This window comes from Parabacteroides sp. AF17-3 (assembly GCF_003635445.1).
GTDB lineage: Bacteria > Bacteroidota > Bacteroidia > Bacteroidales > Tannerellaceae > Parabacteroides > Parabacteroides goldsteinii.
In genome coordinates, this window is sequence record NZ_QTMM01000027.1 from 15,020 (window position 1) to 56,998 (window position 41,979).

At 42.6% G+C, this 41,979-nt stretch carries 36 protein-coding genes and 1 tRNA gene; 23 read left to right on the top strand and 14 right to left on the bottom strand.

The genetic code is table 11. The features are described 5' to 3' along the window. The 5 genes from DWW91_RS26230 to DWW91_RS28255 all read left to right on the top strand — a co-directional run. Positions 1-1,852 (top strand): DUF3987 domain-containing protein (locus tag DWW91_RS26230; RefSeq protein ID WP_233584581.1); only part of this gene is annotated, 1,852 nt, incomplete at its 5' end. A 507-nt stretch (positions 1,853-2,359) separates the two neighbouring features. Further along, complete coding sequence (locus DWW91_RS26235) at positions 2,360-5,737, top strand: DUF6383 domain-containing protein (protein ID WP_147426569.1); 3,378 nt, start codon at positions 2,360-2,362, stop codon at positions 5,735-5,737. Between the two features lie 327 nt (positions 5,738-6,064). Then, entirely contained in the window at positions 6,065-6,223 is a 159-nt protein-coding gene (locus tag DWW91_RS27920; RefSeq protein WP_167754488.1) for a hypothetical protein, read from the top strand. A 3-nt stretch (positions 6,224-6,226) separates the two neighbouring features. Beyond that, a complete protein-coding gene (locus tag DWW91_RS28250) occupies positions 6,227-6,415 on the top strand; it encodes a hypothetical protein (RefSeq protein ID WP_233584582.1) in 189 nt (62 codons plus the stop codon). Between the two features lie 51 nt (positions 6,416-6,466). Further along, entirely contained in the window at positions 6,467-6,763 is a 297-nt protein-coding gene (locus DWW91_RS28255) for a GNAT family N-acetyltransferase (RefSeq protein ID WP_367892404.1), read from the top strand. Between the two features lie 7 nt (positions 6,764-6,770). On the opposite strand, the gene DWW91_RS26250 is transcribed toward DWW91_RS28255, so the two are convergent. From DWW91_RS26250 to prmC, 3 genes are read right to left on the bottom strand one after another with little or no spacing between them, the layout of a single operon-like run. Then, positions 6,771-7,457 carry a ComF family protein gene (locus tag DWW91_RS26250; RefSeq protein WP_044214798.1) on the bottom strand — a complete coding sequence of 229 codons (687 nt, stop codon included), beginning with the start codon at positions 7,455-7,457 and terminating at the stop codon, positions 6,771-6,773. After that, positions 7,441-7,929 (bottom strand): regulatory protein RecX, encoded by a 489-nt coding sequence (locus DWW91_RS26255; RefSeq protein WP_122329318.1) that lies wholly within the window; start codon positions 7,927-7,929, stop codon positions 7,441-7,443. Before DWW91_RS26255 ends, DWW91_RS26250 begins: the two co-directional genes overlap by 17 nt. Further along, on the bottom strand, positions 7,917-8,774 hold the full coding sequence (gene prmC / locus DWW91_RS26260; protein WP_007654963.1) for a peptide chain release factor N(5)-glutamine methyltransferase: 858 nt from the start codon (positions 8,772-8,774) through the stop codon (positions 7,917-7,919). Before prmC ends, DWW91_RS26255 begins: the two co-directional genes overlap by 13 nt. 54 nt (positions 8,775-8,828) lie before the next feature. Between prmC and ribD the strand changes: the two genes are divergently transcribed. The 9 genes from ribD (at position 8,829) to DWW91_RS26305 (ending at position 18,431) form a co-directional block, all read left to right on the top strand. Further along, positions 8,829-9,890, top strand: a complete 1,062-nt coding sequence (gene ribD / locus DWW91_RS26265; protein WP_122329319.1) for a bifunctional diaminohydroxyphosphoribosylaminopyrimidine deaminase/5-amino-6-(5-phosphoribosylamino)uracil reductase RibD — start codon at positions 8,829-8,831, stop codon at positions 9,888-9,890. A gap of 64 nt (positions 9,891-9,954) precedes the next feature. Next, positions 9,955-11,385, top strand: a complete 1,431-nt coding sequence (locus tag DWW91_RS26270; RefSeq protein ID WP_199722633.1) for a DUF6242 domain-containing protein — start codon at positions 9,955-9,957, stop codon at positions 11,383-11,385. Positions 11,386-11,464: 79 nt separating this feature from the next. Next, positions 11,465-12,184 (top strand): DUF6089 family protein, encoded by a 720-nt coding sequence (locus tag DWW91_RS26275; RefSeq protein WP_010801969.1) that lies wholly within the window; start codon positions 11,465-11,467, stop codon positions 12,182-12,184. A gap of 8 nt (positions 12,185-12,192) precedes the next feature. Further along, positions 12,193-12,936, top strand: a complete 744-nt coding sequence (locus DWW91_RS26280; protein ID WP_010801970.1) for an isoprenyl transferase — start codon at positions 12,193-12,195, stop codon at positions 12,934-12,936. Positions 12,937-12,950: 14 nt separating this feature from the next. Further along, positions 12,951-15,623 carry an outer membrane protein assembly factor BamA gene (gene bamA / locus DWW91_RS26285; protein WP_010801971.1) on the top strand — a complete coding sequence of 891 codons (2,673 nt, stop codon included), beginning with the start codon at positions 12,951-12,953 and terminating at the stop codon, positions 15,621-15,623. A gap of 124 nt (positions 15,624-15,747) precedes the next feature. Further along, positions 15,748-16,263 (top strand): OmpH family outer membrane protein, encoded by a 516-nt coding sequence (locus DWW91_RS26290; protein ID WP_122329321.1) that lies wholly within the window; start codon positions 15,748-15,750, stop codon positions 16,261-16,263. 69 nt (positions 16,264-16,332) lie between these two features. Beyond that, on the top strand, positions 16,333-16,836 hold the full coding sequence (locus tag DWW91_RS26295) for an OmpH family outer membrane protein (protein ID WP_007654948.1): 504 nt from the start codon (positions 16,333-16,335) through the stop codon (positions 16,834-16,836). Positions 16,837-16,917: 81 nt separating this feature from the next. After that, the gene (gene murI, locus DWW91_RS26300) at positions 16,918-17,751 is read left to right on the top strand and encodes a glutamate racemase (RefSeq protein WP_122329322.1); all 834 of its coding nucleotides are present in this window, start codon (positions 16,918-16,920) and stop codon (positions 17,749-17,751) included. Between the two features lie 11 nt (positions 17,752-17,762). Then, the gene (locus DWW91_RS26305) at positions 17,763-18,431 is read left to right on the top strand and encodes a M15 family metallopeptidase (RefSeq protein ID WP_122329323.1); all 669 of its coding nucleotides are present in this window, start codon (positions 17,763-17,765) and stop codon (positions 18,429-18,431) included. Here DWW91_RS26305 and DWW91_RS26310 read toward each other — a convergent pair. Both DWW91_RS26310 and DWW91_RS26315 read right to left on the bottom strand, forming a co-directional pair. Then, positions 18,428-18,796 carry a YccF domain-containing protein gene (locus DWW91_RS26310; protein ID WP_007654943.1) on the bottom strand — a complete coding sequence of 123 codons (369 nt, stop codon included), beginning with the start codon at positions 18,794-18,796 and terminating at the stop codon, positions 18,428-18,430. The genes DWW91_RS26305 and DWW91_RS26310 overlap by 4 nt on opposite strands. A gap of 131 nt (positions 18,797-18,927) precedes the next feature. Beyond that, the gene (locus tag DWW91_RS26315) at positions 18,928-20,202 is read right to left on the bottom strand and encodes a peptidoglycan DD-metalloendopeptidase family protein (RefSeq protein WP_007654941.1); all 1,275 of its coding nucleotides are present in this window, start codon (positions 20,200-20,202) and stop codon (positions 18,928-18,930) included. A 186-nt stretch (positions 20,203-20,388) separates the two neighbouring features. On the opposite strand from DWW91_RS26315, the gene DWW91_RS26320 reads away from it, so the two are divergent. From DWW91_RS26320 to DWW91_RS26330, 3 genes are all read left to right on the top strand, one after another. Continuing rightward, entirely contained in the window at positions 20,389-20,814 is a 426-nt protein-coding gene (locus tag DWW91_RS26320) for an META domain-containing protein (RefSeq protein WP_007654939.1), read from the top strand. Between the two features lie 5 nt (positions 20,815-20,819). Then, positions 20,820-21,266, top strand: coding sequence for an META domain-containing protein (locus DWW91_RS26325; protein WP_122329324.1), 447 nt, complete (start codon positions 20,820-20,822; stop codon positions 21,264-21,266). A gap of 102 nt (positions 21,267-21,368) precedes the next feature. After that, entirely contained in the window at positions 21,369-21,788 is a 420-nt protein-coding gene (locus DWW91_RS26330) for a hypothetical protein (RefSeq protein WP_122329325.1), read from the top strand. Between the two features lie 136 nt (positions 21,789-21,924). Here DWW91_RS26330 and DWW91_RS26335 read toward each other — a convergent pair whose 3' ends face one another. From DWW91_RS26335 to DWW91_RS26365, 7 genes are all read right to left on the bottom strand, one after another. After that, entirely contained in the window at positions 21,925-22,572 is a 648-nt protein-coding gene (locus DWW91_RS26335; protein WP_233584583.1) for a hypothetical protein, read from the bottom strand. Between the two features lie 84 nt (positions 22,573-22,656). After that, on the bottom strand, positions 22,657-23,382 hold the full coding sequence (locus tag DWW91_RS26340) for a hypothetical protein (RefSeq protein ID WP_122329326.1): 726 nt from the start codon (positions 23,380-23,382) through the stop codon (positions 22,657-22,659). Positions 23,383-23,417: 35 nt separating this feature from the next. Further along, a complete protein-coding gene (locus DWW91_RS26345; RefSeq protein ID WP_233584584.1) occupies positions 23,418-25,442 on the bottom strand; it encodes a RagB/SusD family nutrient uptake outer membrane protein in 2,025 nt (674 codons plus the stop codon). A 27-nt stretch (positions 25,443-25,469) separates the two neighbouring features. After that, positions 25,470-28,766: a SusC/RagA family TonB-linked outer membrane protein gene (locus DWW91_RS26350; RefSeq protein ID WP_122329327.1), complete on the bottom strand. Its 3,297-nt coding sequence runs from the start codon at positions 28,764-28,766 to the stop codon at positions 25,470-25,472. Between the two features lie 182 nt (positions 28,767-28,948). Further along, positions 28,949-29,716: a DUF4469 domain-containing protein gene (locus DWW91_RS26355; protein ID WP_122329328.1), complete on the bottom strand. Its 768-nt coding sequence runs from the start codon at positions 29,714-29,716 to the stop codon at positions 28,949-28,951. 406 nt (positions 29,717-30,122) lie between these two features. Beyond that, on the bottom strand, positions 30,123-32,345 hold the full coding sequence (locus DWW91_RS26360) for an ATP-binding protein (RefSeq protein ID WP_147426570.1): 2,223 nt from the start codon (positions 32,343-32,345) through the stop codon (positions 30,123-30,125). A 192-nt stretch (positions 32,346-32,537) separates the two neighbouring features. Continuing rightward, positions 32,538-33,749 carry an exo-beta-N-acetylmuramidase NamZ domain-containing protein gene (locus tag DWW91_RS26365; RefSeq protein ID WP_122329330.1) on the bottom strand — a complete coding sequence of 404 codons (1,212 nt, stop codon included), beginning with the start codon at positions 33,747-33,749 and terminating at the stop codon, positions 32,538-32,540. Between the two features lie 154 nt (positions 33,750-33,903). Here DWW91_RS26365 and DWW91_RS26370 point away from each other — a divergent pair, with 154 nt between their 5' ends. From DWW91_RS26370 to DWW91_RS26380, 3 genes are all read left to right on the top strand, one after another. Next, on the top strand, positions 33,904-34,086 hold the full coding sequence (locus DWW91_RS26370) for a hypothetical protein (protein ID WP_007654920.1): 183 nt from the start codon (positions 33,904-33,906) through the stop codon (positions 34,084-34,086). Between the two features lie 85 nt (positions 34,087-34,171). After that, entirely contained in the window at positions 34,172-34,714 is a 543-nt protein-coding gene (locus DWW91_RS26375; protein ID WP_007654918.1) for an HDIG domain-containing metalloprotein, read from the top strand. 173 nt (positions 34,715-34,887) lie between these two features. Continuing rightward, the gene (locus tag DWW91_RS26380) at positions 34,888-37,620 is read left to right on the top strand and encodes a putative LPS assembly protein LptD (protein WP_010801979.1); all 2,733 of its coding nucleotides are present in this window, start codon (positions 34,888-34,890) and stop codon (positions 37,618-37,620) included. A gap of 72 nt (positions 37,621-37,692) precedes the next feature. Here the strand turns inward: DWW91_RS26380 and DWW91_RS26385 are convergent, their stop codons facing one another. Both DWW91_RS26385 and asnA read right to left on the bottom strand, forming a co-directional pair. Further along, entirely contained in the window at positions 37,693-38,355 is a 663-nt protein-coding gene (locus DWW91_RS26385; RefSeq protein ID WP_007654913.1) for a uracil-DNA glycosylase, read from the bottom strand. 9 nt (positions 38,356-38,364) lie between these two features. After that, the gene (gene asnA, locus DWW91_RS26390; RefSeq protein ID WP_007654912.1) at positions 38,365-39,402 is read right to left on the bottom strand and encodes an aspartate--ammonia ligase; all 1,038 of its coding nucleotides are present in this window, start codon (positions 39,400-39,402) and stop codon (positions 38,365-38,367) included. A gap of 228 nt (positions 39,403-39,630) precedes the next feature. Between asnA and DWW91_RS26395 the strand changes: the two genes are divergently transcribed. From DWW91_RS26395 to DWW91_RS26410, 3 genes are all read left to right on the top strand, one after another. After that, positions 39,631-39,703, top strand: a tRNA-Arg gene (locus DWW91_RS26395). A gap of 728 nt (positions 39,704-40,431) precedes the next feature. Beyond that, positions 40,432-40,872, top strand: coding sequence for a DoxX family protein (locus DWW91_RS26400; protein WP_007654911.1), 441 nt, complete (start codon positions 40,432-40,434; stop codon positions 40,870-40,872). A 617-nt stretch (positions 40,873-41,489) separates the two neighbouring features. Next, positions 41,490-41,876 (top strand): helix-turn-helix domain-containing protein, encoded by a 387-nt coding sequence (locus DWW91_RS26410; RefSeq protein WP_010801982.1) that lies wholly within the window; start codon positions 41,490-41,492, stop codon positions 41,874-41,876. Positions 41,877-41,979 lie beyond the last annotated feature (103 nt).

A 41,979-nucleotide genomic window follows, 5' to 3' on the forward strand; every position in this document is an offset into this window, starting at 1 on the left:
TTTTGCCAGCTATGATCCGGATGCTTTTTATAAAGAGGTTGCCGAAGTGGTGCATGTCCCGCAGGAAACGGTGCCGGTGGCGAAAAAGGCTCCGGCTGTCCGTCCGTCGTCCTATTCGGGCAATTCGCTGTCCAACTACATTGACAAATTTGAAGCAAACAATCCTTTTGCCGGTGGCGGCCGTCATAGCTTCGTGCTCAAATTGGCTTCGGCCTTGAACAGTGCGGGGTTCGACGAAAATGAAGTGATGGCCGAATGCCTGCGCCGTTATGTGGAACCGGACTTTGCGGAGAAGGAAATCCGGGGCATCGTCGCAGACGTGTACCGCCGTTACCGCTCGTCGCACGGCAGCAATCCCTGGTGCCCTCCGACGGCTTCCACTGGACAAAAGAGTCTCACGAGTGTCACGAGTCTCACCCCCATTTCTGAAAATCCGACTACAAAGGGGGAGTCGCCTCTAGGCTTTGATATTGATCCGGATGAAGTCGGTTTACCTCACTTCGACAGGGTGGTGATCGACCGTTTTCCCGGACTGCTTTCGGACGTCCTGAAGGTGGCTGCCGACGATCGGGAATACGACCTGATGCTCCTCTCTTCGCTGACCGTGCTCAGTACCGTCATGCCGGGTGTCAGCGGCATGTTGAAGAAGCAACTTTACAAGCCTCCTTTCTATACATTAATTATAGGACCTTCCGGAAGCGGTAAGGGATGTATCAATGTTGTCCGTAAGCTGGCCGATCCCTGGCAAGACTACATCTTCGATATTTCGAAAGCGATGGTGAAGGAATACGAGGAGCAAAAAGAATTGTCGGACAATTATAAGGCGCAGGTACGTGCCGCGAAAGGAAAGAAGCCGGTAGGACTTCCTCCGGAAGAGCCGGTGCCGGTCTGTCAGAAACGTTTGCATATGAGTGGTTACACGACAACGGCGCGTATGATCGAGCAGTTGGATGTGAACAGTCCTTATGCTTCGTTTTTGTACGAGACAGAACTCGAATCGGTAAACAATACGATTATGCAGGACTTCGGAGGGTATAGCTATGTGTTGAACCAGGCTTTCCAACATGAACGGATCGGCTGTTCATCGAAAACCAACGGGACTTCTTTTATTGAGTTCCCCGAATTGGGTTTTCTGGCAACGGGCACCCCTGGCATGTTGTTGAAGCTGATCCCTTCGACCGAGAGCGGCCTTTATAGCCGTCTGCTGATTTACCGTATAACCGGCCGTGCCGATTATCAACCGCTTACATCGGTCGACGATACGATGTGCAGCGTGCGTTATTTTGAAAGGCTGGGGCAACGGGTGCTTGATATGGCGGTGCATCTGGAGAAGTCTCCGACCTTCGTTGTCTTTTCTGATAAGCAGCGTAAAAGGCTTGACCGTTACTTTGAACGTGAATATAATAATGTACGCGTATTCGGGAACGATGATGTTGCTTCGGTTGTGTTGCGCCATCGCTTGATTATCTTCCGTATAGCGATGACACTGACGGGAATCCGCAAGGGTGAAACGAAGAGTACGGCGGAAGAAATCGAGATTTTGGATGACGATTTCGATATCGCTTTCCATATTGGGACCCGCTGCCTGAGTCATTCGTTGCTGGTGAGCACGTCGTTGAAGCATAGCGATACGGATCAGCGTCATAAGTTGCCGGATGCGCAGGTCGACCTGTTCGATGTGATGCCGGATGAGTTTAAGACGTCGGATATAATCGATGAGGCCGGTGTCCGGGGAATTAGCCGTTCGAGTGTGTTCCGTATGTTGAAAAAAGCACAGGAATACAGCCTTGTCGTTTTAGTATCAACCGGTTACTATCGCAAGACAGAAAAAGGCAAAAATGTCAAAAAATGAAAAATGGGGGTGAGACTCGTGACACTCGTGAGACTCATTAACATTTCACCGACCTAAAACGACCTTTTTTGAAACGGATAGTTATCGCCCCGAAAACGAGTAGGCATCGGACTTCTGACGGATAAGCACCCGTTGGAAGGGTATTGAAGAAAACAGTTTATTCTACTGGGTTCGAAAAGTGCTTGTAAATTATGATTATTAATAGTTAGAGAAGTAGAAAAGACTGACTAAAAAAAAGGTTCCTTTTTTCTAGTCACGTTTTTTCTCTTCTTTTGCTTTCGTATAAAAAAGGATGAATTTTGTACTAACTTCGTTATTGTATTGATAAGAAAGGATATAGAAAAGAAAAAAATATTTGGAAAAAGATTGGAGGTTCAAAAGAATGTCGTAATTTTGCTGGCGAGAAAAAAGGAACGTTTAAACTCGTCATTTAACAATTTGTGACATTTCGACGTGTCCTCTGTACAGACTTTTATAACACTATTATTAATATTAAATTTATTGATTATGAACAAAAAGTTTTTTACTTTGATGGCTGCCGCCTTGGTGACCGGATCAGTAGCTGCACAGACTTATGATGCAGGTACAGATTTTGAGTATCGCCTGGGTACTACCGGCTATACAAACATCGTTGGTTCCGGTGCTAATAATCCGGTTCTGAATCCTGGCGCTAATCCTCTTGCAACTATTACTGGTGCTGAGTGGAACAAAAATGTCAACAAAATTAACTCTGATTACTGGTATCAGTTAGAAGTTAATGATCCTTCTACTGATGCTGCGGACGTTTTGATTCAGGAACGCGACGAACTGACTGGTAAAATCTATTTACGTGTTGTTGAAAAAACTGTAGCTGCTAAAGCTCCTCTGACTGCTTCTTTGTGGAAGATCGAATACAGCAAAGAAGATGGTGTAAGTGGCGGTTATTTTTCTTTCGTAAATAAAGAAACCGGCTATAAGCTGTCTTTCGATCAGCTTTTGGCAACCAGTGGTAATGTAGAAGCTCTGAGCAAAGGTATTTCTGATTGGAGTTGGTATATCAATAATGATAACGGAACAACTGCATTGGGTTGGACTCCGCTGTATTCTGTTTATACAAATGCTGCTGGCAAAAAGCAGGTAATGTATTTGGATAAAGCTACAGCTACTACAGAAAACAATGCAATCAATACTGCATTAGCTACTAACGGTTATAACTGTCAGACTTCTGCTAGTGCTCCTGTTGCTGCAACATCGTTGGTCGCTGTTAAGATTGGTGATGTTCCGGCTAATATTTCTACTTTGAATGCTCTGGAAATCAAGCCAGTTATGGCTGCTCCTTTCTTCATGACTAAAGAAGATTTCAACAATCGTTTGGATTCAGACGGTGACGGAAGTTTCAAATTTACAGTTGAAGAAACAAATGTAGTTGGTGAAGACGTTTTGGAACAAGAATTTGTTGCAGTAGACGGTTTAGTAGATGATCCTGCAACAGCTTTTAGCGATGCTAAGTATGCTAACTTCAATTTGTCATTCCAGGCTGGCGCAAATTATTTGCAGATCAGCACAGAACGCTACGAAGAAAATAAACTTCCGAGTGTATCTCCTAGCGTGAAAGTGATCGCTGCTGCTGCTCCGACAGGTAGTGATTATCTGAAAGCTCGTGCCATGTTCCGTGCTACTTACTTCCCGACACAAGACAGTTTGTTCATTGAACCGCTGAATGCTGGTATCATGACTGATAAGGAATATAATGATGGAACAGCATTTGCATCATGTGCTGCTGCAACTAGCTTTACTAAAAAAGGTAATAACGGCGAGCTTACATCTGCTAACTCTGTTATTAATGAAAGTGTAGGGGATTACAAAGAGAACTCAGTATCTTTCACAACTGTGAAATTGGAAGATGGTAGCAAGGTTATTACTGTAGCTCCGGCTTCAAAAGACGGTTTTGCTGTTGCAACTTCTATCGAACAGGCATTCTCTTATCTGCAACGTGCAGAATTTGCTTCTAATCTTTATACTATTAAAGATGGTAGCGAATATATCGTATGCAACTTCGCCGGTGACATGCAACTGGATGTTCCGACAGAAAATCAGAACTACAACAATATGCCTGCAACTATGTGGACTATTGAGAAAAAAGGTAACGAACAGGTAATCGTTAAGAACCGTGAATTCGGTGTTCCGACTGTATTCGAAGGTCAGCTTTATGTAAAAGATGGCAAATATTTCGCTATCGATAAAAACTATACAGGTTTTACTGCTGTTAAATTGAATAATCGTGAAGCATATGATATTGCTCCTGTAACTGCTGAAAATGCATTGACAAGTGCAGATCATGGTTACTATAACGCAGGTGACAAATTGTTAGTTAACAAATTCACTTTCGAATTCAACGATAATCTGGTTGACGATCACTTCCTGAACCTGACTGAAGGTAACTTCTTCGTTCCTACTAAGGGTGTAAATAGCTATTACGAATTCTATGAAGCAGGTACTGTAACATTTGGAAGTAAAGTTGCTGATCTTCCTGCTTTGTCAAGAAAAGCATATACTGTAAAGGTATTGGATGAAACATTGATCGACAACGACAAAACTTGGATTTATCAGGTTGTTGAAAACGGCAAGCCGACTTACTACAAAGCAATGACTGAAGCTGAAGGTACAGCTGCGGGTCTGGAAAAAGCACGTTTCTTCTTCAAATCAGACGAAATAATGGGTGAAGCTGAAACTGAAACATATGTATTGATCAAAACAGACGGTACTACTGCTAACGCTGCTATCAGCCAGGCTTCTTTGGAATCTACTTCTAAATTGGCTTACGATGACTTAAATAACATTCCTAGCGAACCGAGTTCAACATTTGCTATCGCTTTGGCTGATGTGAAATTGTATCGTGATCTGACAGCTGACAAGACTGTTAAGTTCTTCTTGAAGAGAGGTGCTGCTAACGAATATCTGTATGAAGGAAATGGAAATGAAACGTTTGGATTCCTTGGATTAACATCTGAAGGTGTTCACCAGGCTGAAGGTTACAATCCTTCAATGGCTTCATTCAAAGTTTCTGATCATGCTGGAATTATGCCTGAGTTCTTGTTCGCTGTAGATACAGCTACTGTAGCTGATGGTTACTGGTGTGATATTCATGGTTACGAAGTAACAGATCCTTGTGGACATGCTGATCCTTATAAAGGTTATATGACAGGTCGCTTCCTGATCAATATGAAAAATTATGGTAAGGATTACAAATTTGAAAGCTATGATCGTTTGGGCTTCGTAGAAGGTATTTATCAGGGTGGTAAACTTTATATCCTGTCTAACGATCCTTTGAAACAAGATGTTACTCTTGCAAGCCTGAAGGTTGCTGAAGAAAAAGGTGGTGTTATCGATCCTGCTAAGTTAGCTAAATTGACTCCTGTAGCATTAGACTCACCTTATACATTCTCTTTGCGTCTGATCAACAGAGGTGACGAAGAAAACTTCTTCATCGAATCTGAACGTGCAGCAGCAGGTTCATTCACAGGTGGATGGATTAAAGTACAGAACGGTTGCCCGGTTATTGCACGTCACATTGCAACAAGCGGTTCTTCTGAAGATCATGAAGGAACTAATGGTTCTATCGACGAAATCATGCGTGATGCTCAGATCTTCACATTGTCTGAAGGTAATGACGTACCTACTTCAAATGATGCAATCGAAGCTGTTTCAGCTGTTAAGGTTGTAACTGTAGAAGGCGGTGTTCAGGTATTGAACGCAGCAGGTAAGACTGTAACAGTTGCTAATGTATTAGGTCAGACTGTAGCTAGTACAGTTGTTTCTTCTGATAACGCTACAATCTCTGCTCCTGCAGGTGTAGTAATCGTTACAGTTGAAGGCGAAGCTGCTGTTAAAGCTATTGTAAAATAAGATTCATATAGGGAGGCGTACTAAGCTGCGTCTCTCTTATAAGAAATATTTATAATCAAAATAATTCTAAATTTACCGCGAGGTGATATCGAACTCCAATTACCCTGTGACAGGCGAACAAGCGGTAAATATTAATACTAAAGTAATGAAATAAAGTTCTTCTGTTCTACCTCTGTGAAGAGTGAAAACAGACACAAACAAAGCCCGACGGAACGATCCGCCGGGCTTTCGTTGGTTAATAAACTTACTTTGTAACTTTAAAAGCGACGTTAATTATTCTATTCCGAAATAAAAGCATTATCTTTGCACCATAATATAGATTATGCTATGGCTAAACCAATTAAAGAAACTCCGGTTTTGACAGGGAAAGATGCTAAACATTTTTCTGAAAAGATTGCCAATATAAAACCAGAGTCTAAAGAGGAAAAGGAAGCTGCAAAAAATGCTTTCGAGAAATTCAAGGCCATTGCTTCATTTACTTTGTAGAAGATGGCTTTTGAAGATTTTAATTTTATACTGCTAAAGGTAGATACAGAGATAAAACCGTTTAAGTGCAAGGATGAGGACTTAAACGGTTTTTTATTGGATGATGCCCGAAAATATTTGGTCGACCTGATGGCGGTAACCTATTTGCTAGAAGATTTATCTACAAATAAAACTGTTGCTTATTTCAGTTGATTGAATGATAAAATATCGTCTGATCCGGAACAAAACTCAGTATGGAATAAGTTGAGCCGACGCATACCTAATCCTAAAAGGCGAAAACATTATCCAGCGGTAAAGATTGGACGATTGGCAGTGTCCCTTGAATATGCGCAACAAGGTTTGGGAAAAGATATTATACGTTTTATCAAATATTTATTCACTCATGGGAATCGGACGGGGTGTCGGTTTATTACAGTGGATGCATATAAGGATGCTATTGTTTTCTATCAAAAGTCAGGTTTTGATTTTATTACTGAGAAGGATAAGAATGACGAAACTCGTTTAATGTTTTATGATTTAAAGCGTTTTGTGAGCGAGTAGCCATTTTTTACGCCATCGCTATCGCCAGCACGCTTACCCGTACTCCCGGGATCGTCAGCAGTGCTTCGGCACATGCTCCGATGGTCGATCCGGTGGTGATGACGTCGTCGATAAGGAGGATGTGTTTTCCTGCCAGGACTTCGCGGTCGACGACAGAGAAAATATTCTGCATATTCAGCCAACGGTCGTAAGTCTGTTTGTGCGTCTGTGTTTCTGTCTCTTTTGTGCGTCGGAGGCTGGTGGTGTCGATCGGGAGTTTCAAAAGGGTGTTGAGGCCGCGGGCGATCCATTCGGACTGGTTGTAGCCGCGCTGTTTCCGCTTTTTGGGATGGAGCGGGACGGGGAGGAGAAGGTCCGGGCGGTCTGACAGGATCGCTTTTTGATACCTCAGGCCGGCCATACGTCCCAGGCGGAAACCGATCTCACGGTTGTCGTGGTATTTCAGGGAATGGATAAGCTGTTGCACATGGCCGCCTTTTTCGTAATGCAGGAAAGCGGCTGCATGGTAAACCGGGACTTTTCCGCCGAACAGGTAGGTGGCGGGGTTCTCTTCCAGAAAATTGTGTCCTGTACGGGGCAGGTCGCAAAGACATTTCAGGCAGATATGCTCTTCCCCTCCGACGAGAGGCGTCTGGCACAGCATGCAGAGTTTAGGAAAAAAGAGGTGCAGCAGGTCATTAAAAATCTTCCTCATAATCGTTCCCGTTGAATAATTGTTTCAGACAACGGGATGCTTCCCGGCTTTCAAAGCCACGGCTGGCAGCAAAACGGAGGAGTTTGATGTAGATATCCCGTTCGTCCTTGCCTTTGGTCGATTTCTTTTTCGCCTTCAGCAATGATTGGAGGATATCGGCATATTCTTTTTCGTCTATCCCTTCCAGCGCTTCCGAACGGATGGGGGCAGGGATATTCCTTTTTTGAAGTTCGTATGCGATTTTGATGCGTCCCCATTTGTTGAAACGCAGTTTGTCGTTTACGAAATAACGGGCGAAACGATGTTCGTCAATGAATTTTTCCTGGAGCAGACGTGCAATGATTCGCTCGCCTTCCTCTTGGGAGAGGCCGGCGGCTTTAATCTTTTTTTGTACATCCTGGATGCAGCGTTCGGCAGTCGAGCAGTAAGCGGCTGCGCGGCGTAGCATTTCGGGTTCGGTTATCTGTTCCATGTCTGTGCCTTTACGAAGCGGTCTTTACCCGATAGGTCCTGTATCAGTTCCACATTCTTGAATTCCATCATGCGCAGCATATTTACCACGGCTTCGCCCATCTGTGCGTTGATCTCGAAATAGAGGTAGCCTTTCTTTTTCAGTTTCTGTTCGGCAAAGCGGGCGATGTTATTGTAAAACAACAACGGGTTGTCGTCGGGTACGAACAGTGCTAGCGAAGGTTCGTAATCGAGCACGTTTTTCTCCATTTCCGCTTTTTCCTTCTCCATGACATAGGGAGGGTTGCTGACGATGACATCGAATTCATCTTCTATGGAATCGGCCGTTTTGGATGGCTGGAGGATATCTTTTTCGTAGAAAGTCAACTGTACGCGGTTGATCCCGGCATTTCTTTTGGCTATTTTCAACGCCTCCGGAGAGATGTCGAGTGCTGAAACCTGTGCTTTCTTCAGTAATCTCCTTAAAGTAATGGCAATACAGCCGCTACCGGTACCTACGTCCAGAATGTCAATACTCTTTTTGGCATAATCGTGTACGATCAATTCCACCAATTCTTCCGTTTCCGGACGGGGGATCAGCACTGACGGGTTCACTAGAAACTCAAATCCGTAAAAGTCTGTTTTACCGAAAATATATTGGATCGGCTCATATTTTACCAATCGTTCTACGATATTATAAATCTGTGTCTTCTCCTTCTCAGATAATTCTTTATCTTTGCAGAGTAAGAATTGGTGCGGCTGAATATCGCAAACGCGTTCCATTATCAAACGAATGAATGCTTTAATTTCACTTGGCGGATAATAATCTTTGAGCGTATTTTGTATATAGGCGACAGTCCCAGTCATATCAATTTAATTTTAATGCAAAAGTAATGCAAAAACCATTTATAAGCAAAGAAAATGGTCGAGGTTGAGAATAAATATATGGCTCGTTGTATTTCACTAGCCCGTGGCGGAGCGGGCAATGTGGCACCGAATCCGATGGTTGGAGCCGTGATCGTGCATCAGGGTAAAATTATCGGAGAAGGCTATCACCGGAAATATGGCGAAGCGCATGCCGAGGTGAATGCAATCGCTTCGGTTCGTGATGAGTCTTTGTTGAAAGAGGCTACGATATACGTTAGCCTGGAACCCTGTTCGCACTATGGGAAGACACCTCCCTGTGCGGAGTTGATCATAAAAAAGCGGATACCGCGTGTGGTGATCGGGTGTCTGGATCCGTTTCCGGAAGTGTCGGGAAGAGGGGTGCGGATGCTGCGTGAAGCAGGTGTGGAAGTGGTAACCGGTGTGATGGAAAAGGAAGCCTGGGAGTTGAACCGGGTGTTTATGACTTTTCAGGAAAAGCGGCGGCCTTACATTTATTTGAAATGGGCGCAGAGTGCGGATGGTTTTATGGACCGCGGGCGGACGGATAATACTTCACCGGCTGTCGTATTGTCTTCACCGGAGACGATGCGCAGGGTGCATTCTTTGCGGGCGAATGTGGCGGCTATCATGGTCGGGACGCAGACGGCTTTCCTGGATAACCCTTCGTTAACGGTACGGCATTGGGCTGGAAACTCACCTGTCAGGGTGGTGCTCGACCGGACTTTACGTATTCCCTCGCATTATCATTTGTTGGACAGTACGGTGAAAACACTGGTCTTTACCGCTGGAAAAGCGGAAAACCGGGAGAATGTGGAGTACGTCACCCTCGATTTTTCACAGTCAGTCTTGCCGCAGGTGATGCACGAATTGTATATCCGTAAATTAAATTCGTTGATGGTGGAAGGGGGAGCTGTGCTTCTTGAGCATTTTCTGGAGGAGAATTTATGGGATCAGATATTTGTTGAAACAGCCCCTGTCAATCTGGAATCGGGTGTAAAAGTGCCGGATCTGAACAGGGTGGCATCTTTGTCGTTAACGGACGTGAAAAAAGTTCAGAACCACGTAATCACTGTTTTTTCACGGAAAAATCAGTGAGCGAAGTAGTTTAACGGAACTAAAATATTATAAATATTAGCCGATATTGGGAATAAAGCAAAAAATGTTTCTACTTTTGTGGCTTTATATGCAACAAACTTATTTTTGGATGAAAAATAGAATAGTACTATTTGTAGCGGGATGTATTGCATTGTTTCTGTTTTCTTGTCTGAATTCAGACGATCAGGAGTATGAGATACCTAAGGATTGTCAGATAACGGCATTCTCTGTGGATCATGATTCAATCCTGGGTGGAAAGTTGGATACAGTGAAGTTTGTGATCGATCAGGTAAACGGACGTATTTTTAACCCGGACTCCCTGCCGTTTGGCACAGAGATCGAGAAAGTTGTTTGTACAGTGTCTGTAGCAACGGGCACCTATACTATCGAAGTGACTCAGGATGCTTTGCCTGACTCTACTTTTTACTGGAATAGGGAAGACTCTTTGGATTTCTCCAAACCCGTTAAATTTGTGACTGCCGCATACGACGGTATTACAAAGAAAACGTATATCGCTCAGGTAAATGTTCATCAGATGGTGCCTGATTCCATGAGTTGGGAACTGTATGATTCTAGCGTTTTAGGATTCCCGGTGAAAGAACAAAAAGTGGTTACATGGGGGGAAGAGAATAATGAATATTATTATATGTACGCACAGGGAACTGATGCAAGCAAAGGATATTCATTATACAGTTCTTCTGTTTCCGATTCAAAAAGCTGGACGGAAATGACATTGAACGGTCTGCCGGCTGGTGAGGTTCGTCTTTCTCAGATGACTGAGTATGATGACGCTTTATTTGTGCCTACAACCAAAGGGGCGCTCTATTGCTCTGTTAACGGACAGGACTGGACGCTTGTAGATCAAACACCGTCTGTAAATGCATTGTTGGGAGCAATTAATAACGAAATAGGTTTAGGTCAGACTTCGTTCCTGTCTGCAATCGTAGAAGAGAACGGTACACGGAGCTTTGCTTTTATGGATAAGGATATGAAATGGACAACCGGTGATGTTGTTCCTGATGAATTCCCAGTAAGTGGTTTTGGTTCTTTGGCTTCTTATTCAAGTAGTAGCAAGCAAAACAGTTTGACTGTGGTTGCCGGAAAAGACAAGAACGGTAAATTGCAGAATTCAGCCTGGGGCACCATGAATGGTAAACAGTGGGTTTTGCTGACCGATATAGAATCTGATTATTTCGATAAGAGAGAAGGTGTAATGCTTTCTGCTTATGATGATAAGTTCTGCCTGATAGGTGGTATCGGTGAATCGAATAAAGCGTTTAAAGATATTTATTTCTCCATAGACAGAGGTGTGACATGGACATTGTCGGACACGCTGACTGTGATGCCGGAAGATTATAAAGCGAGAGGTTTTGCTTCCGTTTTAGTGGATAAAGAGAATTTTATGCTAATTTTCGGCGGTAAAGAGAATAATAATGCAAATGATCTGGACCAGATCTGGAAAGGCCGTATAAACCGTTTAGGTTTTAAGGATTGAGAAAGTTCGTGGAGGAAAGTATAATTTTAGGAAGAATTTAGCGTTAGAAAAAGAGGTGTAGAACATAACAGCATTGCATATGACTTCAACTTTTTTTCAACGGATTCTTATACTGATACTGATGGCCGGCTCATTTACCGGTCTCCACGCACAGGAATATAAATATGAAATAGGCGGAATGGCCGGTGGCGCTTTCTATATGGGAGATGCCAACAAGAATGCTTTCTTTAAAGGAATGAATCCGGCAGTGGGAGCAGTATTCCGTTATAATGCCAACTTCAGATGGGCTTTCAAAGGCAATCTGATGTGGGGACAGGTTTCAGGCAGCACGGAAGGACTGGAAAATGTTTTTCCGGACAATGCGCAGGCATCGTTCAGCCGTAGCCTGGTAGAACTGGGCGGACAGATGGAGTTTAACTTCTTTCCGTACAGTGATAAATTTGCTTATGCAGGGGCGAAGCGCTTCACTCCTTATGTATTCTTGGGATTAGGAATTACATACGGAACAGGTAATGAAGCGTTTTTCGGACCGAATATCCCGTTAGGGGTAGGCGTAAAGTATAAGATCAAGAACAGGATTAACCTGGGATGCGAGTTCTCGTTCCGTAAATTGTTCGGAGATAAATTCGATGTTACGAACGGGGATAATGCAATACTGGATAATCCGTATCAGATAAGTGGCAGTTTCTTGAAGAACAAAGATTGGTATTCATTTTTACTGCTATCTGTTACCTGGGACTTTGGTCCGCGTAACAGGCCATGTAATAGTATAAACAGCAACAGTACGTTTAGATACTGAGAAACACTATGTCATTGATAGAGGAAATAGACAAAGATCGCTTGCCGCAACATGTGGCGATTATTATGGATGGAAACGGACGTTGGGCCAAAGCGCAAGGGAAAGACCGGAGCTATGGACACCAGGAGGGCGTTGTTTCCGTGCGTAGAGTGGTAGAGGCGGCAACGACGATTGGACTGAAGTACCTGACAGTGTACACATTTTCGACAGAAAACTGGAACCGGCCTGAAGCGGAGGTGAAGGCGTTGATGAGTCTGCTTGTCTCCGCCATCCATCGCGAAACTCCGGATCTGATGAAAAATAATGTACGTCTGATGGCGATCGGTAATTTGGACCGTCTGCCGGAGGATGCGCATGCAACGTTGCTGGATTGTATAAAACAAACTTCTGCCAATACGGGAACTACCCTGGTATTGGCTCTTAGTTATTCTTCCCGCTGGGAAATAACAGAAGCTGTCAGACAGCTCGCCGTTCAAGTACTGGAAAAGAAAATAAACCCCAACGATATAACCGAGACAGTGGTCTCGGACCACCTGACGACCAAAGGCATTCCCGATCCGGATCTGCTGATTCGAACCGGAGGAGAAAAACGCATCAGTAACTTTCTGCTGTGGCAATGTTCGTATGCGGAGTTCTACTTTACCGATGTTTTTTGGCCGGCATTCAGAGAAGAAGAGTTGTATGAAGCTATATTGTATTACCAGCAACGTGAACGCCGTTTCGGTAAGACAAGTGAGCAATTAATCTTATAAACAATAGCTGTTATATGTACAAAAGAATAGTGCTGTTTTTTATTTTCCTAGGTTTTGCCTGCGGAGCATTTGCCCAGGAAAGTGACACTACCCAGGTTGAAGTATCGGCAGAAGTGCCGGTCATTAATTATTCGTCGACGCCGAAGCGGTATAAGATTGCCGATATTAAGGTGACGGGTATTAAGAATTATGATGATTTCGTGTTAATCGGTTTCTCCGGATTATCGGTAGGTGACGTGGTCACTATCCCCGACGCCGGAGGTGAGATTACAACAGCGGTAAAGCGTTTTTGGAAACACGGATTGTTCTCGGATGTAAAAATCCTGGCAACCAAGATTGAAGGTGACCAAGTCTGGCTGGAAATTCAGTTGAAACAACGTCCCCGTATATCGGAAGTAAATTATCATGGTATCAAGAAAGGAGAGAGGGAAGACCTTGAAGCCAAGTTGGGTTTGAAGAAAGGTTTTCAGGTAACTCCCAACCTGATGGACCGTGCAAAGATCGTTATTCAGAAGTTCTTTGACGGCAAAGGTTTTAAGAATGTAGACGTTGATATTGTACAGCGTGACGACTTGTCGAAAGAAGGCGAGGTGATCGTTGATATTAATATCGATAAGAACGAAAAGACAAAGATCCATCGTATTTACTTCGAAGGTAATGAAGCTCTATCAGCAAGGGACCTGAAGAAGGCGATGAAGAAGACGAATGAAAAGTTCAGTCTTCCGAACGACTGGAAAACCAGTATCCTGGAAGCATTCAGTACAAAGAAGTTTACTACTGAAGAATACGAGAATGATAAAAATAATATTATCGCTAAGTACAACGAACACGGTTATCGTGATGCAGTGCTGCTATCGGACAGTGTTGTCAACTTTAATGAAAAGAAAGTCGACATCTACCTGAAGGTTGAAGAAGGTGATAAATATTATCTGAAAGATATCCGTTTCGTGGGTAATACGCAGTATGCATCTGACTTTTTGGAATCAATCCTGGGAATGAAACCGGGAGAGGTGTATAACCAGAAGAAGTTGAATGAACGTTTGACGACAGACGAAGATGCGGTTTCCAATGTGTATTATAATAATGGTTATATCTTCTTCAGTGCCGATCCGGTAGAAGTGGATGTGGATAACGACTCTATCTCTTTGGAAGTACGTATCCAGGAAGGCCCGCAGGCTACCATCAACCGTGTAATCATTAATGGTAACGACCGTTTGTATGAAGATATCGTACGTCGTGAGCTTCGTACCAAGCCAGGTATGTTGTTCAGCCGTGAAGACTTGATGCGTTCCGTTCGTGAAATTGCCCAGATGGGACATTTCGACCCGGAAAATATGGAGCCGAAGCCGATACCTGATCCGGAGAACGGAACAGTGGATATCCAATATAACCTGACATCGAAGGCGAACGACCAGATTGAGTTCTCTGCCGGTTGGGGACAAACAGGTGTGATCGGTAAGTTGAGTCTGAAGTTTACGAACTTCTCCATGAAGAACTTCCTGAATCCGAAAACTTATAAAGGTATTATCCCACAGGGGGAAGGCCAGACATTGACATTGAGTGGACAAACTAACGGTCGCTACTATCAGGCTTATAGTATTTCATTTATGGACCCGTGGTTCGGCGGAAGACGTCCGAATACTCTTTCTGTAAGTGCTTATTTCTCCAAACAGACTGATATCAGTAGTAACTACTATAATAACAGCATGTCGAATTATTACGGTGGCTATCCTTATTATGGAAATAGCATGTATGGCGGTTACTACGGTAACTATGGCGGTTATTATAATAATAACTATGAATTGGCATACGACCCGGATAAATCGATTATGATGTTCGGTCTTTCTGCCGGTTATGGTAAGCGTCTGAACTGGCCGGATGACTACTTCCAGTTTATGGCTACATTGAATTATCAGATGTATATCATGCATGACTGGGCATACTTCTTGGTGCAGAACGGTACTTGCCACAATGTAAACCTGGAATTGATGTTGCAGCGTAACTCTATCGACAACCCGTTGTATACTCGTAGCGGTTCGCAGTTCTCTATGTCAGTCAGTGCTACTCCTCCTTATTCTTTATGGGACGGAAAGGACTATGCTAATATGTCGGACGATAATCCTGATAAGTTTAAGTTTATCGAGTATCATAAATGGAAGTTCAAAGCAAAGATCTTCTCTCCGTTGGCTCCGAGAGCGATCAAACGTACACCGGTATTGATGACACGTGTTGAATACGGATTCCTGGGATCTTATAATAAGCACAAACGTTCTCCGTTTGAAACATTCTATATGGGTGGTGACGGTATGAGCGGATACTCCAGTACGTATGCAACTGAAACGATTGGTTTGAGAGGTTACGAAAACGGTAGTATTGCCGGTAATGGTGGATATAACTCTTATGGTTATGCCTACTCTCGTCTGGCAATGGAATTACGTTATCCGTTCCTGTTGGAACCGTCTTCTACGATTTACGGTCTTGTATTTGCTGAAGCAGGTAATGCATGGCGAGATTTGAAGAGCTTTAATCCGTTTGACTTGAAACGTTCTGCCGGTGTTGGTGTACGTATCTTCTTGCCGATGATCGGTTTGATGGGTATCGACTGGGCGTATGGTTTCGACAAGGTGGATGGTGCTCGTAGTGCAGGTGGAAGCAACTTCCACTTCATCATCGGACAGGAGTTCTAATAATAAACAATGGATTAATTTAAAATTAACAATTCATCGTCAAGCGTTAACCATAATTCGTTGGAACAAAGTAAACCCTCTGCTATATTTGCAGTCAGAGAGTGAAACTATAAAAAGAAAGCGTATGAAGAAGATTATTGTTTTGAGTTGTATGATGCTCTTTTGCTCTTTTGCCGGTATGGCACAAAAGTTTGCCTTGATAGATATGGAGTATATACTAAAAAATATTCCGGCTTATGAGATGACGAACGAACAGCTGAGCCAGGTATCGAAGAAGTGGCAGAATGAGGTGGAAGCTATCCAGCAGGAAGCACAAAACATGTATAAGACCTATCAGAGTGATTTGGTATTCCTTTCTGCCGAGATGAAAACGAAGCGTGAAGAGGAGATTGTGAAGAAGGAACAGGAAGCACAGGACCTGAAACGTCAGTATTTCGGACCGGAAGGCGAGTTGTACAAGAAGCGTGAAAGCCTGATGAAACCTATCCAGGATGAAATCTATAATGCCGTAAAAGAGATTTCGGAAGACAAGGGGTATCAACTCGTTGTTGACCGTGCTTCGGCGATGAGTATTATTTTTGCTTCTCCGAAGATAGATATCAGCAATGAAGTGCTGTTAAAGTTAGGATATTCAAAATAAATGCTTACATTTGTGCGCTTTATGCACAAAATAACATGATTGATTAATAACAATAATATTTTATAGAAAATGAAGAAACTGATTATTTTTTTGTTGATGATCCTCCCGTTAGGAGTTTTTGCTCAGGAAGCAAAGGTGGCAATTGTTAATTCGCAGGAAATTATGATGGCTATGCCGGAAATAGCAGCTATGCAGGAAACAATGAAGCAGATGAATGACAAATATGCGGGTGAGATGAAGACGATGGAGGATGAATTCCAAAAGAAATATACAGATTATATCGCTCAGCAGGATTCAATGACTGAAAATATCAAACTGAGAAGAACACAGGAATTGGAAGATATTCGTCAGCGTGTTGAAAACTTTACACAGGTTGCGCAACAGGATATGAATAAAAAACAGCAGGAACTGTTGGCTCCGATTCAGGATAAGCTCAGAAATGCTATCAAAGCTGTAGGTGATGAAAAAGGCTATGCTTATATCATCGATAACAATCCTGGTATCGTTCTTTATACCGGCAATGCTGCAATCGATGCTACTCCGTTGGTAAAAGCTAAATTAGGTTTGAAATAATAGATTCTAATTAGAGATATAACAAAGGATGCCTTTCTATGGAGGGCATCCTTTGTTGTATTATATAAAGAAGGAAGAAATATGTTTTCACAAAAAGCAGGACCTATCGGGATTTTTGACTCCGGCTATGGTGGATTGACAGTCTTTGATAAGATCCGCCAGGCAATGCCTGAGTATGACTATATTTATCTGGGCGATAATGCACGTACACCTTATGGACCACGTTCATTTGAGGTGGTTTACCGTTTCACCCGCCAGGCTGTAATGAAATTGTTTTCCGAGGGGTGTCAGTTGGTGATTCTGGCGTGTAATACGGCATCGGCAAAAGCCCTGCGTACCATTCAGCAGCGTGATCTGCCGGACTGGGATCCGGCCCGCCGTGTGTTGGGAGTGATTCGTCCGACGGTGGAAATGATGGATCAGGTCAGCACTACAAAGCATATAGGTATCCTGGGGACAGCCGGAACAATATCTTCACATTCCTATTCACTGGAGATTGAGAAAATGTTTCCCCATATCACTGTGACGGGAGAGTCCTGTCCGATGTGGGTTCCATTAGTTGAGAACAATGAGTTCGATTCTCCCGGAGCGGATTATTTTGTACAAAAACATCTGGATCATATTCTGTCGGTCGATCCCCGGATAGATACACTGGTACTAGGGTGCACGCATTATCCGCTTTTAATCGGCAAAATCAGGCAGTATTTGCCGCAAGGGGTAACTGTCTTTGCGCAGGGAGAATACGTGACAGAGAGCCTGAAAGACTATTTAAACAGGCATCCGGAAATGGACCGCCGGCTTACGCGTGGCGGAGAATGCCGTTTCCTGACTACAGAGTCTGCCGCGAAATTCTCGGAGGCAGCCTCAGTCTTTCTGAATGATCCGATAGAAGTGGAGCAGATATCTATTGATTAAAAAAGAATCCGATGAAGTGGCCGAAGCATATATTCCTGTTAGCGGTACTGTTTGTTTGTGCCTGTGCTGATGCGGAAGAACTGGATACCTATCTGCGCAATAAAGGACTGGTCGATATCTCTGCACTGGATTCTACCATTCGTGTACAACTGGTTTATGCAACTCCCGATAATTTTATAGGGGAAGCCGTTTATTCCGGAATCACGCGTGCCTGGCTTCATCCGGATGCCGCCGGGAAACTTATCGCGGCTCAACGGCTATTGAAAAAAGAAAATCCCGACCTTACGCTGGTTGTTTATGATGCGGCCCGCCCAATGTCTGTACAACGTAAAATGTGGGCACTTGTTCGCGGAACCGATAAGGTGAATTATGTCAGCAATCCGGCTAACGGCGGCGGATTGCATAATTATGGAATGGCAGTAGATGTAACTATCTTTGATAAGACAGGCGCTCCCCTTCCTATGGGAACGCCATTCGATTTCTTTGGCGAAGAGGCTCATACGAATAATGAAGAGGCTTTATTGGATGCCGGGAAAATAGATTGCACAGCCTATGATAACCGACGTTTGCTTCGCCGGATCATGAGAAATGCCGGGTTCCACATCATTCCTTATGAATGGTGGCATTTCAATGCTTGCAGCCGGGCAGAAGCCCGGCTAAGCTATCCTGTTTTGGATTAGTTGATGTTCTTACCGAAAGGAGTCAGGGCAAGGGCTGCCATCTTGAAATGTTGCCTTCCCCAGGGGATACCGATGATGGTGATACACAGCAGTAACCCGAATCCCAGGTGTGTCAGGCAGATCCAGAAACCTCCGAGTATGATCCATAGAATGTTCATGATAATGCAGAGGCAACCTCCGGAATTGCCATTATCCGTAACCGTGCTACCAAAAGGCCACAAAGCCAGCAGAGCCAGTTTCAATGTCTGTAGTCCGAATGGAATGCCGATGATCGTAACCATTAGCAGGAGGCTTGAAACCAGATATTCAATACTGGTGATCAGTCCGCCGAATATTAACCAGATGATATTACCTAAAAATTTCATACTTGCGTGATTTATAGTTCCTACAAATGTAGCATAATTCTACTTAAAAGCAATAGTTATCGGAGTTGAAACCGATAGGCACCGCTTCATCTGCGGGTAGGCATCCGTTTGAAACCTTCCTGTCCGGCGATTTATTCCGTTATCAGAAGTGTATCGGCAACTTCTATATGCCGTGTTTGCATGCTGTCCAATTCGGCAAGTACCTGTTGTTTTACGATAGCAAAACTGTCGCGAAGTTCCGCTTTGACAGGCAATGAAGGAGGTGCCTCCATGTTCAGGGGATTTATCGGCTGGCCGTTTTTGTGTACACGGAAATCGAGATGGGGACCAGTCGAGAGACCGGTAGAACCCACATAAGCGATCACTTCACCTTGCTGCACATGACTGCCCACCTGTATGCCTTTGGCAAACTTACTGAGATGCATATAAGTAGTGGTATATACGGAGTTGTGTTTTACTTTCAGGAAATTTCCGCCGCCATTCTGGTATCCTTTGGCAATAACGGTTCCGGCTCCGATGCTTTTAACCGGGGTACCGACCGGTGCTGCATAATCAACCCCGTGGTGAGCGCGATAACGTTTCAGAATCGGATGGAAACGGGCATTCGTAAAGCGTGACGTGATACGGAAGATATCCAGCGGGGCTTTCAGGAATGCTTTACGCAAACTGTTCCCGTCCTGGTCGAAGTATTCGAATACGCTGTCCTGGGTAAAGGGGATGGCTACGAAGTCTTTTCCCTGATGAGTAAAAATTGCTCCCTGGATACCGCTTATATTCAGTGCAGTTGTGTCGTCGATATAAGCAATATCATAGAGGACACGGAAAGAATCCCCCTCTTTTACATCATAAAAGTCTATTTGCCAGGCAAAGACATCGGCTATATTGATTGCCAACAACGGGTTTACGCCTTTCGATTGTAATACGTTCCATAAGGAGGAATTGATTGTTCCTTCTACGTACTGGCGTTTTAAAGTAATAGGCTTGTTAAACTCGTAGGCACTGATCGTATCGCCGGTAAAGTCGATCACTGCGTAATCGGTTTTCGATTTAGCAAAAGCAATGTAGCGTATCTGTGCAGTGCTGTCTTGCATGGAGAAGGTATAATAATGCATACCCGCCTGTAGCTTTGTAGGGTCCAGAACTTCTTTGGACGATCTGCTGATACTGTCAGCCATTAAGGCAGAGAAACCGAGGTTAGAGAAGATTGCAGCCGGATTATCACCGTTTTTCATCTTATACTCTTTCAGGTCGAGTGTATCGATACAGATACCGTATTGATATACGCGTTGGAGGCTGTCGATCCATTCGCTGTCAACTTCTTCTTCGCATTGTTTGGGGGTGTTTTTGCAGGAGATACCTACTATGAACAGTAAAATCAAAATAGGTGCAATGCCTGATCTCTTCATTATATCCTCATTTATAGTTTGTTCGTCGGGTGCAAACTTACGGAAAATAATGTAAAGCATCAGGCGCATGGAAGTAGCGTAGAAGGGAAGATTTGTTAATATTGACTAAATAGAATATCTTTGGGGAACAATTTGGACGGATTTGGCGTCTTATCCTTGTAAGTGATATAACAAATAGTATAGATTATGAAAAGAGTGATTTTTTATGTATTGATGCTCCCGATGGTACTTGGGATGATGATTTCTTGTTCTGAAGCCAAAACAGACGCAAAGAAACTGGAAGGTAAATGGAATGTGGTGGAAGTAAAAGGCGAAAAGATTCTGAAAGAAGGACTGCCCTATATGGAATTCGATATGGCTCAGAATAAATTGCATGGCAATGCCGGTTGTAATATGTTCAATACAACCATTACATTAGATGCCAACGATGTTTCTTCGATCACTATTGCACCGGGTGCTGCTACAATGATGGCTTGTCCGGACATGGCAACGGAAGATGCGATCATGAAAGCGATGGGTGATGTGAAAGCGGTTAAAGCCGGTAATTCTGAAAGCGAAATGGCCCTGGTAGACCAGGACGGCAACGTATTGCTTGTTTTATCTAAAAATTAAACCGTATGAAGAAGTATTTATATCTCTGCCTGGCAGTTGTGGGGATAGCCGTATTTGCTTCCTGTAAATCACAAAAAGCCGTGGTGGCTTCCTATTCAGACCTGAATGGCGAATGGAGTGTAGTGGAACTGAACGGTAAGAAACTTGATCCGGCAGACAGCAAACAGCTTATTGTCATTGATGTTGCCCGTAACCATTTGTCGGGGAATGCCGGTTGTAACCGGATGAACGGCAATATCGAATATTCGGAAGCACGGAAAAACATCATTAAGTTTCCGCAAGTCGCCACAACGCGCATGGCGTGTCCTGATCTGAAAGGCGAGCAGGAGTTTCTGGAAGCTCTGAATAAAGTCGTTCGTTTTGAGGCGGAAGGAAATGTAAAACCCGTGAATACGATTGCTTTTTACGGGACCGATAATGGAAAGCTGATGGTTATCGAAAAGAAGAAATAGTTTGACAACAGGAATGGCAGTTAATTTGGATTAAACGAGTTGTTGTGTAAAGGGAATATATTATCTTTATGATAGATATTAATCTTTTAATACAATTACGTTATGAAAGCTATTTTGACTTTTTTAGTGGCTTTATTGCCATTGTGTGGATTTGCAAATCCTGTTGAAGCTGAACCTTTAGATGTTATTCTTTCTAATTCTTTGTCTCAGGGAATGCATGATGTAAATTATCCTATGCAATATGATGGGAGAGATATTAATGTTCGTGTTATTTGGGAAGTTGGAAATGATGGTCAAATTTATCAAGCACTAGGAGGAGTTGCCGGTGATTATTTGTTTACAGCAAAAGATGAATGTACTTTTGATGCATCAGGAATAGTGTATTTGACGGTATATTTAAACGATACAAAGAATAAAAAGAAAATAGTGATAACAGGTTCTGTTGACGCAAATGATCTCTATTCTGTACATTTTGAAATCATAGATCATGGTAGTGGTGTTTGGCCATGGCCATTTGAGTAGAGTATAAAAGTAAAAGAGGTGGTTGTTGAAGGACCACCTCTTTTTGGGTTAAAATTGAACATTCCTGTTTGTCGTTTTTTTACTTCGCCAATAGTATAAAACCAGTATGTTCTTAAAACCACCAATGTTTCTTCTTTTATTTTTCAATAGTAAAGGCGTGATTGCAAAGCTGTACTACTTGTTCGATAGAATTGAAATCAACTTTGCTTTCATCGATGTATTTCTTTAGTTCTTCTTTTTGTTTAGGAAATAGTTTCAGGAATTGTTTTTCAGTGGTGAATCTTTTAAGGCGTTTATTTTTTTCGATATAGAACCTATAATTAATGTTTGTTACGGTTATGTTTTCGGTGTCTAAAGAAGAACTACCAGTACCAGAATGAAGGTTGGATATGACTCCCACCGAGGCAGTTTCTGTTTTTCCTCCATAAGGTAAATTTTTTGTTTTTCGAGCGTAACCATTATATTGAACTAATATTTTAGGATCAATTTGCAAGACTTCAGCCATTTCATCTCCTGTTATTGGAAGAAAAGCCCGGTCGCCGACTTTAACGGAAATAACAAGTTCCGGATCGGAAAATTCTTTTTTCTTTTTATCCTTATCTATAAAAATGAAATTACTTTCAAGTAAATTATAATTAATAGGTACTTGGAAAGCTCTTCCGTCTTTATAATGTACGATGGCTTCTGTAAATTCAGGGAAAAGGAAGGTTGATTGATTGTTTTGCGAAAAGCATTCAATGGAGCTAAAACAAACGATTAATATGGTTACAAATTGTTTTATCATATATTCATTATTAAATTATTCACAATAAAAACAGATGGAGATGGCCTACAAATAGCCATCCCCATTTGTTTACTCAACCGGCAACTATTTTAATAATTGTACGCGGACTTCATATAATCGTCTGGCCGGTTCTCCTTCCGGACGTCTGGTGATATTAACAACCATATAACGTTGCGGCTTTGAGAAATCTCCCGGTTTTCCCAGTTCCGGAGCATCACCTACTCTTTCTACTTCACAAGCTTTGCTGTTATTCAATAAAAGAGCTACTGATAACTTCGTTGGGTCTACAGGTATACTTGCTTCTTGATATTGACCTTCATTATCGCCCGGGGTACTAAATTTAATATCTTCTCCTTGAAACTCCGATTCCACGAAAACGTGTCCTTTGTTGGGTGTTTTATATGTTGCTCTAGCTGTTGCAAAAACATTGATTACATATAATTTGCCATCAGGTGCACTTGCTTCGTCTTCGGTAGTCAGTTTGTTTTGCACCATAATTTTTTCTCCGGGCTTGATTACCTCTCCCAAAATAGTTACATCAGATCCGGTATTATTGATGTATTCGGTGTTTGATCTGTAATCAAGCCCGATGTTGCTTACCAATAACATATTATCTACCCACTGTTTGTAATTAACCTGATAAACTTTATGGGTGAAGATTTCGCGAGTTTCAACTTTACATAAGTTGGTGCTTAACGAAACGTCTTCATATACATCTGCCGGAACTTCATCATAAACCAGCCCTTTTTGACAACTGGTGAAAAGTGCAGTTCCTAAGATTGTTATAAATAATTTACTAGCTAATTTCATTCTTGTTTTTATTTTATGTGTTTATAAAAAAATGATTACCATCCCGGGTTTTGTACCAGTGCTTTTTCTGATTCCAAAACGGTTTGTGTAAATGGCAATTTGTAATAATTCCCCTTATCAAATACTTTATTGTAACGGTCGTAGTCGAAACGGCGTGTTTCCACACGTGGTGTAAAGTATTTAGGATCGCTTTTAGGTGCAGGATAACCGTTTTCGCCTACTTTTTCACTTTCTATTCCTTTTCTGAAGATTAACATTCCCTTCGGACCCCGGTTCAATTCTTCGATAGTTGTTTTACCTTCGGCTTCACTCCAGCGAAGCAAATCGTAATAACGATGTCCCGGAACTTCGTATGCAAATTCGATACGGCGTTGCAGTTTGTATTCTTCCCATAAATCATGTCCTACAACAGATGAATCGAAATTGTCCAAACCAGCACGTCTGCGTATTTGATTGATTGCATCTTCTGCTTCGCTTGTTTTGTTCAGTTTGATAGCGGCTTCAGCATAGTTCATAAGTACTTCGGCATAGCGAACCATGAAGTAGTATGCATTGCGTTGCTCTGTCTCCAATGTCCCGTCTTCTTTGAAAATACCTTGAATGTATTTGGCCGGATAATAACTTGTGATGGTGTTGGATGAAGCATATTTAACTGGCTTAGACAGGTTTTCGGAGTCTCTGAAACCAGTATGCAGAGCACTGTATTTTTCAGATTGGGTTGGCTCTGACAGGTCGATCCATGTACCGATTAAATACATTTCTTTTTCAACGCCGGCATAATAAGAACCATCATATAAAACAGTTGCATAGAATCGTTCATCGCGGTTTTCATACATCTTGCCGTAATTTTCCGTTTCTGCTTTGTAGTTACCATCGGCATCGACAGAACCGTTCATGTCTACGGTAGCTTGTTTGGTTTTCCACCATTGTTTCCATTTGCCGTCGGCATCGTCTTTTTGGTAGTAGCAGTCAACTAAATCTTGTGTGGGATACGTTGATCCGCGAACACCCCAATCTTTGTTGAAATCATTTGTACTTCCGTAATACTTGCCGACAGGGGCATGGCAAGATGCCACATTAAAACCGGTGCGGTTGTCTTTGTTGAACATAACAGGCCAGATAGACTCGGAAGAGGTATAGCCATCACTGCTATTGAACAGTTTGGCATAGCTTTCATCCAGTTTATATTTGCCAATGACACTCTTGGCCGCATCGTATGCTATTTGATAATAGTGTGACGAGCCTTTTTCAAAGCGATATATTGCTTTTGATTCTTCTGAACCGCTCAGGTTCTCATATAAATTGCTTTTGGCCGCATCTGCAGCACATGCTGCATATAGGGCTACACGTGATTTGATCGTCTGTACGGCATCGGCGTTCACCAATCCGAGTTGAGGTGTTTCCTCTGTTTTGCTGAAATATTCAAGTGATTTGTCGAAGTCGGCAAGTACTTTGTCGAACAACTCTTCACGGGTGATCCTAGGCAACATTGTTTCATCGAAAACATTCATAACCCTGTCTATATAAGGAACGCCACCCCAATATTGTTCCAATTCAAAGTACAACCAGCCTCTAAAGAAGTGACATTCGGCTAAAAGCTGGTTCATGACGGATTCCTGGATAGATGGAACTGTCGGGATACGCTCGATACCTAAATTAGTCGCACGGATCTTTTTGTATTGGTCACCCCAAGGACCGGAAAAACCATCTATACCGTTCAGCGCATCGTAAGTTCTTTGATAAAAACTGTTTTGGCGATAACTTGTCCAGTCGGTTTCATCATTTCCGATGGCATTGTCAGACCATTGTTCAGAGGTAAAATACTGGTTTGCGGTAGCCGGAGCCCAAGTATAAAACTTATAGACGTATGCGCGTGACAATTGGGCGTTTGTCCAGAAGTCATCTTCAAATACTTTGTCTGTAGGTTCTACTCCTAACGGGTCGCAGGCTGTTAATCCTACAGAAGCCATAGCAACACATAGAACGGATGTCTTTGTGATGAATCTTGCTATTTTATTTTTTGATAACAGGCTGAGGCCTGTTTTGTCAATTAATCTCATAATTAAATATTTATCAGTTGTTTTTGATTATAAAGTAACTGTTACACCGAATGTGTAAGAACGCTGGGTCGGATATGCTCCGAGTTTACCGCTGCTACCCCAGATACTTTCGGTTGGAATATATTCAGGGTCTGCCATGTTCTTTAACGGATAGTTTTTGTTTACCCAAGTGAATGCGTTTGTTACAACGAAACTCAAGTCTAAGCCTTTGATGTAAGATACGTTTTTCAATACGTCACGTTTCAAGTCATAACGAATGCTGATGTTCTTCAGTTTCAGGTAAGAAGCATCATATACCCAACGATCGATAAAGGTTGAACCATACGAGTTGTTTCCGCCATTGTTAGGCAATGGAAGTGTTGCGTCGAGATTCGGATTGCCTGGCGTGTAGCTGGTGTTGAGCAGGTATTTGGCGTATTGCCACAAATACCCCTGCTGGCTTCTTAACGGAGACGGCATTGAACCGGTAACATTGGCAGCTCCCTGGAAGAATAATTCAATATCCAATCCTTTCCAGCCACCACCGAGAGTGACACCGTAAAGAGTAAGCGGGGTTGTGCCGGGGTTGTTTACCCAATATCTGTCACCGTTGTCAATTATACCGTCGCCATTGCGGTCTGCGATTTGCATCGTACCGAGTGTATAGCTCTTGTTGTAGGTGTTGCTATTACCATTGTCTAAAACAGCGTTATACAGTTGTTCATATGAACCGAATAGACCGGTATTAATCATTGTACTGCCATAAACATTCTGCATAGCTCTTAATCCCAAGCTGTTTAATTTAGGATAATACCAGTTTGTGCTTTCTGATTCATGACGGGTAACGCGTTCGTCCCAGTAAGAATAAGTAACACCTAAACGATAGTTGAAGTCACCGATTTTATCTCTCCAATTCAAAGAGAACTCAATACCGCCTTTACGGCTTGTTTCGAATGGAGCGTTTATTTTTGGTGTATTGGGCATACCTAAAATAGGGGTATAAACCAATTTTTCATTCATGTTCATGGCTTTACCATGATTCATGTATAAATAGGTGTCGAACGATCCGCTTAAACGGTTCTTTAACAAGTCGAAATCGATACCACCACTCAATTGGCGAGAACGTGACCATGACAAATCGCTGGCTACATTTGATTCAATCCAAGCAGCATTACTACCCATATTTGCCCCAAGCAGGATCGTACCGTCTTGTTTGTATTGGTTCATAAAGCTGAAAGGACTACCGATTTCTCCACCCACGATACCGTAGCTCAAACGCAACTTAAGCATGTTGAAGATATCCGGATTGAGGATGTCTTTGATAAAGTTTTCTTCTGTCATCACCCAACCGGCTGATGCTGCCTGGAAGAATCCCCAACGTTTATCCGGACTGTAGCTCAAAGACGCATTATAGTTTGCGCTATATTGCAGCAAGTATTTGCCGGCATAATCGTAAGTGACACGGCCTACCCAGGAAGAAGAACCCCATTTCTCTTCGCCACCACCTGAACCATTATAGGTTGTTCCGGCTCCGATTTGGGGAACGAATGTGGTCGGGTATCCTTTCATGGTGATGTTGGTGTAATTGGTATTTCTCACCTGGCTTTGGTAAGTAATCATACCGCTTACGGAGTGTTTGCCGAAAGAACGGCTATAGTCTGCCTGGTAAATACCGGTAGTCAATAAATAGTTGTTCCATTTCTGGTAAACACTGGCATCTTGTGCGTTAAAATTATTAGGCATCGTAGCTGCCGGGCTGGAATAAACATTTTCCTGCGGGTGGCTGAACTTTTTATTCATGCTGTAGCTGGTACTGAAGTTTACGCTGGCACCTACGGATAAACCTTCAACCCAAGGCAAATTCCATTTCAAACCCATGTTGGCCTGCAAACGATAATCGTATACATTGTCAAATCCGGTACGGAGCAAGGCGGCCGGAGAATTGTTTCTTTCCAAGCCGGTACTCCAGCGTTCAGGTTTGTTTAGCATTTCTCCGCCTTCGAATAATGCTTTGTTGAATACATTGTCTCCTTCCGCCGGACGTTCTTTAGTTGAAACGATACCATTCAAGTTTAACGTGAACTTCAGGCTCTTGTCGTTCAGCAAAGCTGCTTCTGAGTTTAACAAAGCATTAATCTGCTCGTATCCGTAGGTGTCACTGATACCTTTTTGGTTCAGGTAGCCTAAACTTGAATAATATTTTACACGATCACCACCACCGCGCACGCTCAAGTTGGTTTGGTACATGGGTTGTACATGGTCGAAAAACTCCCATGGATCGTATGTCTGGTAATAGTCTTCAATGTTGCCTCCTTGCGTGGTGAAAGGATCGAACAAATTGTTGATGTCTTGCATGCTATATCCCATGCTGTATCTTTCGTTGACCAGATTCATGATCTCCTCGCGGCTTTTTCCTTGCTGGTTCAGATACCCCATGTAATATTTTGACATTTCCGTGTTGTTGTATTTAGGGTTCTCTTCGAAGTTGGCAGCATACAAATCGTTCATGGTCCGAGCGTAATCGTATGTGTTCATACCTTTGGAACGATAAGAAGGAGTCATGACGGATATCTTTTGGTTGAATGTGATATCCAGTTGTCCGGCAACACCTTTTTTAGTGGCAATAACTACAACACCGTCTTCGGCACGCGGACCGTAGATAGCGGTAGCAGATGCGTCTTTTAAGATAGTCATTGTTGCAATGTCGTCCGGACGTAAGCGGTTGAAGAAGATTTCTCCCTGTTCGGTTTCCATTACAACGTCGTCGATCACGTACAAAATTTTGTCACCACCACGGATCCAGATTTTGGTCGTTTCACCCGGTGCTCCGGAACCGGACTGGGTGGTAACACCTGTTACACGACCTCCCAAACCGTCACTGATAGATGTTACGGGCAGTTTGGCGATCGATTCCATTTTTACGGTAACAGCTGATGCTGTTAATGTTTTTGCTTTTTGGATACCACCATAACCGGTAATCACTACTTCTTCCAGAGCTTGTGAATCTTCTTGGAGTTTGATAGTCAAGTTAGATAGCCCTGTATACTTGATCTCCTGGGTGGTGTAACCTACAAACGAAATTTGGATAGTAGCTCCGTTTTTGACTCCTTCCAAGACTACTTTACCGTCTAAGTCGGTAACATTACCATTAGTTGTCCCTTTTACAACTACGGATGCTCCGGTAACAGGACCGAATTCATCCTCTACAATAACCGTCACTTTCCCGTTTTGCTGGGAAATGTTCACACTCGGTCTAATGGGTGTTGTGTCGGCTTTTATGCTCTCAGGAGAACATAATATGCCTGCAAACAGCATTAAACCAATTGGTTTGAAGTTTTTTAGCATAATGTGCGTTTTTAGTTTAATATTAATATGTTATAGGTAAAAAAACTCTCTGATGTTGTTTTGGTATTTTTCCATTCGTTGGAACAGTACTCTTCCTGCTATCGGAAAAGTGTTCTTCCTGTCATCGGAAGAGTACTGTTCCGACTATCGGAAAAGCACTGTTCCGATCACCGGAAAAAGAATTATTCAATTTCCGGTCTGTCGCTTCCTCCGACTGTCAGTATGTAAGGGAAACGGTTACGACGGGGTTCGTTTAATAAAATCTTAGCATTTCCGCTGGCTTGAGTTGCTATTTCCAGATAGTAAGTACCGGCAGCCAAAGGCGGAATGATAAAAGAAAAATAGGATGGATCGTTGCGTAGCAGTGAAGCTACCGGAACTTTTGTTTCTGTATCGTCTGTTGTAGAAACGAAATAGAAACCAACATCCTTGCCTTCTTCACCAGCGATTTTCACGCGGTTCCCTTTACCATTCAAGCCTCCGCCCGGGGTGATCTGGTTGTTTTCGCTACCTGTTGTTACGTCTGTGACGGTTGTTATGACGGGTAATCCTTCGGCTGTGCCGGAAATGATTACGGTGATATTTCCCAGATCTTTTTTCATTTCAACCAGGGGTACGCTACGAAGAACCACATTGTTTTTCGCTGGGTCGAATTTTGCATCCGGACCGATAAACGGACCATCGACACCCAAGGAGTTTGTAACGAAGCCAAATTCAACTGTAGAGGCATTGTAAAGTTCGATTTTTGCCTGTTCTTTCAAATCATTGTAGGCACTCTCTAATTCAGAAGCAGTGAATTTACTGTTTGCAGATGTTAGCTGGCAAAGGTCTTTAATAGTACGTTTTGCTTGGTAAATCACATTGCAAGTGAAATCGTCTTCGCGTTCAGTCAACTCGTTAGGAGTTAATTTTCCTGTAATACTGCGCATTTTGGGTTCTGTAGCTGCCATATTGATATTAGTTTTAATTAGTTCTTGGAGAACTAAGTACTTTTATGGTTTTTATTTGCTTTCGAAGTGGATTGAAGGTCCAAAAATGAAGTTTGATATGAATTTGCATGTACTTATAGAGATGAAATGTTAATTGGTTTAGTTAAAAAAACGATATTTCAAATAAATATTATTGTTATTTAAAATTAATCCATACTTTTGCGAGATAAAACAACCTTAGTTCTCCAAGGACTAAGGTTGTTTTGTTTTATAATTCAAATCATTCAAAGAGTCTTGTTGGATTGTTTTTTTATTGGGTAAAATATTGCGTTGTGTTTATTTATATAAATAATGTTGTGGTTGTTGTGATTTTTTATATAGTAGAATAAGGATAGTTGATCAAAGAAGTGGATCGGCTATTTTTGTATTATAGCCTGGAAGTACGAACCGGTATCTTTAATGTGAACCGGCTGCCCTTGCCCTCTTCCGAGGTGATCAGGATATCCCCGTCCAGGCGTTCGGCAATTGTTTTGCAGATGGCAAGGCCCAACCCTGTTCCTTGGGCAAATTCATCCTGTTTGTAGAAACGTTCGAATACTTTTTCGAGGGCCTCTTTGGCGATTCCGATGCCGGTGTCTTCTACATAAATATAAACATATCCCTCTTTTTCTTTGTATTCATATCCCAGTTTGATATATCCTTTCCTGGTGAACTTAACTGCATTGTTGATAAAGTTCGTGATCACCTGAGTAAACCTGAAACGGTCGACGTGGACATCGATACTCAACGGCGGCATATCCTTGATAAACTGAATATGGGGAGGTATGAGCAGATGATGGGTCTGGTAGACTTCATCGATCAGTTCGTTTAACCTGCATGTCTCAAAGCTGAATGTCATCCGGCCGGATTCAATGCGTGACAGTTCCAGAATATCATTGATCAGTTTCAAAAGCAGGTTGCAGTTTTTATTGATCGTATCTTTAAATAACTCTTTTTCCTCTGCGGTGATGTCTTCTTCTTCTTGTAGCAGATTCGAAAAACCAACGATGGCGTTCAAAGGAGTCCGTATCTCATGGCTCATATTAGCAAGGAAGGCCGATTTCATTTTGTTGGCCTCTTCCGCTTTTTCCTGTAACACTTTCAGTCTTTCTTCTTTTTCTTTAAATGCCTGGATATTCAGGCATAAACCTATAACTGTCTGTTCCGGATCCGTTTTGTCTTCTCCCTGGTTGTAACGAAGCTCCCACCAACAATAACCTTTCCCGTTGAAATTGAAACGGCATTGTATCGTCGTTTCTTCCCAGATTCCGGAATAGATATCCTGGATATGGCTGCGCAGGTGTCCCTGGTCATCCGGATGCGTGATAGACAGCAGTTCGGCAAGAGATATTTTGCGGGGAGCCATTTGATTTGCCGTAAAGAAGTCGTTTTCAAAAATGAATAATTCGTTTTCCAACTTCCATGCATATGTATTTCCGCCCTCCAGCGCCAGTCTCAGGAACCGTTTCTCTTTGAACAAATTGGTTTGTATCTGTTTCTTACGTTTGAACTCCCTTCTATACATCAGGGTCAACTGTGAGATGACGTATATGATCAGCAACAGGAATAGAGCACATGTGATGATCATTGCCTTATGATAACGTTCGTAGAACGGGAGGTTATAGATAACGCTGCCCTCCGGCAAATCATTTCTACTGAGATTAAAACGTACCATTTCATTCCAGTCGAAAGCATATATTTTCGGGCTTTCAGTGATGGTATAATTTGTTGTCAGGGCACCGTTCAGAATTTCAGCTGTTCTTTCAGCTACAATGTCCGTTTGTATATCCAGGGTGGTAAAATATCCACCGGTAATACCTTTATCATCGTTAAACCCATTATTGATAACAGTGAAATTGGGAACATTGGCCAGGCGGCCTATAGTTAGAACATCAAAATCGAGGATGATTTGCAAACATGCTGTGTATGGTTTGTTCTGGAAAATCGAGAGCAAGCCTTTGGCGGAAAGGTATGCTGTTTCAGTTGTGTATAAAACTGATTTGTCGGGTTTACCCGGTAGAAGATCTTCGGGGTATTCATTTCTTTTTTGGTGATACAGACCGATCCGCAATGCCCTGTCTGTCCCTTTTACCTCTTCCTGAATGGTCCTGAACGATTCCCGACTCATGAAACGGGCATTTTTGAAGAACAGGATCTTGGAAGGGCCATATAATTTCTCAATGAGTTCAATCGTTTTTAGGTAATTGGGTTTGTCCCAGAAACCGGTGACGTTCGGATGCTGTTCCAGTAAATCCCAGTTGGGGAAGTTTACTCCCGAAAACACCACAGGTTTGTTTTTTCCCAGCGGATGGTTGCATGCCATCAATGTATAAGTAGCCTGATCGTCGTTTGACAGGATAATATCGGGATCCCAATTCCGGATTGAGTCTAAATAATGGAACATCCGCTCATTCTCTTCCTTTTCATTATAACGCTCGCAATCCAGATAGAATGTTTTGATATTTGTTAGAATATTCTTTTTCTCCAGTTTCCCGGCAATCATGTCGCCGAATTGGGAGTAAGTGATAAGATCCTCCGTATAGGACTGGAGAATAAGTACTTTATATGGAGTATTGCCGGTAGCAGCCTCCATATTTCTTCCTGCTCCCAAAGAAATCAGAAGATATAATAGCAATATGTGCCCAAAGCGTTCCAAAGAATTGTATCCTGTTATTACCCTTGTAGTTATTTTCCTATTACAACAAACAGTGTTATATCCGACATTTACCAGAGATAACACTGTTTATATTAATACTATGTTATGAGGGGACAAAGATAATTAAAAGACTAATAAAATCAACGGTTATCGATTCTTTATTGTTTTTTGTGGATAATCCGGGTATAATAAATACTTTTTTCGCATTTGTTTATACTTGTCCAGTTCCGGCTGCCAGCTCTCACGTATTTCCTCCTCTGTCAGTCCTCTGACAATCTGGTAACGGAGTTCTTTGGTGCCGGCCAGCAGGTCGAACCATTGCGGACGGGAGAAAAAGAAAGCCTGTTCGTTTCCCGCCTTATTATAGAAGTCCAGGAAAAAGCGCAGGGTCAATCCTCCCTCGAAAGGATATTCCCGGAGGTCGATGCCATAGCATTCCTTGTCTTTTTGCAAAGGATTCGTATCGAAGCCCGGCAATGAAACAGGAGTGAATGCGAAATCGCCGTATTTCCGGTCCGGGTATCCGATCACCTGGAACGGATAGTAAGTACCGCGTCCGACACTGACGTTGGTTGCCTCGAAGAAGCATAACGACGGATATAGGCGGATCGACTGGTCGTTTGGCAGGTTAGGCGAAGGCTTGACCGGCAACCAGTACGGATCGCCATGTTTCCAGTTTTCCATTTTAACGATATGCAGTTTGCAACTGTCCGGAGAGCTTTTCAACCAGCCTTCACTGTTGATCATCCAGGCCAGTTCGCCAACCGTCAGGCCGTGCAATAGTGGGATAGGATCGACACCAACAAACGATTCAAAACCTTTCTGACGGATCGGGCCGTCCACAAAATCATTGGGATTCGGACGGTCGAGTACGATAAACTCGACGCCATTTTCCGCACATGCTTCCATTACATAATGCATGGTACTTATATACGTATAGAAACGGGCTCCCACATCCTGAATATCGAATACGATAACATCCAACCCGTTCAACTGTTCGGCTGTCGGCCTTTTGTTTTTACCGTAAATGGATACGATGGGAATGCCGGTTTTCAGGTCACGGCTGTCTTTTACTTCTTCCCCGGCATCGGCTGTTCCCCGGAAACCATGTTCGGGTGCAAAAACCTTTTTCACTTGAATGCCTTTTTCAACCAGGGCATCCAGTAAATGTTTCTGTTGTTTTTCCAGAATAGAAGTCTGGTTGATAACCAGTCCCACTTGTTTGTCTTTCAGCAAGCGGGTAATCACATCCATACGCTCGGCACCTAAAACCAAAGGTCCCTGAGTTGTTGCGGCTTGTAATCCGGGCATGAGCAATATGCCGATAAACCAAAGTGTAAGCCTGAAAACTGTTTTCATAATCCGTTTCCTACTGTTTATTATCTGCAAAAGTAGCAAATGTTCGTATCTTTAAAGCAACGAAAGGATTAAATGTGTTTCTATTTAACATGTTTGCCTTGAACCATCATACTTGATTTCGTGTTGATTTAATATAAACAAAAAGAATAATCATATGACAACAAAACTTCCAAAGATCAAAGAAAAAGCGAAAACCGAAGCATTAGTGTTGGATCACAAAGAAGATCGGTATCCGGTACAACAGGTGGCAACAGACGGTGAAGTAACAAAAAAAGAGGTGAAAGACGCCGTCAAAGAAATCAACCCCGACCTGAATAGCCTCGGAAGCAGAGGATAGCATTTTATCAGCCGTATACTGGATAGCCAATATAAAATATCTGTATCTTCGCAACCGGATTAACTTAAAACAAGGTATGGATAAAATGAATCCTATTGATATTATCTCAAAATATTATCCGGCAGAATCGGATGCTTATCATATATTGGTTACCCATAGCCGGAGTGTTGCCGACAAAGCATTGAACCTGGCCCGGATGCATCCGGAAATGAATCTGGACATTCCGTTCATAGAAGAAGCCGCTATGCTGCATGATATAGGCATTTTCTTGTGTAATGCTCCGGAGATCGGCTGTTTTGGGGATGCCGAATACATCTGTCACGGCTATCTGGGAGCTGACCTGATGCGTAAAGAAGGCTTTCCCCGCCACGCATTGGTTTGCGAACGGCATACCGGGACCGGTATAACCCGTGAAATGATAGAGGAGCGGCATCTTCCGCTTCCTTCACGTGTAATGGTGCCGGTTTCGTTGGAAGAACAGCTGATCTGTTTTGCCGATAAGTTTTACAGCAAGACAAAACTGGATAAGGAAAAGTCCGTTGAGAAGGTAAAACAGGGCCTTTCAAAGTACGGAGAAGATACTGTAATACGTTTTGATAACTGGTGTAAACTCTTTTTAGGGGAATAAAAGCTATAGGGCTCATTAATTTATTATACATTTGCACGCTGTAACGATTCAGTTGACAGTTGATAGTTGACAGTTGACAGTTGGCGATTGGCAATTAGGATAATCTTAATTTTCAATTTTCAATTTTCAATCTTTAATTATCAGTTGTCAACTGTCAACTGTCAACTTAATTAATGAGACACAGAGGCTTATTTATCCTTTTATATTTTCTCGCAGGGGCTTTGATGATGTATTCGCAGGAGCTGGTTGCCCCGCGTGATACCGTATTGCCAGTCAATGGGGATACGATAACGCAGGCAGCCACTGATAGTACAGTCCTTGTATCCGACTCTACCAAGAACAATAAGGTCGGTCTCGATGCACCGGTTGTTTACCAGGCGAAAGACTCTATGGTAATGACTGCCGGCAACTGGGCGTATCTCTATGGCGAAAGTGATGTAAAATATCAACAGATCGGATTACAGGCTGAAAATATAGAGATGAGCCTGGACAGCAGCCTGGTGTTTGCCAAGTTCGGTCTCGACTCTATCGGTGAAGAGTTCGGTTACCCGTTGTTTAAGGATGGTGATCAGGAGTACGAATCGAAAACGATGCGTTATAACTTCAATACCAAGAAAGGGTATATTACCGATGTGATCACCCAACAGGGAGAGGGATTCGTAACTGCCGGCCGTACAAAGAAGATGGACGACGATGTCCTGAATATGGTGGGTGGTAAATATACTACTTGTGATGAGCATGATCACCCTCACTTTTATATCCAGATGACCAAGGCGAAGGTCCGTCCTAAAAAGAATATCGTGACAGGTCCGGTCTATATGGTGATCGAAGATGTACCGTTATATCCGATCGGTCTGCCTTTCTGCTTCTTCCCGTTTTCCAGTACTTATTCTTCCGGTGTGATTATGCCGACCTATACCGATGACTCTCAGCGGGGATTTGGTTTGCGCGACGGAGGATATTACTTTGCACTGAGCGATTATATCGATTTGGCGGTGACTGGTGAGATCTATACGAAAGGTTCCTGGGGGCTTCAGGCGCAGTCTTCCTATAAAAAGAGGTATCTTTTTTCGGGTAACTTCAATGCGGCTTACCAGGTCAGCAGGTATGGCGATAAGGGGCTTGACGACTATAGTCTGTCGAAAGACTTCCGGTTGAACTGGACGCACAGCCAGGACCCGAAAGCGAATCCGTACCGGACTTTTTCTGCCAGTGTCAATTTTGCGACTTCCAGTTTCGACCGTAACAGTGCGATGGGTATTTATAACCCGAATACGACAAACAATACAAAAGGTTCCAGTATCAATATCACGCAGCGTTTTCCGAACAATCCGTTGACGCTTTCGGCAACCATGAACGTGAACCAGTCTTCCAAAGACTCCATGATCTCAGTGACATTGCCTGACCTGACTATTACGCTGAGCCGTATATTCCCGTTCAAGCGTAAGAATCCGGTGGGAAAAGAACGGTGGTATGAAAAGATCTCCATGAGTTATTCGGGATATTTCAAGAATAGCATCACAACGAAGGAAAACCAGTTGTTTAAATCGAATATCATAAAGGACTGGAAGAACTCGATGGACCATAGCATTCCGGTCAGTGCTACATTTACCGCATTCAAGTATATCAATATATCTCCGTCTTTCAATTATAAGGAAAGCTGGTATACCAGTAAAATCACCAAGCAGTTCGATCCGCACCTGAATACTTTGGTAAACCGTGATACTACTTACGGATTCTATCGTATTTACAACTACAGTGCGTCGTTATCAGCTTCGACTACGTTGTATGGTTTTTACAAGCCGCTTCCTTTCCTGGGAGATAAAGTGGAGATGATCCGCCATCGTTTCGAACCATCTGTCAGCATTAGTGCCGCTCCTGACTTTGGCGGTAGTATCTTTGGCTTTTATGATCATTATCAGTACATAGATGCAAATGGCGATCCTATCGATTATGTTTATTCTCCTTTCGCCCACAACGGGTCTATCCCGAGTGGAAAGCAGGGTAGTTTGAACTTTTCGCTGGATAATAACGTAGAAATGAAAATTAAGTCGGATAAAGATACTACCGGCTTTAAAAAGATCAGCCTGATCGATAAGTTATCCTTGGGGATGAGTTATAATATGGCGGCGGACTCTTTCAAATGGAGTGACCTCTCTGTCGGATTGCGTTTGAAGTTCTCAAAGAGTTATACGTTGAATCTGAACGGACAATTCGATACTTATACCTATGGTGCGGATAAAAACGGGAAGCCGATAAGACTGGATATTCCCCGTTGGAAAGCCGGCAAAGGTATCGGACGTCTGCGTTCAACAGGAACCAGCTTCTCCTATACTTTCAACAACGATACGTTCAAGAAGTGGTTCGGAGGTAAAACGGATAGTAATATCCCGGAAGAGAATGCCGGAGACGGCGAATTGGAAAATCTGACAGCCGAGAATGCGGATGGTGAGAATGCGGATGCGGAAGGAACTCAGGAAGGTGGCCGTTTGCGTGGCAAGAAGAAAGATACCGGAGAGTATGATTCGGATGGTTATCTGGTTTCGAAAATCCCCTGGAGCCTTTCTTTCAATTACAGTATGCAGTTACGCTATGGCGATTTCGATCCGAACCGATTGGAGTATAAGTATAAGCTGACCCATGCACTGAGCTTTAACGGAAATATCCAGCCGACAAAGAACTGGAGCTTTAACTTCAATGCCACTTACGACGTCGAGAACAAAAAGATTTCGTTTATGACTTGTAATATAACCCGTAACCTGCACTGTTTCCAGATGTCGGCAAGTATCGTTCCGGTGGGAGCGTATAAGTCGTACACATTCTCTGTAGCAGTAAGTTCTTCCCTGTTGAAAGACTTGAAGTATAACCAGAGCAGCAGCGTTCGTTCAGGTCAGGACTGGTATTGATCTCATAGGAAAGAAAAGACATAAAGAAAGGGCGATGAATTTATTTTCAACGCCCTTTCTTTATCTTGGTATTTACCATTCTATAGGAGTCTGTCCTGTGGCTATCAGATAATCGTTTGTCTTACTGAAATGCTTGTTCCCGAAGAATCCGCGGTAGGCGGAGAGGGGGGAAGGATGCGCTGATTTGAGTATCATATTGCGCGAAGCATCGATAAAAGCACCTTTGCGCTGTGCATATGAACCCCACAGGATATAAACAATGTGGCTGCGCTCTTCTGTCAGTTTGTGGATTACCGCATCCGTAAAAGCTTCCCATCCCCGGTTCTGGTGCGAACCGGCCTGATGTGCACGGACTGTCAATGTCGCATTCAACAATAAAACACCCTGGTCTGCCCAACGCAGCAGATTCCCGCTTTTAGGCATAGGCGTACCCAGGTCGCTTTCTATCTCTTTAAAGATGTTGATCAGGGATGGAGGATAAGGAGTCCCGTCCTGAACAGAGAAACAAAGCCCGTGAGCCTGTCCCGGTTCGTGGTAAGGATCTTGTCCCAGTATGACTACTTTTACTTTATCAAAAGGACAATGCTCGAAAGCATTAAAGATGTATGGTCCCGGAGGATAGACTGTTCCGTGACTGTATTCCTGTTTTACGAAGTTGATTAACTCTTTGAAATAATCTTTTTCAAATTCGGGGGCTAACCGTTCTTTCCAGCTTTGTTCGATCTTTACGTCCATAATTGAAAGTTAAATTAATAGCATTCCGGCAGCACGGGCTTCCTGACGCATTTCTTCCGGCCAGATGCTTGCCTGGATTTCTCCGATATGAGCTTTGCGCAGATAAAACATGCACAAACGGCTTTGTCCGATACCGCCGCCGATGCTTTGGGGCAGTTCGCCGCTCAAGAGACGTTTGTGGAAGTATAGTTCTTTCTTTTCTTCCGCATTACAAGTCTTTAGCTGGCGTAGCAGTGCTTCTTTATCCACACGGATACCCATAGAGGATAATTCCAGTGAGCGGTTCAGTACGTCGTCCCAGACAAGCAGGTCGCCGTTTAGTCCGACCTGTCCGTTTTCAGCGACAGTCGACCAGTCGTCGTAGTCCGGAGCACGTCCGTCATGTTTCTGTCCATTGCTCAGTTGGCATCCGATGCCGATGATGAATACGGCTCCGTATTCCTTGGCAATAGCGTCTTCCCGTTCTTTCGGTGTAAAGGTAGGATATTTTTGTAATAAATCCTCGGAATGTATGAAATGAATCTGCTGGGGGAGAGACGGCCTTATCTGCGGGAACATTTCGTAGACCAGATATTCCGTACGTACCATAGCGGCGTAGATACGGCGCACAATCTCTTTCAGAAATTCAACATTGCGTTCTTTAGGGCTCATAACACGTTCCCAGTCCCACTGGTCAACGTATAAGGAATGCAGGTTCCCCAGTTCTTCATCCGAACGGATAGCATTCATATCGGTATAAATACCATAACCCTCTTCTATATTATAGTCTGCTAAAGTGAGGCGTTTCCACTTAGCCAGCGAGTGGACGATCTCTGCTTTTGAATCGTCCAGGTCCTTGATAGGAAAAGTGACAGCCCGTTCGGTTCCGTTCAGGTCATCGTTGATTCCCATACCTTTCAGAACGAACAAAGGAGCCGTGACACGACGCAGGCGTAATTCGGAAGATAAGTTTTGCTGGAAAAAGTCTTTGATTTTCTTGATACCCATTTCTGTTTGAGACAGGTTAAGCAAAGCCTTATATCCCGCAGGTTTAATTAGATAGCTCATATACTTGTTGTGCTTTGTGTTTGTTAAATATGCGTGGCAAAGATAATGATTAATGGCAAAATAGCAATATAGCAGCCCTTTTTATTTGCAAAATGGCAGTATATCCGCTAAAGAGAGTTGCAAAATATCAGAAGTTATGTTTTTCGGCAGAAAAAAGAAAGAATATGAAAACTCATCCTCAATACATTTGCTTTCCTCCGATATTATATTTACTTTTGCCCCGTCTTTGGCCTGGTAGCTTAGTGAATAGAGCGTCAGATTCCGGTTCTGAAGGTCGAGGGTTTGAATCCCTCCCGGGTCACAACAAAAAAGCGATGTCATATGATGTCGCTTTTTTTGTTTAAATACTTCTCGTTTACTTTCTCTTTGAAAATAATATAATTGACAAAATGAAGTGATATTGGTCTGTTGCAGAGTAAAATGGTTTTATTTGGCCGTTTTTTATGACGAGCGTACTGCTTTGGATCGGTATTGTAGAAGAGTGTTGAATACATAATTTAACAATGGTATTGAGGCATGCGCGTTTTTCTGTTTGTTTTAAATAATTTGGGGGTTCGTTTAAAACGAGTTTTTTTTCATTTTAAATGAGATGGGGATTTATTTAAAGCAAGATTTTTGTTAATAAGTGTTGATTCTGGCTTTTTCAGAAGCTGTTTTGCGTGGGAAAAGTCTGTTGAACAACATTTTTATTTTCTGTAGCAGGGTAAACAGGCGCAGGTTTTGAATTGGCATATTTGTGATGTTTTCGATTGATGCGGGTCCTATTGTTCTATATTCTTACTTGTATGTTTCATAATGATGTTTTATGCTGTTTAAGTGTGATCAACTGTTATTCATTAAGTCGCCGAGAAGTGCGTGAATTATAACGGGTATTGGGTTGGGATCGTACATCTCTTTCTGGGGTGGGGTGAGTTGACAATTTGATATTTAGTTTTACTTTCGTTTGGGGTGTTAAGCAGGATTGAATGAACTTTTCATTTTTTCTTTTGTTTTATATATAAGTTATTAATTAAGATAAAACAAAATACTATGTTGGCGATATACAGATTTTTGTTTCCGTCGAAGCCTGACGGAATTACTATTTCCTTGTTATTATTGGCGTTGCGCATCCTCTTCGGTGGCTTATTATTGAGTCATGGTATCCAGAAATGGAATAATTATGCGGAGATGTCTGCTGTTTTTCCTGATCCGCTGGGAGTGGGGAGTAATGTGTCGTTGGGGCTTGCTATCTTTGGTGAACTTGCCTGCTCGATCGGATTTATTTTTGGCGCATTATATCGTCTGGCAATGATACCGATGATATTTACTATGTGTATGGCTTTTTTTGTTATCCACGGGAGTGATCCTTTTGCGGTGAAAGAGCTGGCCTTTGTTTATCTGGTGGTATTTATATTAATGTATATTACCGGTCCGGGTAAATTCTCGATTGATCGGTTCATCTCTGTGCCGCTGTCGAAGAAGAGAAGGTAAAAATCAGGTGTCGCAGAGTAGGGTTACGATCCCTTGTTTTGCCGGATAGGTACTATTAATAGACTACATTCTTTTGTGTCTATGTTTATTTGGATTATGGTATTCTGTGTGATCCATCCTTCAAGGAGCCGATCGCACGGATAAGTCTTACTGCAATAATCGATATAATGAATAAGTTCCATTGTATCGTCGAGGAAAAGAAATGCCCCTTTGCACATTTTGTTGGAATCGAATAAGCAAGTCAGTGTCGAAGACTCGAACCGGACTTCCAAGCTGGTTTCTTTCTGGGCATTAAATATGTACTGGTTTTCATTCTGTTCTCTGTTAAGAAAGATCGTTTTTACAAAACTAAGGGGTTTGTTGATTGCGAGGCATCCCAGGGTTATTTGTTCTGCATAATTCCTATTGTTTTTTTGAGTCATTTTATTGTCTGTTTAATGAATGATAGGCAAAGGAATAAAATGTAGACGGGATGATTCATCAGGTAAGCTGATTTCTTATTAAATGTGGTAGTAATATTATTCGGAGTCTTATCGGCGGATATTATTCTATTAAATAAAATATTATCAGGATTAATACTTACTTTTGCATTAGGTAAATCATATACAATAATTAATATGGAGGCAACAGTAAAGAAAAGTAATCATGGAGCGAATGTTCGTCGTTGGAGGGAATGGCGAAATGTTAATCAGGATGTGCTTGCAGAACAGATAGGTGTTTCACAGGCTACTTTGTCCGGTTATGAGAAAAGGGATAAATTGGAAATAGAAATACTGGAAAAGATTGCTAAAGCTTTAAATATTCCTGTTGAGGCCATTACCGAAATGGAAGATGGAACTTCTATTAATATTGTTGCAAATACATTTGATAATCAATCATCCGCTGTCAATTGGTGTCCAACCTTTAATCCCATTGATAAAATAGTGGAACTTTATGATAAACTTCTGGAAGCAGAAAAAGAAAAGGTTGCTATGTTGCAGGAGGTTTTAAGGGATAAGAGATGATTGATATAGGTATTATAGATTAGGGAAATTATATTTAAACTGCTCAGTTATTATCAGTTTTGAATGTTACTTTTCTCTAGAAAGAAAAGTAACCAAAAGTTCA

Coding starts and splice junctions, on each gene's coding strand:
- DWW91_RS26320 (WP_007654939.1), top strand. CDS start 20,389: ATGAAAAGAGTGATTTTTTATGTATTGATGCTCCCGATGGTACTTGGG.
- DWW91_RS26270 (WP_199722633.1), top strand. CDS start 9,955: ATGTTTCTACTTTTGTGGCTTTATATGCAACAAACTTATTTTTGGATG.
- DWW91_RS26235 (WP_147426569.1), top strand. CDS start 2,360: ATGAACAAAAAGTTTTTTACTTTGATGGCTGCCGCCTTGGTGACCGGA.
- DWW91_RS26250 (WP_044214798.1), bottom strand. CDS start 7,457: ATGAGGAAGATTTTTAATGACCTGCTGCACCTCTTTTTTCCTAAACTC.
- ribD (WP_122329319.1), top strand. CDS start 8,829: ATGGTCGAGGTTGAGAATAAATATATGGCTCGTTGTATTTCACTAGCC.
- murI (WP_122329322.1), top strand. CDS start 16,918: ATGTTTTCACAAAAAGCAGGACCTATCGGGATTTTTGACTCCGGCTAT.
- DWW91_RS26385 (WP_007654913.1), bottom strand. CDS start 38,355: ATGGACGTAAAGATCGAACAAAGCTGGAAAGAACGGTTAGCCCCCGAA.
- DWW91_RS26310 (WP_007654943.1), bottom strand. CDS start 18,796: ATGAAATTTTTAGGTAATATCATCTGGTTAATATTCGGCGGACTGATC.
- asnA (WP_007654912.1), bottom strand. CDS start 39,402: ATGAGCTATCTAATTAAACCTGCGGGATATAAGGCTTTGCTTAACCTG.
- DWW91_RS26290 (WP_122329321.1), top strand. CDS start 15,748: ATGAAGAAGATTATTGTTTTGAGTTGTATGATGCTCTTTTGCTCTTTT.
- DWW91_RS26355 (WP_122329328.1), bottom strand. CDS start 29,716: ATGGCAGCTACAGAACCCAAAATGCGCAGTATTACAGGAAAATTAACT.
- DWW91_RS26305 (WP_122329323.1), top strand. CDS start 17,763: ATGAAGTGGCCGAAGCATATATTCCTGTTAGCGGTACTGTTTGTTTGT.
- DWW91_RS26295 (WP_007654948.1), top strand. CDS start 16,333: ATGAAGAAACTGATTATTTTTTTGTTGATGATCCTCCCGTTAGGAGTT.
- DWW91_RS26275 (WP_010801969.1), top strand. CDS start 11,465: ATGACTTCAACTTTTTTTCAACGGATTCTTATACTGATACTGATGGCC.
- prmC (WP_007654963.1), bottom strand. CDS start 8,774: ATGACTGGGACTGTCGCCTATATACAAAATACGCTCAAAGATTATTAT.
- DWW91_RS26325 (WP_122329324.1), top strand. CDS start 20,820: ATGAAGAAGTATTTATATCTCTGCCTGGCAGTTGTGGGGATAGCCGTA.
- bamA (WP_010801971.1), top strand. CDS start 12,951: ATGTACAAAAGAATAGTGCTGTTTTTTATTTTCCTAGGTTTTGCCTGC.
- DWW91_RS26255 (WP_122329318.1), bottom strand. CDS start 7,929: ATGGAACAGATAACCGAACCCGAAATGCTACGCCGCGCAGCCGCTTAC.
- DWW91_RS26350 (WP_122329327.1), bottom strand. CDS start 28,766: ATGCTAAAAAACTTCAAACCAATTGGTTTAATGCTGTTTGCAGGCATA.
- DWW91_RS26330 (WP_122329325.1), top strand. CDS start 21,369: ATGAAAGCTATTTTGACTTTTTTAGTGGCTTTATTGCCATTGTGTGGA.
- DWW91_RS26345 (WP_233584584.1), bottom strand. CDS start 25,442: ATGAGATTAATTGACAAAACAGGCCTCAGCCTGTTATCAAAAAATAAA.
- DWW91_RS26365 (WP_122329330.1), bottom strand. CDS start 33,749: ATGAAAACAGTTTTCAGGCTTACACTTTGGTTTATCGGCATATTGCTC.
- DWW91_RS27920 (WP_167754488.1), top strand. CDS start 6,065: ATGGCTAAACCAATTAAAGAAACTCCGGTTTTGACAGGGAAAGATGCT.
- DWW91_RS26335 (WP_233584583.1), bottom strand. CDS start 22,572: ATGATAAAACAATTTGTAACCATATTAATCGTTTGTTTTAGCTCCATT.
- DWW91_RS26380 (WP_010801979.1), top strand. CDS start 34,888: ATGAGACACAGAGGCTTATTTATCCTTTTATATTTTCTCGCAGGGGCT.
- DWW91_RS26375 (WP_007654918.1), top strand. CDS start 34,172: ATGAATCCTATTGATATTATCTCAAAATATTATCCGGCAGAATCGGAT.
- DWW91_RS26340 (WP_122329326.1), bottom strand. CDS start 23,382: ATGAAATTAGCTAGTAAATTATTTATAACAATCTTAGGAACTGCACTT.
- DWW91_RS26370 (WP_007654920.1), top strand. CDS start 33,904: ATGACAACAAAACTTCCAAAGATCAAAGAAAAAGCGAAAACCGAAGCA.
- DWW91_RS26410 (WP_010801982.1), top strand. CDS start 41,490: ATGGAGGCAACAGTAAAGAAAAGTAATCATGGAGCGAATGTTCGTCGT.
- DWW91_RS26280 (WP_010801970.1), top strand. CDS start 12,193: ATGTCATTGATAGAGGAAATAGACAAAGATCGCTTGCCGCAACATGTG.
- DWW91_RS26315 (WP_007654941.1), bottom strand. CDS start 20,202: ATGAAGAGATCAGGCATTGCACCTATTTTGATTTTACTGTTCATAGTA.
- DWW91_RS28250 (WP_233584582.1), top strand. CDS start 6,227: ATGGCTTTTGAAGATTTTAATTTTATACTGCTAAAGGTAGATACAGAG.
- DWW91_RS26400 (WP_007654911.1), top strand. CDS start 40,432: ATGTTGGCGATATACAGATTTTTGTTTCCGTCGAAGCCTGACGGAATT.